Origin of the sequence: Streptomyces cellostaticus (assembly GCF_023630175.1) — a bacterium.
Lineage (GTDB): Bacteria > Actinomycetota > Actinomycetes > Streptomycetales > Streptomycetaceae > Streptomyces > Streptomyces cellostaticus_A.
This window is the reverse complement of the sequence record NZ_JALLIN010000034.1, coordinates 1-55,000: the sequence shown is the minus strand read 5'-3', so window position 1 is coordinate 55,000 and position 55,000 is coordinate 1. Positions and strand designations below refer to the sequence as shown.

Genomic DNA, 55,000 nt, shown 5'->3' with positions numbered 1-55,000 from the left:
ATCGTCGTCGACTGCGGCGGCGGCGAGGACGAGACGTACGTCGACCCGGACGCGCTGGTCGCCTGGTCCCCGAACCTGAAGGTGAAGGGGAAGCGCAGCTTCAAGGCGCAGTCGCTGATCGGCCGGGGCAGTGGTGAGGCCTACCAGATGGCCTTCTCCGGCCAGGGCATCGTCGTGGTCCAGCCCAGCGAGGACAGCACCGACCGCCTTCGGTTCCGGGGCTGAGGGGGAGTCAGAACATCATGCAGAGCCCGCTTTTCGCCCACAACGACCAGCAGTCCCAGGAGCGCTGGAGCCTGCAGAACAAGCAGATGCTCCGCGTCGCCCTGGACGGCCACGACGACCTCCTGGCCCGCAAGGGATCCATGGTCGCCTACCAGGGCCTGGTCGAGTTCGACGCCGAGTACCGCACCCACGGCCAGACACACGCGCGCAGGTACACCGGCGAGGGGCTGGACCTGATGCGCTGTCACGGGCAGGGCACCGTCTACCTCGCCAACCTCGCCCAGTACGTGCACGTCATGGACGTCGAGCCGGACGGTCTGACCGTCGACAGCTCCTACGTCCTCGCCATGGACTCCTCGCTGCACCACGAGATCATCGCCGTCGACAGCCTGTACGGCATCTCCGGCTCGGGGAAGTACCAGCTCAACATCACCGGGCACGGCAGGATCGCCCTGATGACCTCGGGCGCGCCGCTGCTGATGCAGGTCACGCCCGACAAGTACGTCAACTGCGACGCCGACGCGATCGTCGCCTGGTCCACCGGGCTGCGCGTGCAGATGCAGGCCCAGACGCACTCCTCCGGCGTCTGGCGGCGGCGCGGCAGTACCGGAGAGGGCTGGGAGCTGAGCTTCATGGGCGCCGGCTTCGCGCTGGTGCAGCCGAGCGAGCTGCTGCCGCCGCAGAACGCGCAGATCGGGCAGGGCCTCGCCGCGCAGTTCGGCATGGGGCAGCAGGGGGCGCGCGGCCAGAACCAGGGGAACGTCTGGACCTGAGCCGCGGGCGACGCGACGAGGGGTGACCGCCCGGGCGGTCACCCCTCGTCGCGTTCAGAGTCTGGCGCGCGTCGCCTCCAGCAGGCGCACGACGGACCCGTCGGCCACGTCGGCCACCTCGTCGTACCCGAACCAGCGCAGGTCCAGTGACTCGTCGCTGATCTCCTGGACGGCTCCGGGCGGAGCCAGCACCGCGTACTGGACGTCGAGGTGCCAGTGGCAGGGCGGCGGGATCGGATGCCGGTCCAGGCGGACCGGACCGCCGGGCACCAGGGACAGTCCCGCGATCCCCGACTCCTCCGTGGCCTCCCGCAGGGCGGCGTCCCGCAGGGTGGCGTCGCCGGGCTCGCAGTGGCCGCCCATCTGCAGCCACATCCGCAGCTTCCGGTGCAGGGTCAGCAGCACCCGGCCGCGCTCGGGGTCGATCACCAGCGCGCTGGCCGTGACGTGCCCCGCCGCGCACGCCTTCCACATGCCGTCCGGGTGGGACGCCAGATGGTCCAGGTAGGCCTGGCGCAGCTCCGCCTGGCCCTCGTACCCCTTGAGCACGAGGACCGCGTCGTCGTACAGGCTCACTCGGTGCCGTCGCCCTCGGTCTCGTCGTCCTTGCGCAGGTTCGGCTTGTCGCCGGCGCCGCCCGCCGCCTCGCCGAGCATCTTGTCCAGCTCCGAGAAGTCGAGCTGCTCGCGGTGCACGAAGCCGTCGGGGTCGTCCAGGTCGGTGGCGGTCGGCAGCATGTCCGGGTGGGCCCACAGGGCGTCCCGGCCGTCCACACCGCGCGCGTCCGTGAGCGAGGCCCACAGCCGGGAGGCGTCACGCAGCCGGCGCGGGCGCAGCTCCAGGCCGATCAGCGTGGCGAACGTCTGCTCCGCCGGTCCGCCGGTGGCCCGGCGGCGGCGCAGGGTCTCGCGCAGGGCGTCGGCGGACGACAGGCGCGGTTTCGCGGCCGCGTGCACCACCGCGTCCACCCAGCCCTCGACGAGCGCCAGAGCCGTCTCCAGGCGGGCCAGCGCCGCCTTCTGCTCGGGCGTGTCCTCCGGCTGGAACATGCCCTGCTGCAGGGCGTCCTGAAGCTGCTCGGGGTTCTGCGGGTCGAACTGCCCGACCACGTCCTCCAGCTTGGCCGTGTCGACCTTGATGCCGCGGGCGTAGCCGTCGACCGCGCCGAACAGGTGCGAGCGCAGCCACGGCACGTGCGCGAACAGGCGCTGATGAGCCGCCTCGCGCAGCGCCAGGTAGAGCCGGACCTCCTCCTGCGGCACGCCGAGGTCCTTGCCGAACGCCTCCACGTTGACCGGGAGCAGCGCGGCCCTGCCCGCCGGCCCCAGCGGCAGGCCGATGTCGGTGGAACCGACGACCTCGCCCGCGAGAACGCCCACGGCCTGACCGATCTGCGTGCCGAACATGGCGCCGCCCATCGAGCGCATCATGCCGATCAGCGGGCCCGCCATGGCCTGCATCTCCTCGGGCAGGACGTCGCCCATGGCCGCGCCGACCCGCTCGGCCACCGGATCGACCAGCTCCTGCCACGCGGGCAGGGTCGCCTCGACCCACTCCGCGCGGGACCAGGCCACCGCCGAGCCCGCGCCCGACGGCAGGGACGTCGCGTCGTCCAGCCACAGATCGGCCAGACGGACGGCCTCCTCGACCGCGGAACGATCGGCGGCGCCGACGCTCGCGTCCTTCACGCCGTCCGGGGTGCCCTGGGAGACCGTCTGGCGGGCGATCTGCTTGGCCATGTCCCAGTTCACCGGGCCGCCCTCGTACGAGAGCATCTGGCCGAGCTGCTGGAAGGCGGCTCCCAGGTCGGTGGGGTTCAGGGATCCGAACATCGCTGCGAGCGGGTTGTCGGCACCGGGGCCGCCAAAGCCTCCGGCTCCGGGCAGCCCGAAGCCGAACGGGTTGGCCGGTCCCTGCTCACCACCGCTCTGCTGGTCCTTCTTCTTGCCCTCGTCGCCGTCTTCCGGCTCCTCCGGCGGAAGGCCGAATCCGAATGGGGTGTCACTCACGGGATTCCTCGGCTGGTAAGGCCACCGGTTCTCTCCGGCGGCGCGGCTGCCCGACGTCACCACCCAGCGTAGACACCCGGACCCGATCGGGCCTCGGTGCTTCGCCCACGGAAAGCCTGCGGCAGGATGGATGCACCTGGTACGTGCGCCTCACTCGCGCCCGTACCGAAGACAACCGCTGGAGACGCCCGGTGAGTTCCCCAGATCCGCAGGTTCGCGCAGCGCGAAACCATACAGACCGCCCGTCGCCCGACCGCCCCTCGACCACGGCGCTGCGCGCCGACGGGACGTCCGCCGTGCGCGGGCCCGTCGTCGCGGTCACCGGCGCGGCCGCCGGGATCGGCGCGATGCTCACCGAGCGGCTCGCCGCCGCCGAGGAGATCAAGCAGGTCATCGCCATCGACGAGCGGCGCGGCGAGTGCGCCGCCGCGCAGTGGCACATCCTCGACGTCCGCGACCCGGCGATCGCGGACAAGCTGCGGGGCGCGGACGTGGTGGTCCACCTCGCGCTCGACCTGGACCTGGAGACCGACCCGGCGGCGCGCACCGCCTACAACGTCCGGGGGACGCAGACCGTGCTGACCGCCGCCGCGGCGGCCGGCGTGCACCGGGTGGTGCTGTGCACCTCCGCGATGGTCTACGGGGCGCTGCCGGACAACGAGCTCCCCCTGTCGGAGGACGCCGAGCTGCGGGCGACGGCCGAGGCCACCGGCGTCGGGGACCTGCTGGAGATCGAGCGGCTGGCGCGGCGCGCCCCCCGCGCGCATCCGGGGCTGAACGTGACCGTGGTGCGGCCCGCGGTGCTGGTGGGAGGCACCGACACCGCGCTCACCCGCTACTTCGAGTCGCCCCGGTTGCTCGTGGTCGCCGGGTCGCGGCCCGCCTGGCAGTTCTGCCACGTCGAGGACCTGTGCGCCGCCCTGGAGTACGCCGTCCTGGAGAAGGTCGACGGGGAACTCGCCGTCGGCTGCGACGGGTGGCTGGAGCAGGAGGAGGTCGAGGAGCTGACCGGCATACGGCGGATGGAACTGCCCTCGGCGGTCGCCCTGGGCGCCGCCGCCCGGCTGCACCGGATCGGCCTCACCCCGTCCCCGGCGGGGGACCTGGCGTACACGATGTACCCCTGGGTGGTCAGCGGGAGCCGGCTGCACGGCGCCGGGTGGCGGCCCCGCTGGACCAACGAGGAGGTGCTGGCGGAGCTGCTGGAGGAGGTCTCCGGGCGGCACACCGTCGCCGGACGCCGGCTGGGACGCAAGGACGCCACGGCCGCGGGCGCGGCGGGGGCGACGGTGGCGCTGCTGGGCGCCGCCGCCGTGGTGCGCCGGGCCCGCAAGGCCCGCCGGCGGTGAGCCCGGGGGCTTTGGCGCGGACCTTCGGGCGGGGCCGTGCTCCGCTCGCCCTGTAGGAGGCTCCAAGGCGTCCCGCGCGCGTACCTGGTGAACGTCGTATTCCGGGAAGCCGGAGGTGTGCGGCACGATGGGGGCATGGCTTCCACGAACGATCACCCCGGTGAGCAGGCGGCGCAGGACCCCATCAAGCTGATCGGCGTCCGCGAGGCCCCGCTCTCCGTGGACGAGGTGTTCGCCGCCGTCGGGGACGACGCGGCCGGCGGCGTCGCGCTCTTCGTGGGGACGGTGCGCAACCACGACGGGGGCGCGGACGTCGACGCGCTCGGGTACTCCTGCCATCCCAGTGCCGAGGCGGAGATGCGGCGGATCGCCGAGAAGGTCGCCGCCGAGTTCCCGGTGCGGGCGCTGGCCGCCGTCCACCGGGTGGGCGACCTCCGGGTCGGGGATCTGGCCGTCGTCGTCGGCGTGTCCTGCCCCCATCGGGGTGAGGCGTTCGACGCCTGCCGCAGGCTCATCGACGACCTGAAGCACGAGGTGCCCATCTGGAAGCACCAGCAGTTCTCCGACGGGACCGAGGAATGGGTCGGCGCCTGCTGACCGGGGGCACCGCCGGGCCGCCGGCCTGTCGGGTTGCGTAACCACCCCCCTCACGCGAGCGTTGTCAGTGCGGATGGTTAATCTGCTGATCACTCAGTCGCGGACGCTCATGGGGTTGGGAGGTCGGCATGGCGGTGCTCGCCTGGTTGCTGATTCCGCTGGTTGCCGCGGTCGCGGCCGGACTTTGGGGCAGTTGGGCCAATCGGACCCGGAGAGTCCGCAGCGACGGCCCCGAACTGGACGGATACGCCCGGTTCCGCGAGGCCATGGAGAAGAAGTCCCACTCGGGCGCGCCCGGCGCCTGAGCACGGGTGCCCTGACGGTGTGCTGACAGAGGCGTCCCGTACTGTCGTGCCATGCCACGCCGCACCGCGACGATGCTCGCCTCCACCCTGATGCTGATCGCGCTCCTGTGCGCGGGAGTGCTGATCCCCGTGCCGTACGCGGAGATGTCCCCCGGGCCGACCGTGAACACGCTCGGTGAGCACGACGGCGAGCCGGTGCTGCAGATCTCCGGCCACAAGACGTACGCGACGGACGGTCACCTGAACATGACCACCGTCAGGGTCACCAGCGCCGACTTCCGGATGAACCTGGTGGAGGCTGTCTACGGCTGGCTGGCGCACGACACCAAGATCGTGCCGCACGACACCCTCTACCCGGACGGCAAGACCGAGGAGCAGTCCACCCAGGAGAACGCCGAGGAGTTCAGCCAGTCCCAGGAGAGCGCCAAGGTCGCCGCCCTCAAGGAACTCGGCGTCCCCGTGAAGTCCTGGGTGATCGTCTCCACCGTCGTCAAGGGCTCCCCGGCCGAGGGCAGGCTGCACGCCGGGGACGTGATCAGGGCCGTGGACGGGACCGCCGTCAAGCAGCCGTCCGACGTCGCCGAGTTCGTCACCCGGCACGAGCCCGGCCAGAAGGTCGTCCTCACCGTCGTCCCGGCCAAGGAGCAGGCCGCGGCCGAGAAGCAGCACAGGACGGCGGCGAAGACCCGGGACGTGGAGATCACGACGGCGGGCTCCCACGACAGCGGCGCCCGGCGCGCCATCGTCGGGATCTCCGCCGGGACCGACCACACCTTCCCGTTCAGCATCGACATCAAGCTCGCCGACGTCGGCGGCCCCAGCGCCGGACTGATGTTCGCGCTCGGCATCTACGACAAGCTCACCCCGGGCAGCCTCACCGGCGGCAACTTCGTCGCCGGCACCGGCACCATCGACGACGGGGGGACGGTCGGGCCGATCGGCGGCATCGAGATGAAGACCGTCGGCGCGCGCAGCAAGGGCGCCCGGTACTTCCTCACCCCCGCCGACAACTGCGCGGCGGCCGCCAAGGACACCCCGAGCGGGCTCACGCTCGTCAGGGTGAAGACCATCGGCGACGCGCTCGACGCCCTGAAGGACATCCGCGGCGGCGACACGGCCGCCCTGCCGAAGTGCACCGCCAAGAGCTGACCCGCGGCCCCGAGGACGCGGCCGGGGGCGCGCCCGAGCACCGGGAGCGCCCCCGTCGCCTTACCGCAGGGGATCAGTCCGCGAAGGTCGCCGCCAGCGCCTCGGCCAGCCCCGGCACCAGCTCCGGCCCCGTCAGGACCTCCGTCGCGGAGTCCTTCTCGCGCAGCCGCAGCGCCGACTCGCGGCCGCCGTCGCGCAGCACCGCGACCGTCATGCGGACCTCCTGGCGCTCGGGGTGCTCAGCCACCCACTTCGCCAGCCCGCCCTCGCCCAGGCCCTGCGGAACCTGTGCCTCGGCGGACGGCGGCAGCATCAGGCGCTCCACGGTGAGCGCGCAGCCCACCACCGCGTCCGGCCAGGCGATGGTGCCGAGGAACTCGTCAAGGGCCTTGTCCGTCGGAACCTCGTCCTGTTCGATCGGGGTGAGGCCGGCCGTCTCGGACTCGTCGTCGAGGCCGAGCTGGGTGGCGAGCGAGGGTTCCTGGGCCCGCAGTCGTGCGGTGTCTACGAGGGCGAAGAGGCGGGCGGGCTGGTCCCAGCCGAGGCCGGAGGCGTACTCGTCGATCTCGAGCACGGTCCGGGTGAGCGGGTTCGCCGCCATGGGAGTGTTGGACATGGTCACAATCCTGCCTCGTTCCCGGGCGGAATCGGGAACCGAGTGAACCGTGAGTAAGTTGCATAGGTGTGGCCCGCGATCACGGGGGGCCTCGGCCGGCCCGTGAAAGCGGGGGCCTGACGTTTCGACAGCGAACTTCGAGGTGCGCACCTTGGCTTTCCAGATGCCGGACCGCGGCGGAGGCCCGACGGGGCCACGGATCAGAGCGGGACGCCCGTCCCGGCGGGCCCGGGCCCTGCTCATGACACTGGGCGTCCTCGCCGTCCTCGGCATGGTGTTCACCATGTTCGCGGGCTTCTGGACGGACTGGCAGTGGTACCGGTCGGTGCACTACTCGTCCGTGTTCACGACCACGCTGTGGACCAAGATCGGGCTGTTCTTCGTCTTCGGACTGCTGATGGCCGTCGCCGTCGGCCTCAACATCTGGCTGGCCCACCGGCTGCGGCCGCCGCTGAGCGCCATGTCCATGGAGCAGCAGAGCCTGGACCGCTACCGGATGGGCATCGCGCCGTACAAGACCTGGCTGCTGCTCGCCGTCGCCAGCCTCGTCGGCCTGATCGCCGGCGCCTCCGCGGCCGGTCAGTGGCGCACCTGGCTGATGTGGGTCAACGGTGTGCCCTTCCACCAGAAGGACCCGCAGTTCCACCTCGACGTCTCCTTCTACGCCTTCGACCTGCCCTGGTACCGGTTCCTGCTGGGCTTCGGCTTCGCCACCGCGATCCTGTGCCTGATCGCCGCCGCGCTCACCCACTACCTGTACGGCGGGCTGCGCGTCACCAGCCCGGGCGCGCGCGCCACCGCCGCCGCGACCGGGCACCTGTCGGTGCTCCTCGGCGTCTTCGTGGCGCTGAAGGCGGTCGCCTACTGGCTGGACCGGTACGGGCTCGCCGTCAAGTCCAGCGACTTCAAGGCGACCGGCAACTGGACCGGACTGCGCTACGTCGACGCCAACGCCTATCTGCCGGCCAAGACGATCCTGTTCTGCATCGCGGTCATCTGCGCGCTGCTGTTCTTCGCCACCCTGTGGCGGCGCACCTGGCAGCTACCCGTGATCGGCTTCGGGCTGATGGTCCTCTCCGCGATCCTGATCGGCGGCCTGTACCCGGCCATCGTGCAGAAGTTCCAGGTGCAGCCGAACGAGCAGGCCAAGGAAGCCCCGTACGTGCAGAAGAACCTCAAGGCGACCCGCGAGGCGTACGGCATCGACGACACCGAGGTCACCGAGTACGCCGGCAAGTCCACCACCGCGGACAGGACCACGCTGCGCGACAAGGTCGGCGACACGGCGAGCATCCGCATCATGGACCCGAACGTCGTCTCGCCGACGTTCCAGCAACTGCAGCAGATCAAGGCCTACTACGGGTTCCCGACCAACCTCGACGTGGACCGCTACGCCAAGGACGGCAAGGAGCAGGACACCGTCATCGGCCTGCGTGAGCTGAACCTGGGCGGCATCCCGAAGAACAACTGGATCAACGACCACTTCCGCTACACGCACGGCTACGGCGCGGTCGCCGCCAAGGGCACCGCGGCCGACGCCGAGGGCCGCCCGGTCTTCACCGAGAAGAACCTGCCGTCCGAGGGCTCCCTCGGCAGCTACAAGCAGCAGATCTACTACGGCGAGAAGACCACCACCTACTCGATCGTCGGCGGCCCCCAGAAGGAGGTCGACTACTCCGACAACGAGCGGGAGAAGACCACCAGCTACCAGGGCAAGAGCGGGGTCAACCTCGACAACCCGGTCAACCGGGCCGCGTACGCGGTGGCGTTCAACGAGCCGCAGATCCTCTACTCCGGTGCGATCGGCAAGGGATCGCGGATCCTGTACAACCGCACCCCCAAGGAGCGCGTCGAGGCGGTCGCCCCCTGGCTGACCATCGACGGCGACGCCTATCCGGCCGTGGTCAACCACCGCATCCAGTGGATCGTCGACGCGTACACCACCACGAACGGCTATCCGTACGCGTCCCGCACGACGCTCGGTGACACGACGGCCGACTCGCTGACCGCGACGAACAACTCCCGGGCGGTCGTGGCGCAGCAGAACCAGGTCAACTACATCCGCAACTCGGTGAAGGCCACCGTCGACGCGTACACCGGCGAGGTCGAGCTCTACCAGTGGGACACCGCGGACCCCGTGCTGAAGACCTGGATGAAGGCCTTCCCCGGTACGGTCCAGCCGCGCGCGGACATCTCCGCTGACCTGCTGGAGCACCTGCGCTACCCGCAGGACCTGTTCAAGGTCCAGCGTGAGCTGCTGACCCGCTACCACGTGACCGACGCGCAGACCTTCCTCAGCGGCAGCGAGGTGTGGGAGGTCCCGGACGACCCGTCCAACGACTCCGGTGACGCGGTGCCGCCGTACTACCTGACCATGAAGATGCCGGACCAGAGCGCCCAGGCGTTCTCGCTGACGACGACGTTCACGCCGAACGGGCGGGACAACCTCAGTGCCTTCATGGCCGTCGACTCCGATCCGGGCACGAGCGGCTACGGCAAGATCAGACTCCTGAAACTGCCGGCGAGCACCACGGTGTACGGACCCAAGCAGGTGCAGAGCCAGTTCAACTCCGAGTCGGACATCGCCGAGACCATCAGCCTGCTGAGCAGAGGCCATTCCAAGGTCGAGTACGGAAACCTGCTGACCGTGCCGCTGGACGGCGGACTGCTCTACGCGGAGCCCGTCTACGTCCGTGGCGGTTCGCTGAAGTACCCCTTGCTGCGCAAGGTGCTGGTCACCTACGAGGGCAGGACGGCCTTCGAGAACACTCTGGACGAGGCGCTCGACAAGGTGTTCGGCGTACAGGGTTCGACCACCACTCCGCCGAAGACCGGGAACAACCCGCCCGACACCGGCAACCCGACGGTCAGGGAGGCGCTCGACGACGCCCAGAAGGCGTTCGAGGCCGGTCAGGAGGCCCTGGGCAAGCCGAAGCCCGACTGGTCCGCCTACGCCAAGGCGCAGGACGATCTCGAGGCCGCGCTGAAGCGTGCCGAGGAGGCGCAGGCCAAGGCGGACAAGGCCGCGGGGGGCGACAAGGCGCCGAGCGACGGCAAGAGCTGATCAAGACCACCCCGCGCCGTGATACGGTTGCTGAGCAACGGCGCGGGGTGGAGCAGCTCGGTAGCTCGCTGGGCTCATAACCCAGAGGTCGCAGGTTCAAATCCTGTCCCCGCTACTGAAGACGAAGGCCCGGATTCCTCACAGGGATCCGGGCCTTCGTGGTGTGCGAACTCATGTACAGATCGCAAGCGACGGCCGCGCCGCCGTGGGGAGTTGGGCCGTCTGTGTTTGACTTGTCTCTCTGTGGGCATGTCGACAAAACGCTGAAGTGACCTCACGGGCTGCGGTATACCGGGTGTACCCAGGTTGCAGGTGGTGCGACGATGGACGTTATGGGGGACAAGGCAACTCTGTTCGAGACAGGGCGATTTGTGCAGTCTCCGGGTGAGGGGCCGACCCGGGATGAAATGGGTGACATGGGGGATGTCGCCGAGGACGTGCGCCTCCGGCTCGCCGCGGGGACCGGCGACACCGAGGCGATGAGCGTCCTCGGCGCCATGCTCCTGCGCGGCGGAGACCTCGACGGGGCCGAGCCGCACCTGCGTGCCGCCACCGCGGCCGGCGACCGCGCCGCCGCCAACAACCTGGGCGTCCTTCTGCACCAGCGCGGCTATGCCGAGGAGGCCGCCGGCTGGTGGCGGATCGCCGCGGTGGCCGGCTCCGCCGCCGCCGCGCACGCGCTGGGCCGCCACCACCGCGAGCGCGGGGACGAGCCCGCCGCCGAGTACTGGCTGCGCCAGTCCGCCGAGCAGGGCCACGCCCTGGGCGCCTACGCGCTCGCCGACCTGCTGGAGCACCGCGGGGACGCCGCGGCCGGGGACTGGATGCGGGCGGCCGCCGAACGCGGGCACCGTGAGGCCGCCTACCGGCTGGCGCGCGCGCTCGACGGGAAGGCCGGCGCGGCGGACGAGGCCGGGTCCGACAACGCTGTCGAGGGGAGCGCGGGCGAGGGGAACGCGGGCGAGGAGAGCGAGCAGTGGTACCGGCAGGCCGCCGCGCGCGGTCACCGGCGGGCCGCGCTGCACCTCGGGTCGATCCTGGAGAAGCGCGGGGATCTCAAGGAGGCCGGACGCTGGTACCTGACCTCCGCCAAGGACGGGGAGGCCCGGGCGGCCTGCGCGCTGGGATTCCTGCTGCGCGACGCCGGAGACACCGAGAGCGCCGCCGTGTGGTGGCTCAGGGCCGCCCAGGACGGCGACGGCAACGCGGCCAACGCGCTGGGCGCGCTGCACGCCGAGCGCGGCGAGACCCAGACCGCCGAGCGCTGGTACCGGGCCGCCCTGGACGCGGGGGACGACAACGGGGCCTACAACCTCGGGCTGCTCTGCGCCGAGCAGGGGCGCACCGCTCAGGCCGAGCAGTGGTACCGGCGGGCGGCGTACGCCGGGCACCGGGAGGCTGCGAACGCGCTGGCCATCCTGCTCCTCCAGGGCGACGACCCGGCCGGTGCGGAGCCCTGGTTCTCCAAGGCGGCCGAGGCCGGCAGCGTCGACGCCGCGTTCAACCTGGGCATCCTGTACGCGGCGCGGGGCACCGGGGAGGACGCCGGGATCGCGCTGCGCTGGTACGAGCGCGCGGCCGCGGCCGGGCACACCGAGGCCGCACTGCAGGTCGGGATCGCCCGGCTGCGCGACGGCGACGAGCAGGGGGCCGAGCGGCACCTGCGCTGCGCGGCCGGCGGGGGCAACCCCGAGGCGGCGTACCGGCTCGCGACCCTGCTGGACGCGCGACGGCCCCCGGAGCCGGCCCACGAGCTGGGGGAGATCGTGCACGAGAAGACCGAGTGCGAGGAGTGGTACGAGCGGGCGGCCTCCCAGGGGCACCGCCGGGCCCAGGTGCGGGTGGGCATGCTCGCCGCGGCCCGGGGGGACGTGGTGGAGGCCGCGCGGTGGTACCGGGCGGCGGCCGAGGCCGGATCGCGCAACGGGGCGTTCAACCTCGGCCTGCTGCTGGCCAGGGAGGGCAGTGAGCCCGAGGCGGCGGTGTGGTGGACGCGCGCGGCCGACGCCGGGCACGGCCGGGCGGCGCTCCGGCTGGCCCTGGTCTATGCGCGGCGGGGCGAGCTGGCGGAGGGACAGCGGTGGGCCGACCGCGCGGTGGCGCTGGGGCCGGTCGAGGTGGCCGAGCGGGCGGGTCGGCTGCGGGACGCGCTGCGGGAGGAGCTGTCCGCGTGACCCCGGCCACCCGCCGGTAATGGATTTGCTTCCGCGGGCTTCCCTCCCGTAGTGTCGTGTTCACCGACGCGGGGTGGAGCAGCTCGGTAGCTCGCTGGGCTCATAACCCAGAGGTCGCAGGTTCAAATCCTGTCCCCGCTACTGAAGGCCGAGGGCCGGAATCCAGAGATGGGTTCCGGCCTTCGGTCGTTTCCGTCGTTCCGCCGTCCTCGCTTCCCGGGAGCGAGCGCGAAAAAGGAGAGGGGCCTCGGCCCCTCTCCTCACCTGCCCCGCGTCGCTCGGCCCCGCGTCAGATACCCGCGCAGTCCGGGCAGAGTCCCCGGTACGTCACCTCGACGTCCGACACCGTGAAGCCGAAGCGCTCGGCGTCGGGGAGGTCGGCGAGGGGATTGCCGGTGGGGTGCACGTCACGGATGGCTCCGCACCGGGCGCAGACCAGGTGGTGGTGCGGCCGGTGCGCGTTCGGGTCGTAGCGCTTGGCGCGCCGGTCCGTGGTGACCTCGATCACCTCGCCCAGGGTCACCAGTTCGCCCAGCGTGTTGTAGACGGTCGCCCGGGAGATCTCCGGCAGCTTCGTGACGGCCCGCGCATGGACCTCGTCGGCCGTCATGTGGACGTGCTCGCCGTCGAGAACCTCGGCCACCACGCGTCGTTGTGCGGTCATCCGCCATCCGCGTCCGCGCAGCCGTTCCAGTAGGTCGCTCATGGGAGCAGCCTAACAGCAAGAGGACCAGATCCCGAATGGGTGTGACTTTGGAACGGCATTTGACTTAGACAAAGTCCAACGTAGGATCGAAAACGACTTTGGCCAGTGGACAGGACTGGTCGGTGATGACGCAGGAGGCGTACGTGACGCAGGGACCGCTCACGACGGAGGCCGGGGCGCCGGTGGCCGACAACCAGAACAGCGAGACCGCGGGCGTCGGCGGCCCGGTGCTCGTGCAGGACCAGCTGCTCCTGGAGAAGCTGGCCCACTTCAACCGCGAGCGCATCCCGGAGCGCGTCGTGCACGCCCGGGGCGCGGGGGCGTACGGCACCTTCACGGTGACCGCCGACGTCACCCCGTACACGCGCGCCGCCTTCCTCTCCGGGATCGGCAAGGAGACGGAGACCTTCCTGCGCTTCTCGACCGTGGCGGGCAACCTGGGCGCGCCGGACGCGGTCCGTGACCCGCGCGGCTTCGCGCTGAAGTTCTACACCGAGGAGGGCAACTACGACCTCGTCGGCAACAACACGCCGGTGTTCTTCATCCGCGACGCGATCAAGTTCCCGGACTTCATCCACACCCAGAAGCGCGATCCCGGCACCGGTTCCACCGAGGCGGGACAACGTCTGGGACTTCTGGGGCCTGAGCCCGGAGAGCACCCACCAGGTCACCTGGCTGTTCGGCGACCGCGGCATCCCGGCGTCGTACCGGCACATGGACGGCTTCGGCTCGCACACCTACCAGTGGAGCAACGAGGCAGGCGAGGTCTTCTGGGTCAAGTACCACTTCAAGACCGACCAGGGCATCAGGAACCTCACCGCCGCCGAGGCCGAGGTCCTGGCGGGCAAGGACCCCGACTCCCACCAGCGCGACCTGCGGGAGGCGATCGAGCGCGGCGAGTTCCCGAGCTGGACCGTGGGCGTGCAGATCATGCCGGCCGCGGAGGCGCCGACGTACCGCCTCGACCCGTTCGACCTGACCAAGGTGTGGCCGCACGCGGACTACCCGGTCATGGAGATCGGCAGGCTGGAGCTGAACCGCAACCCGCGGAACGTCTTCGCCGAGGTCGAGCAGTCGATCTTCAGCCCCGCGCACTTCGTGCCCGGCATCGGCCCGTCCCCCGACAAGATGCTCCAGGGCCGCCTGTTCGCGTACGGGGACGCGCACCGCTACCGCGTCGGCGTCAACGCCGACCACCTCCCGGTGAACCGCCCGCACGCCGCCGAGGCGCGCACCCACTCCCGGGACGGCCGCCTCTACGACGGCCGGCACGGTGGCGCGAAGAACTACGAGCCGAACAGCTTCGGGGGTCCGGGGCAGACCGGCCGGCCGCTGTGGCGGCCGTTCGACGGCTTCAGCGCCGCCACCGGCAACCACCCGACGCCGTCGCACGCCGAGGACGACGACTTCGCGCAGGCGGGCGACCTCTACCGGCTGATGTCGGAGGAGGAGCGGGAGCGCCTGGTCGCCAACCTGGCCGGAGCGATCTCCCGGGTCTCGCGCGAGGAGATCGCCGAGCGGGCGATCGGCAACTTCCGCAACGCCGACGCCGGGTTCGGCGAGCGGCTGGCGGCCGCGGTGCGGGCGCTGCGCGGCTGAGCCGGGCCGGGCCGGCCGAGTCGTGCCGGCCGGCCGGGGCGCGGATCGGGGCGGGCCGGATCCCGGGGGTCCGGCCCGCCCCTGTGTGCTCAGAGCGCCGGTGCGGGCTCCCGGGCCGGGACCCAGCAGCGGATGATGTCGCGGACCGACACGATGCCGACGGGCTCGCCGCGGTCGACGACCACCAGGTGCCGGAAGCCGCCACGGGTCATGGCCCGGGCCGCCTCCTGGAGGGTCCAGGTCGGGGTGGCGAAGACGACGTCGGTGGTGGTGTGGGCGTGGGCGCGCTCGGTGTCGGGGCTCTGGCCGAGGCCGACGGAGTTGAGGATGTCGCGTTCGGTGAGGATGCCGACACCGCCGGCGTCGGGGTCGAGGACCACGGCGGCGCCGACGTGGCGGGCGGACATCAGGGCGGCTGCCTGACGCAGGGTGTGGGCGGGGCCGACGGTGAGGACCACCGTGCTCATGGCGTCTCGGACGAGCATGGGATGAGGCCACCTCCTAGGAATCCATGACGTTGTGCATGGATTCACAAATTCACAAGTGGGGGTCGACCTCAGAGTGCCCGGTAAAGACCGGGTCAACAAGAGGGCGCGCGCGGCCAGTTGAGGGCGTGCGCGGAACCCGCCGGGTGCTCAGGAGCGCCGGCGCCGGTCGAGGTGGTCCAGCAGCACGTCGTGCAGCAGGCCGTTGGAGGCCGCCGCGTTGCCGCTGTGCGGGCCCGGACGGCCGTCGAGCCCGGTGAAGGTGCCGCCGGCCTCGGTGACGATGATCGCGTTCGCCGCCATGTCCCACAGCGACAGCTCCGGCTCGGCACAGATGTCGACGGAGCCCTCCGCGACCATCATGTAGGGCCAGAAGTCGCCGTACGCGCGCGTGCGCCACACCTCGCGGGTCAGGTCGAGGAAGCCGTCCAGGCGGCCCTGCTCCTCCCAGCCGGAGAGTGAGGAGTACGCGAAGGACGCGTCCGCCGGCTCGCCGACCTGCGAGACGCGGATGCGGGACGCGGAGGTCAGACTGCGGCCGGTGAAGGCGCCGTGGCCCTTGGCGGCCCACCAGCGCCGGCCGAGCGCGGGGGCGGAGACGAGACCGACGACCGGGTGGTAGCCGCCCTCGCCCGCCTCCATCAGGGAGATGAGCGTGGCCCAGACCGGAACGCCCCGGACGTAGTTCTTGGTGCCGTCGATCGGGTCGATCACCCAGCGGCGGGGGCCCGTGCCCTCGACGCCGAACTCCTCCCCGAGGACCGCGTCCCGTGGCCGGGCGCGCTTGAGGTGGCCGCGGATCAGTTCCTCCGCCGCCTTGTCCGCCTCGCTCACCGGGGTCATGTCCGGCTTCGTCTCCACCTTCAGGTCGAGCGCCTTGAAACGGTCCATGGTGGTGGCGTCGGCCGCGTCCGCGAGTACGTGGGCGAGGCGGAGGTCGTCGAGGTAGTCCGGCATGCCTTGAACCGTATCCGCCCCGGACGCCGCGGGGCCAACAGGGGCCGGGGCCGGGAGGGGCCGCGCGGTGGCCCGCGCACCCTTGACAGGGTGTGGGAGCGCGTCAACCCTGGGCGCAGAGTCGTCCGCCCCAGGGAGGCGCTGATGCCTGCGGCCCGGGAATCCCTCTTGGACGCCGCCGCCACGGCGCTCGCGCGCCTGCCGTGGTCCGCGGTGCGGATGGTCGACGTGGCCGCGGCGGCCGGGGTGTCCCGGCAGACCCTGTACAACGAGTTCGGGAGCAAGGAAGGGCTGGCCAGGGCGCTGTTGCGGCGGGCGGCCGACGGCTACCTCGCCGGGGTGGAACGGGCCCTCGCCGCGCACACCGACCCGCGTGACCGGCTCGCCGCCGCCGCCGAGTGGACGGCGTCGGCGGCCCGGGACAGCGCGCTGGCGCGGGCCATGCTCACCGGGTGCTGGAGCGAACGCCTCCCGGCTCCGGCACTCGCCGCGGTGCGGTCCGGCTCCGTCGTCCCCGCGCAGCGCCGGGCGGACGGGCCGCTGCCCTCGCCCGGTGACCTCGTGCGGCTGGTGCGGGACCGGGCGGTGACCGCGCTGGCCGGACCCGCCGCGGCCACGGAGGACATCGCCGACCTGACCCGCACCTGTGAACTGGCCGTACGCCTCGCCCTGTCCTGCGTCGCGGCACCACCGGGGCAGGGCGGTGCGGCGGAGCTGGTGCGCGGCGTCCTGGTGCGGCACCCGATGTGACCCGCGGCCTCCGGGCCGGGCCGGCCCGCGGACGCGAGCCGAGGCCTCTCAGTGCGCCGAGCCCGACAACTGCAGGCCGATCACGCCGATGATGACCAGGGAGATCGAGACGATCTTCAGGGCCGACACCAGGTCGCCGAGGAAGACCATGCCGTAGATCGCGGTGCCGGCCGCGCCGATCCCGGTCCACACCGCGTACGCGGGGCCGACGTCGAGCTTCTTCAGGGACAGGGTCAGCAGGCCGAAGCTGCCCAGGGCGAAGGACGCGAAGGCGATCGTCGGCCACAGCCGGGTGAACCCGTGCGAGAGCTTGAGGCACACGGCGAAACCGGTCTCCAGAATCCCGGCCACTATGACCAGCAGCCACGCCATGTGCGGTCCTCCCGTAGGTCCGGATCTCCGGATCGGTGCGATTATGCACTTACCGAACGTGACCCGTGGCAAACCCCGCCGGGCTCAGTCACCCTCCTTGCGGTCCCGCGTGGCCAGCAGCCGACGCAGCGAGTACAGCCGCGCCGGGTCGGCGTGGCCCTCCTCGACGTACGCGTCCAGCGCGCAGTCCGGCTCGTCGTGGCTGCAGGCGCGCGGGCAGCCCTCGGTGCCCGGCTCCAGGTCCGGGAAGGCGTGGATCACCCGGGAGGGATCGATGTGCGCCAGACCGAAGGAGCGCACCCCCGGGGTGTCGATGACCCAGTCGGCCGCCCCGGTCAGGGGCAGCGCGAGGGCGGAGGTGGTGGTGTGGCGGCCGCGGCCCGTCACCGCGTTGACGTGGCCGGTCGAACGCCGCAGGTCCGCCGGGACGAGCGAGTTGACCAGGGTTGTCTTGCCCACGCCCGAGTGGCCCACGAACGCGGTGATCCGGCCGTCCAGGTACGCGCGCACCCGGTCCGCGGCGTCGTCGTTCTCCAGTTCCTCCCGGCTGGTGACGACGTACGGGATGTCGAGCGCGCCGTACAGCTCGAGCAGCTTGTCCGGCGGGGCCAGGTCGGACTTGGTCATCACCAGCAGCGGTTCCAGCCCGCCGTCGTAGGCCGCCACCAGGCAGCGGTCGATCAGGCGCGGACGCGGCTCGGGGTCGGCCAGTGCCGTGACGATCGCCAGTTGGTCGGCGTTGGCGACGACCACCCGCTCGTAGGGGTCGTCGTCGTCCGCGGTGCGGCGCAGCACCGAGGTGCGCTCCTCGATGCGGACGATGCGCGCGAGGGTGTCCTTCCTGCCGGACAGGTCGCCGACCAGGGCCACCCGGTCGCCCACGACGGCCGCCTTGCGGCCCAGCTCCCGGGCCTTCATCGCTGTCACGGTCCGGTCCCCGACCAGGCAGGTCAGCCGGCCCCGGTCGACGGTGAGGACCATGCCCTCCGCCGCGTCCTCGTGCTTGGGGCGGATGTTGGTACGCGGCCGGTTGCCCTTGCGGTTGGGGCGGCTGCGGATGTCGTCCTCGTCGGTGTGCTTGCCGTAGCGGCGCATGATCCCAGTCCGCCCGTCAGTTCCCCAGCATCCCGGTCCACAGTTCGGGGAAGTCCGGCAGGGTCTTCGCCGTCGTCGCCACGTTCTCGATCCGCACGCCCTCGACCGCCAGGCCGATGATCGCGCCGGCGGTGGCCATGCGGTGGTCCTCGTAGGTGTGGAACACGCCGCCGTGCAGCGGGCGCGGGCGGATGTGCAGGCCGTCGGCCGTCTCGGTGACGTCGCCGCCGAGTTCGTTGATCTCCTTGGTGAGCGCGGCCAGCCGGTCCGTCTCGTGCAGCCGCAGATGGGCCACGCCGCGCAGGGTCGAGGGGGAGTCGGCGAGCGCGGCGACCGCGGCGATGCCGGGGGTCAGCTCGCCGACGTCGCTCAGGTCGACGTCGATGCCGTGCACGGCGCCCGAGCCCGTGAACACCAGACCGAACTCGGTCAGGTCGCAGGAGCCGCCCATTTCGGTGAAGATCTCGCGCAGCCGGTCACCCGGCTGGGTGGTCCGCTCCGGCCAGTCCGGGATCAGCACCTTGCCGCCGGTGACCAGGGCCGCCGCCAGGAACGGCTGGGCGTTGGACAGGTCCGGCTCGACCGTCAGGTCCCGGCCCAGCAGCGCACCCGGCGTCACCCGCCACACGTTCGGCTCGCCGCCCGACTCCGGGGTGTCCACCTGGGCGCCGACCGCGCGCAGCATGTCCACGGTCATCCGGATGTGCGGCAGGGAGGGCAGCAGGGCCCCGGTGTGCCGGACCTCGACCCCCTGGTTGAAGCGCGGGCCGGACAGCAGCAGCGCCGAGACGAACTGGGACGACGACGAGGCGTCGACCGACACCGGGCCGCCGTCCAGCGCCCCGGCGCCGTGCACGGTCAGCGGCAGCGCGCCCCGGCCGTCGTCGTCGATCCGGGCACCGAGCACCCGCAGCGCGTCGATCACACCGTGGAGCGGGCGCTCGTACGACCGCGGGTCCCCGTCGAACCGGATCGGGCCGTCGGCCAGCGCGGCCACCGGCGGCAGGAAGCGCATCACCGTGCCGGCGTTGCCGACGTCGACCGTCGCCGGACCGTGCAGGCCGGTCGGCAGCACGCGCCAGGCCTCACCCGAGCCGTCCGGGCCGACCCCTTCCTCGATCTCCACGCCCATGGCCCGCAGGGCGCCGGCCATCAGCAGGGTGTCGCGGGAGCGCAGCGGGCGACGCAGCCATCCGGGCTCGGAGGCCAGGGCGGCGAGCACGAGGGCTCGGTTGGTCACCGACTTGGACCCGGGCACGTGGACCGTCGCGTCGACGGCTCCGCTCGCGTGCGGGGCGGGCCAGAGGGCGGGGTGGGCGGTGTTCGGGGCCATGGGGCCACTTTATAAGGAGGGCCCGGCGTCAACCTTCCAGCAGCCAGCGGCCCCCGCCGATCAGGGAGCACAGGGACACCGCGTGGAACAGGAACAGCCACAGTCCGGCCGGGACGTGCGTCAGGCGGGACAACTGGTCCGCGTCGGAGTCGCCCGCACCGCCCCGCATCCGCTTGGCCTGCAGCTCGAACGGCGGCCGCACCCCGCCGAGCAGCAGGAACCACACCACCGCGTACGCGAACGCCGCCTGCACCTGCGGCCCCGCCAGCCACGACACCAGCAGGAAGGCGCCGCCGGCCAGCACCACGGTCAGTACCCCGTAAGCGTTGCGGATCATCACCAGCATGACGACCAGCAGGGCGGTCGCCGCCCACAGCAGCAGGGTGATGCGGCCGGTGGCCAGCAGCGCGGCACCGCCCAGGCCCAGCAGCGAGGGCGCCGTGTACCCCGCCGCCGCCGTGAGGATCATGCCCAGTCCGTGGGGCTTGCCCCGGCTGACCGTGAGGCCGCTGGTGTCGGAGTGCAGGCGGATACCGGTGAGCCGGCGGCCGGTGAGCAGCGCCACCAGACCGTGGCCGCCCTCGTGCGCGATGGTGATGGCGTTGCGGGATATGCGCCACAGGGCGTGCGGCACGACGACGGCGAGTGCGGCGACCGCGGTGGCCAGCACCACCCACAGGTCGGGGTCCGGCTGGGTACCGGTGAGCCGGTCCCAGAGGCCGGCGGTGAGGCTTTCCATATGACCGAGTGGCTCCCTGTCCTCGTCCGGAGTCTGGCAGTGTGGCACGTATGTGCGGACGGTATGCATCCAGTCGTGGGCCCGAGGATCTCGCAGGAATCTTTGAGATCGAGAAGTGGGAGCCGGAGGAGACCCTGGCGCCGGACTACAACGTGGCTCCGACCAAGGAGGTCTACGCCGTCCTGGACCGTCCGCTGAAAGACGCCGCGAGCCCGCGTCCGGTTCGGCAGCTCCGCAGACTGAGATGGGGCCTGGTGCCCTCCTGGGCCAAGACGCCCGAGGGCGGCGCCCGGATGATCAACGCGCGCGCCGAGACCGTGCACGAGAAGCCCGCCTACCGCCGCGCCTTCGCCGCCCGGCGCTGCATCCTGCCCGCCGACGGCTACTACGAGTGGGTCACCGGCACCCAGGAGCGCGAGCTGGAGGTCGAGGGGAAGAAGAAGCGGCCGCGCAAGCAGCCGTACTTCGTGCTGCCCGCCGACGGCTCGGTCTTCGCGATGGCCGGCCTGTACGAGTTCTGGCGCGACCGGACCCTGCCCGACGACCACCCGCGCGCCTGGTGGGTCACCTGCTCGGTGATCACCACGGAGGCGGAGAAGACTCCGCTCGCCGTCGCCCCCGCCGAGGGACCGCACACCCTGGCCGACATCCACCCCCGTATGCCGCTTATGCTCACCCCGGACCGCTGGGACGCCTGGCTGGAGCCCTCCCGCACCGATCCGGAAGGCCTGCGCGAGCTGCTCGACCCGCCCCCGCACGGCCTGATGCGCGCCTACCCGGTCTCCACAGCCGTCAGCAACGTCCGCAACGGCGGCCCGGAGCTGCTGAAGGAGCTGGAGGCGCCGGAAGTCGGCACACTCTTCTGACGTGACCACCATGACCACACAGACCGTCCCGACGGACGCCGGCGACGCCCGGATCACCTGGCACCGGGCGCCCGGGGCCCGGCTCGTCCTCGCGGTGAGCCACGGCGCCGGAGGCGGCATCGAGGCCCGCGACCTCCAGGCGCTCGCCCGGGTGCTTCCCGGGCACGGGGTGACCGTGGCCCTCGTCGAGCAGCCCTGGCGGGTGGCCGGCAAGAGGCTCGCGCCCGCGCCCAAGACCCTGGACACCGGCTGGCGCGGCCTGTGGGCCGCGCTGGCGGCGCCGGGACTGCCCGTCGTCTCCGGCGGCCGCAGCGCGGGCGCCCGGGTCGCCTGCCGCACCGCCGCCGAGCTGGGCGCGCACGCCGTGCTCGCGCTGAGTTTCCCGCTGCACCCGCCGGGCAGGCCGGAGCGGTCCCGCGCCGCGGAACTGCTCGGCGCCGGGGTGCCCACCCTGGTCGTCCAGGGCGGGAACGACCCGTTCGGCAGGCCGGCGGAGTTTCCCGGGGGAGCCCACCGGCTGATCGAGGTGCCCGGCGGTGATCACGGGTTCGCCGTGTCCAGGCGCGCCGGGATCACCCAGGAGCGGGCGCTGGAGATCGTCACCGACGGTGTCGTGGAGTGGACCGGCTCACTCGGGTGACCGGGAATGCCCGGCGGCGGGCCGCTGTTGAGGTGGGCATAAGTGCTGAAGGATCAGCGCCGACGTTTGGGGAAAGGAAGTCCGCCGCATGGGTTCGACGTACTGCCCGAGCCGCAGCAGCCGTGCTGACCTGGACTGGACGGTGCTGCACGCGGCCAGGACCGCTCCTATTCGAGCGGCGGCGGGTGCGGGTGGTGTTCTATCCTCCGAAACAGGTGGGACCGGCCTCGGTCCCGTCCGGGAACTTGAGGAGGTGGGTCCGGTCACCGGTACCGACGCAGGGACCGACAACGGCCAGGCGGAGCAGCCCGAGGGCCAGGGCATGAGCGCGGACACGGAGACCGGCTCCGAGTCGACCGCGGAGCGCAGCGCGCGCTTCGAGCGGGACGCACTCGAGTTCCTCGACCAGATGTACTCGGCCGCCCTGCGCATGACGCGCAACCCGGCCGACGCCGAGGACCTGGTGCAGGAGACCTACGCCAAGGCGTACGGATCCTTCCACCAGTTCCGCGAGGGCACCAACCTCAAGGCGTGGCTGTACCGGATCCTGACCAACACGTTCATCAACTCGTACCGCAAGAAGCAGCGCGAACCCCAGCGCAGCGCGGCCGAGGAGATCGAGGACTGGCAGCTCGCCCGCGCCGAGTCGCACATGTCGACGGGTCTGCGCTCCGCCGAGTCGCAGGCGCTCGACCACCTGCCCGACTCGGACGTCAAGGAAGCGCTGCAGGCGATCCCCGAGGAGTTCCGCATCGCCGTCTACCTCGCGGACGTAGAGGGCTTTGCCTACAAGGAGATCGCGGACATCATGGGGACACCCATCGGTACGGTGATGTCCCGGCTGCACCGGGGCCGCCGTCAACTGCGCGGCATGCTGGAGGACTACGCCCGCGAGCGCGGACTGGTCCCGGCGGGCGCCGGAGAGTCGAACGAAGCGAAAGGCTCGGGCTCATGAGCTGCGGAGAGCCGCACGAGACGGACTGCAGTGAGGTCCTCGACCACCTCTACGAGTTCCTCGACAGCGAGATGCCGGACGTCGATCGCGACAAGTTCCAGCATCACTTCGAGGAGTGCTCCCCGTGCCTGGAGAAGTACGGCCTGGAGCAGGCCGTGAAGAAGCTCGTCAAGCGGTGCTGCGGCCATGACGACGTGCCGGCCGACCTGCGCGCCAAGGTCATGGGGCGGATCGACCTGATCCGCTCCGGGCAGAGCGTCCCCGAGCACGACGTCACCAGGACGCCGACCGGACCGGCGACACCGCAGGAGTCCTGACCCGCGCCCTCCGGCGTGAAGCCTGTGTCACCCGAACGTGCTAATCATCGGGTCATGGGACCCCGGACCCCCCTGATCCCGCCCTAGGCTCCGAGGCTGCACCGGCTCGGGGGAGGGCGCGATGGAGGCGACGGTCCCGGCGAGAGCGCAAGGCTACGTGGCCTGTGTCGCCCTGCTCGCCGCGCTCTGTGTCCTGCCCCCGGACGCCACCCGCACGCCCTGGTGGGCGCCTGCCCTGCTCGCCGCGCTGAACGCGGCCTGTGAGCACGTCGTACGGCGCCGATCCGGCGGGACGTTCTACCCCGTGCTGCTGGCCGGCGCCTTCCTGCTGCCGCCGTCCGCCGCCGCGTTGGTCCCGCTGCCGGCCGCCCTGCTCGTCCACGTCGAGCACCGGCCGGTCCTGCTCCGGCGCGTCTGGCGGGCCGCCCAGCCCGCCCTCGCCGTGTGGGCCGCGGGCCGGGTCCACGGGGCGCTCGGCGGCCGGGACGCCGTCGCGGCCCACGCCTTCCCCTACGCCCTGGTGCCCGCGGGGGCGGCCGTGCTCGCCTTCTGCCTGGTGCTCACCGCGCTCGACGGCGGCCTCCGCGCCGCGGGCGTGGGGATACCGCCCACACCTTTCGGGCAGTGGGAGAGGATGCCGGCGCACAGGGCCTGGCGCGGGCTGCTGTCCCGCTCGCTGGCGCCGGTCGCGGTGCACGGCCTCGCCGGGCTGATGATGGCCGTGCTGTGGCGCAGCCGGTACGGCCCCGTCTCCGCGCTGCTCGTCCTGCTGCCGATGGGCGTGTCCTGCTGGGTCTTCGCCCAGTACCACCGGGAGCGGGCCGCCCACCAGGCCACCATCCGCGCCCTGGTGCAGGCCGTCGACATCAAGGACGGCTACACCCGCGGCCACAGCGAGCGGGTCGGCCGGGCCTCGGTGCTGATCGCCCACGAACTCGGCCTGGACGACGAGCGCGTCGAGGTGCTGCGCTTCGCCGGGATCCTGCACGACGTCGGCAAACTCGGCGTCCCCACCCGGCTGCTGCGCAAGGACGGTCCGCTGACCCCCGAGGAGCGGCGGATCATCGAGCTGCACCCCGAGTACGGCCACGAGATGGTCCGCGGGATCTCCTTCCTCGGCGAGGCGCGCGCGGCGATCCTGCACCACCACGAGCGGCTCGACGGCAGCGGATACCCCTACGGGCTGGCGGGCGGTCAGATCCCCGAGTGCGCCCGGGTGGTCGCCGTCGCCGACGCCTTCGACGCGATGACCTCCACCCGGTCCTACAGCAGGGCCCGCCCGGTGGAGGTGGCGGTCGAGGAGCTGGAGCGCTGCGCGGGCACCCACTTCGACCCGCGCATGGTCGCGGCACTCGTCCGGGCGCTGGGCCGGCACGGCTGGCACCCGGGCGTCACCGCCGACGACGCCCCGCACACGGTCCCGGCCCAGCAGCCGGCCGCCGGGCGCCGCAGCGGGGCACACCGGTGACCGCCCTCCGGCTCATCCACGCCTGCGCCGCCCTCACCGCAGCCGCGAGCCTCGCGCTCACCCTGTGGCGCGGCGTCGACGACCCGGGCGTCGCCTTCGCCTTCGGTGTGCTCATCGCGGTCGGCGAGCTGACCCGGTGGTCCGGCACCGGGGCGCGCCGGACCGCGCCGCTGGGCACCGCCGGGTCGCTGTCGTACGCCCTGCTGGGGCCCGACGCCGGGCACCCCACCGGACACAGCGCGGCGCAGGTCGTCACCGTCGTCCTCGCCGCCTCCCTGCTCGGCGGCGTCCCGCACATCTGGTGCGGCCGCACCGCCACCGCCGACCACCTCGCCCGCCGCGTCCTCACCGCCGGATTCGCCGCCGTCTGCTTCCAACCCCTCTACAACAGGGGCGCCTTCCGCGGCTGGGACGGTCCCGCCTACGCCCTGCTGCTCGTCGCGCTGCTCGTCCTCACCGCGCTCTGCGACGCCGTCCTCGCCGCCGCCCTCGCCCACTGCCGCACCCGCTGGCGCTTCGGCCCGCTGCTGCGCGACGAGCTGCGCGGACTGCTCGGCATCGGCTTCGCCGTGTGCGCGACCGGCGCCGTGATGGCGCTCGCGGTCGCCGTCGCCGGGCTGTGGGCGCTGCCCGTGTTCTGCCTGCCGCTGCTGCTCACCCAGCTCTCGGTCCGCCGCTACGCCGCCGTGCGGGCCACCTACCGGCAGACCATCGCCTCCCTGGCCCGGGCCACCGAGGTGGCGGGGTGCACCCCCGCGGGGCACGCCCGCCGGGTCGCCGCGCTCAGCCGCGCCGTCGGCCGCGACCTGGGCCTGTCCCGGCCGGAGCTGACCGTGCTGGAGTACGCGGCGCTGATGCACGACATCGGCCAGCTCAGCCTGGTCGACCCGGTCCCGGCCGGAGCCACCGCCGTACTGCCCCGCGAGGACCAGCGGCGCATCGCGCTGCTCGGCGGTGCCGTCGTGCGGCAGACCGGGGTGGACGCCGAGGTCGCCACGGTCGTGGAGCGGCAGGCCGACCCCTACCCGGAGCAGCCGCTCGCGGCCCGGATCGTCCGGGCCGTGAACGCCTACGAGGAGAAGGCCCGCGACGCCGGACCCGAGGGGCCGCTCATGGCACTGGAGGAGCTGCGCCTGGCCACCGCGGGGGATTACGCTCCCGAGGTTGTGGAATCCCTTGCCCGGGTACTCTCCCAGGCGCTGTCCGACCCTGCGGGTGATGGGGTAACCCATGGGTAATGAGCGCCTTTGAGGCCGTACGTGGTTGGATGCGAGGGAGAGGGTGTCCGGGGGCACAAGCCAGCCCACTGTGCGGAAATGGAACTGGCAGGCGGGAATCGTGAGGATCTTCGGAAAGGGACGGCACCGGCCCTCCGCCTCCTGGCGGCAGGCCACCGACCGGGCGTTCACGCTCATCGGCGACGGTCGGTACGAGGACGCGGGCGAGCTGCTGACACGCGCCGCCGACCTGGAACCCTGGCTTGCGGAGTCCTGGTTCAACCTCGCGCTGCTGCACAAGTTCCGGCACGACTGGGAGCAGGCCCGCGCCGCCGGTCTGCGGGCGGTGGCGCTGCTGGACCGGGAGACCGGCGCCCCCGACTGGTGGAACGTCGGCATCGCGGCGACCGCCCTGCAGGACTGGCCGCTGGCCCGCCGCGCCTGGCAGGCCTACGGGCTGCGGGTGCCCGGAGGCGCCACCGCCGCGGGCGAACCGCTCGGCATGGATCTGGGCAGCGCGGCCGTACGGCTCTCCCCGGAGGGCGAGGCCGAGGTGGTGTGGGGCCGCAGGCTGGACCCGGCGCGGATCGAGGTGCTGTCCATTCCGCTGCCCTCGTCCGGGCGGCGCTGGGGGGAGGTCGTGCTGCACGACGGCGTCCCGCACGGCGAGCGCACCACGTCCGCCGGTCACTCCTTCCCGGTGTTCGACGAGATCGAGCTGTGGGCGCCCTCGCCCGTGCCCACCTGGGTGGTGCTGCTGGAGGCGGCCACGGAGGCGGACCGGGACGCGCTGGAACAGCTCGCGGCGGAGGCCGGGTTCGCCGCGGAGGACTGGTCCTCCTCGGTGCGGCTGCTGTGCCGGATGTGCTCGGAGTCGCGGATGCCGTCGGACGAGGGAGACGGTGTGCACCTGGACCCCCACGACCACAGTGAACCCGGTCACCCCGGACCGCTCGGGCACCGCACCGACGGGCAGCTCTGGGTGCCGGAGCGGGAGTGCGGGGTCGCCGCTCCGGCGCCGCTGGTGCGGGGGCTGCTCGACGGGTGGGTCGCGGACAGCCCGGACTCCAGGGACTGGCGCGATCTCGAAGAGGTTTGCTGACCACCGGTGACCGGCCACGTTTAGGCTGTATCCGAGATTTCCAAGGCTTGCAGGAAGGCATACGTCGGTCATGGCGCAGCAGGACACCGATCAGCAGCACGCGGGCGTGCTCCCCGTCGACGACGAGGGCTACGTCGTCGACACGGGGGACTGCGAGGAGCGCGAGGGGACCTGGCGTGAGCGGGGCACCTCGCGGCCGATCACGGTCGTCGGCAACCCGGTCCTGCACAAGGAGTGCGAGGACGTCACCGAGTTCGGGGCGGAGCTGGACCGGCTCGTCGCCGACATGTTCGCCAGCCAGCGCACCGCCGAGGGCGTGGGCCTGGCCGCCAACCAGATCGGCGTCGACCTGAAGGTCTTCGTGTACGACTGCCCGGACGACGAGGGCGTCCGGCACGTCGGCGTGGTGTGCAACCCGAAGCTGGTGGACCTGCCCGCCGACCGGCGCAGGCTGGACGACAGCAACGAGGGCTGCCTGTCCGTGCCCACGGCGTACGCGCCGCTCGCACGTCCCGACTACGCCGAGGTGACCGGCCAGGACGAGAAGGGCAACCCGATCAAGGTCCGCGGCACCGGCTACTTCGCACGCTGTTTGCAGCACGAGACCGATCACCTCTACGGCTACCTCTACATCGACCGCCTGTCGAAGCGGGACCGCAAGGACGCGCTGCGGCAGATGGCCGAGAACGAGCCACGCTATCCCGTGGTCGCCAACGGCTGAGCCGCCCGGCCGGAACCGCGGCCACCGCTCAGAGCAGCGACGACGTCCGTCACGACGCCCGTCCGGGACCAGTCCCGGACGGGCGTCGTTCATTTGTTCGTCACACGAATCCCGGCAATCTGGGGTGGTGATTGGAGCAAATCCGTTCCCTCCACGGTCAGTTGTGGTGCTGAATGGGATGTGCGGGGATACGCAACGGCGCACGCCCGGTACGACAAGGAGGGGCGTGGCCGCCCGGCGGCTGAGAGGGGACAGTTCGTGCACGCTTTCTCACACGGCACCACATCGACGACCCCGGTGGCGGTACCGCCGTCTCTCGCACTTCCGGTGATCGAGGACTCCTTTCCGCGACAACTCCACCCGTATTGGCCAAAGCTTCAGGAGAAGACCCGGCAGTGGCTGCTCGAAAAGCGGCTCATGCCGGCGGACAAGGTGCGGGAATATGCCGACGGACTGTGCTACACCGACCTCATGGCGGGGTACTACACCGACGCCTCCGACGAGGTCCTGCAGGCCATCGCCGACTACAGCGCCTGGTTCTTCGTCTGGGACGACCGCCACGACCGGGACATCGTCCATGGCCGGTCCGCCGACTGGCGCCGCCTGCGGCGCCGACTGCACGAGGCCCTCGACGCGCCCCGGCAGCACCTGGACCACCCCGACCCGGTGGTGGCGGGGCTCGCGGACAGCGTGCTGCGGCTCTTCTCGTTCCTGCCGCACACCTGGAACCAGCGGTTCGCCCGGCACTTCCACTCGGTGATCGACGCCTACGACCGCGAGTTCCACAACCGCGCCCGGGCCTACGTCCCGCAGGTCGAGGAGTATCTGGCGCTGCGCCGCCTCACCTTCGCGCACTGGATATGGACGGATCTTTTGGAGCCGAGCGCCGGACGTGAACTCCCGGACGCCGTGAGGAAGAATCCGTCCTATCGCCGTCCGGCGCTGCTGAGTCAGGAATTCGCCGCCTGGTACAACGACCTCTGTTCGCTGCCCAAGGAAATCGCGGGTGACGAGGTGCACAATCTCGGAATCAGCCTCGTGACACATCGGGGGCTGGCACTCGAGGAGGCGGTCGAGGAAATAAGGCGGCGCGTCGAGGAGTGCGTCGACGAATTCATCGGCGCGGAACGCGAGGCGCTGCGGTTCGCCGACGAACTCGCCGACGACGGCACGGTCTCCGGAAAGGAGATCGGCGCCGCCGTCCGCGCCTGTGTCGGCAATATGCGCAACTGGTTCAGCTCCGTCTACTGGTTCCACCACGAGTCGGGCCGGTACATGGTCGACAGCTGGGAGGACCGGTCCACGCCCCCGTACGTCAACAACGAAGCGGCAGGTGAGAAATGACCGTCGAGTCCGTGAAGCCCCAGACCGCCCGGACGGCGGAACCGCGCGAGGCCCCCCTGGCCGGCGGCGCCGTCCCGGTCCTCGGTCACGGCCTGAAACTGGTCCGCGACCCGCTCGCCTTCATGTCCGGGCTGCGCGCGCACGGTGACGTGGTGCGCCTGAAGCTCGGCCCCAAGACGGTGTACGCCGTCACCACCCCCGAGCTCACCGGCGCGCTGGCGCTCAGCACCGACTACCGGATCGACGGGCCGCTGTGGGAGTCCCTGGAGGGCCTGCTCGGCAAGGAGGGCGTGGCCACCGCCAACGGCCCCCGCCACCGGCGCCAGCGGCGCACCATCCAGCCCGCGTTCCGGCTCGACGCGATCCCCGCGTACGGGCCGGTCATGGAGGAGGAGGCGCACGCGCTGACCGAGCGCTGGCGGCCCGGCGACACCGTCGACTGCACCGCGGAGTCCTTCCGGGTCGCGGTGCGCGTCGCCGCCCGCTGCCTGCTCCGCGGGGAGTTCATGGACGAGCGCGCCGAGCGGCTGAGCGCTGACCTCGCCACCGTCTTCCGCGGTATGTACCGCAGGATGGTCGTCCCGCTCGGACCGCTGTACCGGCTGCCGTTCCCGGCCAACCGTGAATTCAACCGGGCATTGGCCGATTTGCATCTCCTGGTCGACGAGATCGTCGCCGAGCGGAGGGCATCTGGTCAAAAGCCGGACGATTTGCTGACGGCATTGCTGGAGGCGAGGGACGACAATGGCGAGCCCATCGGGGAACAGGAGATCCACGACCAGGTGGTGGCGATAGTCACCCCGGGCAGCGAAACAGTCGCCTCCACGATCATGTGGCTGCTCCAGGTGCTCGCGGAACATCCGGAACACGCGGAGAAGGTGCGCGCCGAGGTCGAATCCGTGACCGGGGGCCGACCCGTCGGATTCGAGCACGTCCGCCGGCTCACGCACACCAACAATGTCGTCGTCGAGGCCATGCGGCTGCGGCCGGCCGTATGGATTCTGACCCGGCGCGCGGTCACCGACACCACACTTGGCGGCTTTTCGATTCCGGCGGGGGCGGACATCGTCTACAGCCCGTACGCCATCCAGCGCGACGCCCTCTCCTACGGCGGCCACCTCGCCTTCGACCCCGACCGCTGGCTGCCCGAGCGGGCCAAGGAGGTGCCGAAGTACGCGATGAGCCCCTTCAGCGTCGGCAACCGCAAGTGCCCCAGCGACCACTTCTCCATGGCCCAGCTCACCCTGATCGCCGCGGCGATCTCCGCGAAGTACCGCTTCGAGCAGGTCGGCGGGTCGGACGACACCACCCGGGTGGGCATCACGCTCCGGCCGCAGAAGCTGCTGCTGAAGCCGGTGCCCTGGTAGGCCGTCCGGGCCGGCGGGCTCAGGCGGCCTCGGGGCCGCGGAACGCGCGCCGGTAGGCGTGGGGAGTCGTGCCGAGGGCGCGGACGAACTGGTGGCGCAGCGCCGCCGCCGTACCGAAGCCGGTGCGGGAGGCGACGGCGTCCATGGTCTCGTCCGTGCCCTCCAGGAGCTCCTGCGCCAGCAGCACCCGCTGGCGCAGGAGCCAGCGGTAGGGGGTGGTCCCCGTCTCCTGCTGGAAGCGGCGGGCGAAGGTGCGCGGGGCCATGTGGGCGCGGGCGGCGAGCTGCTCGACGGTCACCTCCTGGCCGAGGTGCCCCTCCATCCACACCAGCACCTCGCCGACCGTGTCGCACCGGGTCGCGGGCAGCGGCCGCTCGATGTACTGGGCCTGTCCGCCGTCCCGGTGCGGGGGCACCACCATCCGCCGGGCGATCTTCTTCGCGACCTCGGGGCCCTGCTCCTTGCGCACGAGGTGCAGGCAGGCGTCGATACCGGCCGCGGTGCCGGCGGAGGTGATCACCGGGTCCTCGTCGACGTAGAGGACGTCCGGTTCGATGACCGCCCGCGGGTTGCGCAGAGCCAGCTCCCCGGCGTGCCGCCAGTGCACGCTGCACCGCCGTCCGTCGAGCAGCCCGGCGGCGCCGAGCACGAACACCCCCGAGCACACGCTGAGCACCCGCCCGCCCCGCTCCACGGCCCTCACGAGGGCGTCGAGCAGGGCGGGCGGATACGCACGGGTCACGTACTCGCTCCCGGCCGGCACCGCGATCAGGTCGGCCTCCTCGAGCCTTTCCAGGCCGTAGGGCGTCGACACGGTGAGTCCGCCGACATGGGTGCTCAGCGCCGGGCCCTCCGCCGAGACCACGGCGAAGTCGTACACCGGCAGCCCCTCGTCACTGCGGTCGATGCCGAACACCTCGCACACCACCCCCAGCTCGAAGGGGTGCACGCCGTCCAGCAGTACCGCCGCCACGTTCCTCAGCATGCTGCCAGTGTGCCCCGAAGGTGGCAGTAAATCGAGGGTGTGCGGCAGTCCTGCCACTGTCGGTAAGGAGTATTCGGCGTGACAGTGGTGTCATGACCGGAAACCAGATCGAAGGCCTGATCGGAATGCTCACCACCCTCGGCATCCTGGTCCTCCTGATCCTCCCGTCCGTCCTCGGCATCGCCCGCGACAGGCGGGTCGACCGGCAACTCAGGGAGGCCCGGGAGTCCCAGGGCGCGCAGAGCCGGCAGCGGGAGGCTCAGAAGTCCTCGTCCAGGTCGACCGTGCCCTCCACGGCCACCTGGTACGCCGACGGGCGGCGCTCGAAGAAGTTCGTCAGTTCCTGAACGCCCTGCAGCTCCATGAAGGAGAAGGGGTTCTCCGACCCGTACACCGGGGCGAAGCCCAGACGCGTCAGGCGCTGGTCGGCGACGCACTCCAGGTACTGCCGCATCGACTCGGTGTTCATGCCGGGCAGGCCGTCACCGCACAGGTCGCGCGCGAACTGCAGCTCGGCCTCGACGGCCTCCCGCAGCATGTCCGTGACCTGCCCGCGCAGCTCGTCGTCGAACAGGTCCGGCTCCTCCTTGCGGACGGTGTCGACCACGTCGAAGGCGAACGACATGTGCATCGTCTCGTCGCGGAAGACCCAGTTGGTGCCGGTGGCCAGGCCGTGCAGCAGGCCCCGGCTGCGGAACCAGTAGACGTACGCGAAGGCGCCGTAGAAGAACAGGCCCTCGATGCACGCGGCGAAGCAGATCAGGTTCAGCAGGAAGCGGCGGCGGTCGGCCCTGGACTCCAGCCGGTCCAGCTTCTCGACCTCGTTGATCCACTTGAAGCAGAACCCGGCCTTCTCCCGGATGGAGGGGATGTTCTCCACCGCCGCGAACGCCGCCGCCCGGTCGTCCGGGTCGGGCAGGTAGGTGTCCAGCAGCGTCAGGTAGAACTGGACGTGGACGGCCTCCTCGAAGAGCTGGCGGCTCAGGTAGAGCCGGGCCTCGGGGGAGTTGATGTGCTTGTAGAGGGTCAGCACCAGGTTGTTCGCGACGATCGAGTCGCCCGTCGCGAAGAAGGCGACCAGGCGGCCGATCAGATGCTGCTCGGCCGGCGTCAGTTTCGCGAGGTCGGCGACGTCGGAGTGGAGGTCGACCTCCTCCACGGTCCAGGTGTTCTTGATGGCGTCGCGGTAGCGCTCGTAGAAGTCCGGGTAGCGCATCGGGCGGAGAGTCAGCTCGAAGCCGGGGTCGAGCAGGTTGGTGTTACGAGTCATCACAGTCGGCGCGGGGCGCCGTCCTCCGGGGGGTGTTGGTCGGATCGGGGTGGCGGGCGGGAACTACTGGCAGGCCTCGCACGACTCGGGGTTCTCGAGCGAGCAGGCGACCGCGTCGGGGTCGGTGACCCGCTGGACCGGGACCGGCGCCTCGGACCGCGCCCGTCCCTGGGCGGCGCGGGCGATCCGGGTCGCCGGACGGGAGCGCAGGTAGTACGTCGTCTTCAGGCCCGACTTCCAGGCGTACGCGTACATCGAGGAGAGCTTGCCGATGGTCGGCGTCTCCAGGAAGAGGTTCAGGGACTGCGCCTGGTCGAGGAACGGGGTCCGGGCCGCCGCCATGTCGATCAGGGCGCGCTGCGGGATCTCCCACGCCGTGCGGTACAGGGCCCTCACCTCCGCCGGGATCCAGGCGAGGTCCTGAACGGATCCGCTGGCGTCGCGCAGCGCCTCGCGGGTGCGGGCGTCCCACACGCCCAGCTCCTTCAGGTCCTGCACCAGATACGAGTTGACCTGCAGGAACTCGCCGGAGAGCGTCTCGCGCTTGAACAGGTTGGAGACCTGCGGCTCGATGCACTCGTAGACCCCCGCGATGGACGCGATGGTGGCCGTGGGCGCGATGGCCAGGAGCAGCGAGTTGCGCATGCCGACCTCGGCGATTCGCTCGCGCAGGGCCGCCCAGCGCTCCGGCCAGGTGAGCCCGACGCCGTAGTGGTCGGGGTGCAGCACGCCCTGGGCGGTCCGGGTCTTCCGCCACGCGGGCAGCGGGCCGTTGCGTTCGGCGAGGTCCGCGGAGGCCTCGTACGCGGCGAGCATGATCCGCTCGGCGATCCGCGAGGACAGGGCCCGCGCCTCGGGGGAGTCGAAGGGCAGCCGCAGCTTGAAGAAGACGTCCTGCAGGCCCATCGCGCCCAGGCCCACCGGACGCCAGTTGGCGTTCGACCGGCCCGCCTGCTCGGTCGGGTAGAAGTTGATGTCGACCACGCGGTCGAGGAAGGTGACGGCCGTGCGGACCGTCTCGTCGAGCCGCTCCCAGTCGAGGCCGCCGGCCTCCGTGTCCACGAAGGCGCCGAGGTTGACCGACCCCAGGTTGCAGACCGCGGTCTCCCCGTCGTCGGTCACCTCCAGGATCTCGGTGCACAGGTTGGAGGAGTGCACGACGTGGCCCGCGGTCGCCGTCTGGTTGGCGGTGCGGTTGGCCGCGTCCTTGAAGGTCATCCAGCCGTTGCCGGTCTGCGCGAGGGTGCGCATCATGCGGCCGTACAGGTCCCGGGCGAGCATCGTCTTCCTGGCGAGCCCGGCGGCCTCCGCCCTGCGGTACGCGGCGTCGAACTCCTCGCCCCACAGGTCGACCAGCTCCGGCACGTCCGCCGGGGAGAACAGCGACCACCGCTCGTCGGCGCCGACCCGGCGCATGAACTCGTCCGGGATCCAGTGCGCGAGGTTCAGGTTGTGCGTGCGGCGGGCGTCCTCACCGGTGTTGTCGCGCAGCTCAAGGAACTCCTCGATGTCGGAGTGCCAGGTCTCCAGGTACACCGCGGCGGCGCCCTTGCGCCGGCCGCCCTGGTTCACCGCCGCCACCGAGGCGTCCAGCGTCTTCAGGAACGGCACGATGCCGTTGGAGTGCCCGTTGGTGCCGCGGATCAGCGAACCGCGGCTGCGGATGCGGGAGTACGACAGGCCGATGCCGCCGGCGTGCTTGGAGAGGCGGGCGACCTGGTGGTAGCGGTCGTAGATGGAGTCCAGCTCGTCCAGCGGGGAGTCGAGGAGGTAGCAGGACGACATCTGCGGGTGCCGGGTGCCGGAGTTGAAGAGGGTGGGGGAGGAGGGCAGGTAGTCCAGCCGGCTCATCAGTGCGTAGAGCGCGGCGACCTCGCCCACGGAGCGGGCGGTGTCGTCCTCGGCCAGTCCGGCGGCGACGCGCAGCATGAAGTGCTGGGGCGTCTCGATCACCTTGCGGGTGATGGGGTGGCGGAGCAGGTACCGGCTGTGCAGCGTGCGCAGGCCGAAGTAGCCGAAGCGGTCGTCGGCCACCGGGTCGACCAGCGCGTCGAGCCGTTCGGCGTGCAGCCGGACGAACTCCGCGGTGCGGTCGGCGACGAGGCCCTCCCGGTGGCCCACGGCGACGGACCCGGTGAAGGACGTGACGCCCTGCGAGGCGGCCTCGGCGCGGATGGAGATGGTCAGCAGCCGGGCGGCCAGCCGGGAGTAGGCGGGGTCCTCGGAGATCAGTCCGGCGGCCGCCTCCGTGGCCAGCTCGCGCAGTTCCGCCTCGTCGGCCCGGGCGGACCGGCCGCGCAGCGCGGCCGCGGCGACCCGGCCGGGGTCGGCGTCGGGGAGGTCGGCGGTCAGCTCGGTCAGGGTCCGCAGCAGCGCGGCGCCGGGACCGTCGGTCCCCACCGGGGCTCCGCTCGCCGGGGTGGCTGAAGCCGGGTCGGCTGGCGCGATGGTCACGTGGGGCTCTCCCTCGCTCGGCACGGGGCCTGGCGGAGGGCAGGGGGCAGGGCGAGCGCGCACGGCGTCGCGTCCCCGGCCCATTCCACGAGGCCCGGACGTCGATGAGCACCCGGACCGGACGGCCGGGCGCGTGCTGCCGGCAGGTCCTCGGACTGGACCAGGCGTGCCGAAACACGCGAGTACACCGTTGCGGGACAGTTCCGGATTCACACCGGATTCCCCTGCGGCGACAGCGAGCATGAGCATACATCTAGTGCCGGGCTGTCGTGTCACCCCCACATGTTGTGCCTGTTGCGTGTTGTGGTGGCTCCGCTGGGTCAACTCGCGGGACAGCGGGCCGCCGTGGGTGGTGCCCTCGGCGGCCCGCTGCGCGGTGGTTCGGGACGGCGGCGCTAGTGCGCGCCGCCCGCGGTGGCGGGCGGGAGTTCCACCTCGACCCCCGGGTCGCCCGCGTCCGCCGTGTAGTCCTCCGGCCTGGTCTCGTCCAGGCCCTCGGGGGCCTTCACGGCCTTCAGGACGAAGGTGAGCACCACGGTGACCACGGCGTTGAGCGCGAACGCCGTGAGGCCGATGTAGCCGATCTCCCCGATGCCCGGGATCTCCTTGGCGGAGCCGCCGAAGTGCTTCTGGGTCGGCGAGGCCACCCCGTACGCGGCGAGCGTGCCGTACACCATGCCGACCGCCCAGCCGGCGAGCAGCGCCCAGCGGTGGAACCAGCGGGTGAACAGGCCGCCGACCAGGGCCGGGAAGGTCTGCAGGATCCAGATGCCGCCCAGCAACTGGAAGTTGATGGCGACCGTCTTGTCCATCGTCAGGACGAAGACCAGCGCGCCCACCTTCACCAGCAGCGACACGATCTTGGAGACACGGGTCTCCTCCTTCGGCGTGGCGTCGGGCTTGATGAAGTCCTTGTAGATGTTGCGGGTGAACAGATTCGCCGCCGCGATGGACATGATGGCCGCGGGCACCAGGGCGCCGATGCCGATCGCCGCGAAGGCCACGCCGGCGAACCAGTTCGGGAACATGTCCTCGAAGAGCTGCGGGATCGCGAGCTGGCCGTTGGTGACCTTCACCCCGGCCGCGATCGCCATGAAGCCGAGGAGGGCCAGCAGGCCGAGCATCAGCGAGTACAGCGGCAGGATCGTGGTGTTGCGGCGGATCACCTCACGGCTCCTGGAGGACAGGGTCGCGGTGATCGAGTGCGGGTACATGAACAGGGCGAGCGCCGAGCCGAGCGCCAGGGTGGCGTACGTCCACTGGCCCGCCTCCGGCGGTGTGAGCGCGCCGCGCGGCTTGCCGGTGGCCGGGTTCACCTGGCTGAAGGCGTCGCCCGCCTTGGCGAAGATGTCGTCGAACCCGCCCAGCTTGATCGGGATGTAGATCATCGCCACCGCGATGACGATGTAGATCAGCGTGTCCTTCACGAACGCGATCAGGGCGGGGGCGCGCAGACCGGACGAGTAGGTGTACGCGGCCAGCACGCCGAAGGCGATGAGCAGCGGCAGGTCCTTCACGAACCAGTTGGTGTTCTCGCCGCCGCCGACCCCCATCACGTCCAGCACCGCCTGGATGCCCACGAGCTGGAGCGCGATGTACGGCATCGTGGCGAGGATGCCGGTGACCGCCACGGCCAGCGACAGGCCCCTGGAGCCGAACCGGCCGCGCACGAAGTCCGAGGTCGTGACATAGCCGTGGCGGTGCGAGACCGACCACAGCCGGGGCAGGAAGGTGAAGATCAGCGGGTAGACGAGGATCGTGTACGGGACCGCGAAGAAGCCGGCCGCACCCGCCGCGTAGATCGCCGCCGGTACGGCGACGAAGGTGTACGCCGTGTACAGGTCGCCGCCGAGCAGGAACCACGTGATCCAGGTGCCGAACGACCGCCCGCCCAGGCCCCATTCGTCCAGGGAGTGCTCGTTGTCGGCCCGGCGCCAGCGAGCGGCCAGGAAGCCCATGACCGTGACGGCCAGGAAGAAGAAGATGAAGACGCCGAGCGCGACGCCGTTGACGCCGTCCTTCACTTCGCCGCACCCCCGCTCCGGGTGGCGCGGGCGCGCTGGTCACGCCGCCACAGCTGGTGCGCCAGCACCGTGAGCGCCGTGGAGATGACCACCCACAGCATCTGGTACCAGTAGAAGAAGGGGATCCCGATGAACGCGGGGTCGGTCTTGGCGTACGAGCCGACCCACAGCATCGCCACGAAGGGCGCGACGAGACACAGGCCGATGACCACCCGGACCGGCGTCACCACCGGTGGGCTCGTTTCTTGCGTTTCGGACATGCCACGGCTCCGTCCCCTCGCTGATCACCTGTGTAATGCGCAGGCAATCTAGGTGACGCCGTCACGGCAGCGGAAGACCTCGTCCGCATCTCTGCACATCGTTTTCGCGTGCGGAGCGTGAGGGTGTCCGGTGCCGGTCAGTCCTGGGGGCGCTTCAGGCGGGCCACGAACTTGTACCGGTCGCCCCGGTAGACGGACCGCACCCACTCCACCGGCCGGCCGCCGCGGTCCAGGGAGTGGCGGGAGAGCATCAGCATCGGCAGACCCACGTCGGTGCCGAGCAGGCCCGCCTCGCGCGGGGTGGCCAGGGAGGTCTCGATGGTCTCCTCGGCCTCGGCGAGATGGACGTCGTAGACCTCGGCGAGTGCCGTGTACAGGGACGTGTACTTCACCAGCGACCGCCGGAGCGCCGGGAAGCGCTTGGCCGACAGATGGGTGGTCTCGATGGCCATGGGCTCGGCGTTGGCCATGCGGAGCCGCTCGATGCGCAGCACCCGGCCGCCGGCCGTTATGTCGAGCAGTTCGGCGAGCCGGTCGTCGGCGGTGATGTACCCGATGTCCAGGAGCTGCGAGGTGGGCTCCAGGCCCTGCGCGCGCATGTCCTCGGTGTAGGAGGTCAGTTGCAGCGCCTGGGACACCTTCGGCTTGGCGACGAAGGTGCCCTTGCCCTGGATGCGCTCCAGGCGGCCCTCGACGACGAGCTCCTGCAGGGCCTGCCGGACGGTCGTGCGGGAGGTGTCGAACTCGGCCGCCAGCGTGCGCTCCGGCGGGACGGGAGTGCCCGGCGCCTGCGTCTCGGTCATGTCGAGCAGGTGCTTCTTCAAGCGGTAGTACTTGGGCACGCGCGCGGTACGGACGGTCGTGCCGGCCTCGTGCTCCGCACTGCTGACGTCGGTGCTCATGCTCTGCCTTCCCGGCTCCGGATGCCGAAAGCGGCCGACCGACCGTCGGCCACGGCTCACATCGTGGCACGGCTTCGTGGATCGGGCTCCACCCGCACGCTCCGTGATCCCCTCTGTATACCGGCGCGCCCCCTGCTGGTCTAGTCCAGCGGCCCCGGCGTCACGGCCCGCCGCGTCCCCCGCGGGCGCGCCGGGGCCGTCCGGGCTATATGCCCTGCCAGTCCGGCTTGTTGGCGTAGGCGTGCCGGAAGTAGTCGGCCAGCTTGAGCTCGGACGCGGCGGCCTCGTCGACGACCACTGTGGCGTGCGGGTGCAGCTGGAGTGCCGAGGCCGGGCAGACGGCGGCGACCGGCCCCTCGACGGTGGCGGCGACCGCGTCCGCCTTGCCCTCGCCGGTGGCGAGCAGTACCAGGTGGCGCGCCTCCAGGATGGTGCCGATGCCCTGCGTGATCACATGGTGCGGAACCTGCTCGATGTCGCCGTCGAAGAAGCGCGCGTTGTCGATCCGGGTCTGCTCGGTCAGCGTCTTGATCCGGGTGCGCGAGGCGAGTGAGGAGCACGGCTCATTGAACCCTATGTGCCCGTCCGTCCCGATCCCGAGCAGTTGCAGGTCCACCCCGCCGGCCCCGGCGAGCGCGCGGTCGTAGGCCTCGCAGGCCGCCTGGACGTCGTCGGCGGTGCCGTCCGGTCCGATGAAGGCCTCCATGGCGATGCCGAGCGGCTCCAGCACCTCGCGGCGCAGCACCGAGCGGTAGGACTCGGGGTGGTCGGCGGGCAGCCCCACGTACTCGTCGAGCTGGGCTACGCGCGCCCCGGAGGTGTCCACCGCGCCGGAGCGCCGCTTGACGGCCAGGGCCTGGTAGACGGGCAGCGGAGTGGAGCCGGTGGCCACACCGAGCAGCGCGTCGGGCTTGCGTCGCAGCAGCCCGGCCATGGCCTCGGCGATCAGCTCGCCGCCCGCCGCGGCGTCCGGAACGATGACAACTTCCACGCTGGGCCTGCCGTTCTCAAGAGGGCTTGAAGTCTGGGAAACCTGTCATGTGGTTTAGACCAATCTAACAGAACGAGCGGCAGGGGGCCGGGGCGCGAACCGCCCCCTGCGTCGTTCTCTAGCGATCGCTACATTAAAACGGTACTACGCGGGACGGATATTTCTCTAGGGGTCGCTATAGAATGACCTCCATGGTGACCGGTCAGGAGACGAACGGGCAGGCCAGGCCGTCGAGGTCGCGGGGCCGCCCGCGCTCCTTCGACCGGGCGACCGCCCTGGAGAAGGCGCTGGCGGCCTTCTGGCGGCACGGCTACGAGGCGACCTCGGTCTCCGACCTCACCCGGATCATGGGTATCGGCGCCCCGAGCCTCTACGCGGCCTTCGGTGACAAGCGGACCCTGTTCGAGGAGGTCGTCCGGGTCTACACCGGCGGCCACGGTGCCTTCGCCGACCGGGCCCTCGCCGAGGAGCCCTCCGCCCGGGCCGCCGTCGAGCGCACGCTGCGCGAGGCCGCCGTCCGGTACACCGACCCCGAGCACCCCCAGGGCTGCCTGATCGCGCACGCGGCCACCAACTGCACGAGTCCCGAGGTCGAGCGGCTGCTGCGGGAGCGGCGCGACGCGTCCCTGGCCGCCCTGGACGCCAGGATCCGGGCCGACGTGGCGGCCGGCCTGCTACCCGCCGGTACCGACGCCGCGGCCCTCGCCCGGCACGCGACCGCGGTGCTCCACGGCATGTCCCAGCAGGCCCGTGACGGCGCGGCCCGGGCGGATCTGGAGGCGCTCGCCGAAATTGCCATGGCCATCTGGCCCCGCACCTGAGCCGGGCGGGCTAGGCTGCGTGGCATCGCGTGCCGTCTCGACGCACGCCCTCGCGCACATGGACACGCACTCGTGGTCTAGTCCACAATGCGGAGAGGGAATCCTTAGGGAACAATGAACAGCTTCCGTCTTCCCCGCACAGGAAGGCGGACCGAGGACCCGGCGCTCTCTGCCCTGACTGCCCCGGATCCTCGGCCTTCGGCCGGCCGGGACCGCACACCCCGCGGCCGATGATGCTCCGGGCTGCGGTGCCGGAAGGGTTGAGGGTCCCTTCCAGGCGCCGCGGCCCGCGGGTGTTTTTTCGGTCACCAGTGCGGCCCCGGGTACGCTCGCAGCGTGCCCTCCATGAACGAACTCGTACGCCAGCACACGGCCCTCGACGACTCCGACCTCGAGTGGCTCCACCTGCTGGTCTCGGAGTGGCAGCTGCTCTCCGACCTCTCCTTCGCCGACCTGGTGCTGTGGGTCCCGACCAGTGACGGCACCCGGTACGTCTCGGTCGCCCAGATGCGCCCCAACACCGGGCCGACCTCGTACCAGGACGACATGGTCGGCCATCTGGTACCGCGCGGCCGGCGGCCCATGCTGGACGCGGCGCTGGACGAGGGCCGGATCGTGCGCGAGGGCGACCCGGAGTGGCGCGAGGAGGTTCCCGTCCGGGTCGAGTCCATCCCCGTGCGGCGGGCCGGCCGGGTCCTCGGTGTCATCGCCCGCAACACCAACCTGCTCACGGTCCGCACCCCGAGCCGGCTGGAGCTGACCTATCTGCAGAGCGCATCGGATCTCGCGCAGATGATCGCGGCCGGCTCCTTCCCCTTCCCCGACCAGCAGGTCGACATGGACGCCTCGCCGCGGGTCGGTGACGGGCTGATCCGGCTCGACGCGGACGGCACCGTCCAGTACGCCTCGCCGAACGCCCTGTCCGCCTACCACCGGCTCGGCCTCGCCGCCGACCTGGTCGGTCACCACCTGGGCCGGACCACCGCCGAACTCGCGCCCACCCGGGGCCCGGTGGACGAGGCGCTCGCCAAGGTGGCGAGCGGCTGGGCGCCGCGCGAGTTCGAGATCGAGGCGCACGACGGGGTCATCCAGTTCCGGGCCATTCCGCTCAAGCCCAAGGGCACCCGCATCGGTTCGCTGGTGCTGTGCCGGGACGTCACCGAACTCCGGCGCCGCGAACGTGAGTTGATTACCAAGGACGCGACGATCCGGGAGATCCACCACCGGGTGAAGAACAACCTGCAGACGGTCGCCGCCCTGCTCAGGCTGCAGGCCCGGCGCATCGGTTCCGAGCGTGGCCGGGAGGCCCTGGAGGAGGCCGTCCGCCGGGTCGGCTCCATCGCGATCGTGCACGAGACGCTCTCGCAGAACCTCGACGAGCGCGTGGAGTTCGACGACATCGCCGACCGCGTGCTCGCGATGGTCGCCGAGATCTCACCGGGCAAGGTGACCGGCCGGCGCAGCGGGCGCTTCGGCATACTCGACGCCGAGGTCGCCACCCCGCTGTCGATGGTGCTCACCGAAGTGCTGCAGAACGCCCTGGAGCACGGATTCCGCGAGGGCGACACCGGCACGGTCGAGGTCTCCGCGGTCCGTGGCGGCACCTCCCAGGAGGCCCGCCTGCTGGTCACGGTCCAGGACGACGGGGTCGGCCTGCCCGAGGCGTTCGACCCGCACCGTTCGGGCAACCTCGGCCTGCAGATCGTACGGACGCTGGTGGAGGGCGAGTTGGGTGGCACCTTCGACATGGTCCCGGCGCCGGAGCGGGGGACCCGGGTGATCCTCGACATCCCGGTGCGCGCGCAGAAGTGAGCCCGCCCGCCCCCGAACAGCATTGAGCCCCGGACCACTCGGTGATCCGGGGCTAAAGCTCGAAGCTATGCGCATCGGGGGTACTGCGCGCTGCGGCTCGGGGGCGGGAGATGCGTACGCGGTGTACGCGCCGCCAAGCTCAGGCTGTCAGCAGGGGTGGGATGTCAGGCGGAGGCCTGACGGGCCCGGTTGCGGGCGGCGCGGCGCTTCATGGCGCGGCGCTCGTCCTCGCTGAGACCACCCCAGACGCCGGAGTCCTGACCGGACTCGAGCGCCCACTGCAGGCACTGCTCGATAACCGGGCAGCGACGGCAGACGGCCTTGGCTTCCTCGATCTGCAGCAGCGCAGGACCGGTGTTGCCGATGGGGAAGAAGAGCTCGGGGTCTTCCTCGCGGCAAACGGCGTTGTGACGCCAGTCCATGGCTGCTACCTCTCCTTGGTATTACATGCAAGTTGCTTGTGAATGTGAACGCTTTCACGAATCCCCCACAAGCGAAGGGCCTACCGCCGGGTCTTCCCCGGCGTGGTCCTTGGTTTGAAGAGGGGTTCCGGTGATCAGTGGAGGCCGTTCCTGCGGGCCGTCCCGATCGCCACGTAGAGACTCGCAAACCTCAGCGGCGGATACAACCCCTTCCGGAAAGTTTTTTTTGATTCCTCGGTGTCGACTGGGTCACAGCCGTACTTCCATGGGGTGGATCCTGGCCTAAACGTTCGAGTGAAAGGACTTTCGCCCGTTCTGCTCACACAATCACACGCAGTGCGCGGCGTACGCCTGTGAACGTCACGCTCGTACGCAGCCCCAGGTGGTCACCGTCCATCTGAAGGGGCAGCGGCACCTTCGAATGCAAGGTGAACCGTTCCAGATCGTGGAGTGAGACGGCATGCTTCCCATGAGGTCCCCGCTCGGGGGACGAAGTGAGCAACTGGGTGCCATACCGGGCAACCGCGGCCGTGGACAGACGGCTGAGACCGAGTACGTCGAGGCCCGTGTCGAACGAGGCCTTAGGTGACGTGTACATCGGGCGATTGCCGAGATACGTCCAGGGGGAGGTGTTCGAGGCTATGGCGACCACGAGGTCGGTGACCGGCTCCTCGCCGGCCCGTTCGAGCGTGATCGTGCCGTGCCGGCGGTGCTGCTCGCCGAGGAACTGGCGCATGACCTGGCGTACGTACAGCGCGTGCGTCGACTTCTTCCCGCGCTCGCGCTGTTGTTCCACCCGGCCGACCACGCCCGCGTCGAAGCCGAGCCCCGCGTTGAAGGTGAACCAGCGCGCCGGCACCGACTCGTCCTCGGTGCCGGGCGTGCCCGAGGCCAGGCCCAGGCCGACGACCCGCTCGCTGTTCTCACGCAGGGCGTCCAGCAGGGCGCCGGTGGCCTCGACCGGGTCGTTGGGCAGGCCGAGCGCGCGGGCGAAGACATTGGTGGAGCCGCCCGGCACCACGGCGAGGCCGGGCAGCCGGTCCGGGTCGGGGCCCGCGTGCAGCAGGCCGTTGACCACCTCGTTGACGGTGCCGTCGCCGCCGAGGGCCACGACCATGTCTATGTCCGAGCTCTGCGCGGCCTGCCGGCCCAGGTCGCGGGCGTGGCCGCGGTACTCGGTGGTGACCGCTTCGAGCTTCATCTCGCTTGCCAGCGCGTGGATCAGCACGTCACGTCTGCGTGCGCTTGTGGTGGTTGCCGCCGGATTGACCACGAGAAGTGCACGCATGGATGGCAGCGTACCTACTGGGGGGTACCCGGCCCAGACCGAGGTAGGGATCCGGTAAGAGGAGGGGACGTGAGCCTGCCCACGCGCCCTCGTGCCGGCGGTCCGCGCGCGGCACCTCCCCGCGGCCGGCCCGGCCGGCCGGCGGATACCCTTCAGGGGTGAGCAGTGAGCAGAACCCCGCACCGGACACCGCCGGAGCCCCCGCGAGTGCCGGGCCGCGCCCGCGCCGGCTGACGTACGCGGCGGCCCTGACCGCGCTGGAGGGGGTCGCCCTCGTGATCGGCGGCGTGTGGATCCTGGTCCTCGGACTCACCGGCGCCCCGGACGACCGTCGGCAGGCCGTGACCGGCGGGATCACCCTGCTGGTACTGGCGCTGCTGCCGCTGCTCGCCGCGCGCGGCCTGCTGCTGCGGCGCGGCTGGAGCCGCGGCCCGGCGGTGATCACCCAGCTCATGGCGCTGCCGGTGGCCTACAACCTGCTCCAGGCCGACAGCATGGCCATTCCGGGCGGAATCGCCCTGGCGGTCGTGGCGGTCGCCGCCCTGGTGCTCCTGGTGAGCCCGGCGACGACCCGGGCGCTCGGGATCAAGGGCCCGGGCCGGGCCGAGTAGCCGGTCCGCTCCGGTCCGCTCACTCCTCCACCAGGAGCTTCTCCCGCAGCTGGGCCAGGGTGCGGGCCAGCAGCCGGGAGACGTGCATCTGCGAGATGCCGACCTCCTGCGCGATCTGCGACTGGGTCATGTTCCCGAAGAAGCGCAGCAGCAGGATCCGTTTCTCGCGGGGCGGAAGGTCCTCCAGCAGGGGCTTGAGGGACTCCCGGTACTCCACGCCCTCCAGTGCCTCGTCCTCGGCGCCGAGGGTGTCGGCCACCGCGGGGGACTCGTCGTCGGTGTCGGGGACGTCCAGCGACAGGGTGGAGTACGCGTTGGCGGACTCCAGGCCCTCCAGGACCTCCTCCTCGGAGATGGCCAGCTTCTCGGCCAGCTCGTGGACGGTGGGCGAGCGGCCGTGCAGCTGGGACAGCTCGGCCGTGGCCGTCGTCAGCGCCAGGCGCAGCTCCTGCAGCCGGCGCGGCACCCGGACCGCCCAGCCCTTGTCGCGGAAGTGCCGCTTGATCTCGCCGACGACGGTCGGGGTGGCGTACGTGGAGAACTCCACGCCGCGCTCCGGGTCGAAGCGGTCGACGGACTTGATCAGGCCGATCGTGGCGACCTGGGTGAGGTCGTCCAGCGGCTCGCCCCGGTTGCGGAAGCGGCGGGCGAGATGCTCGACGAGCGGCAGGTGCATGCGGACGAGCTGGTTGCGCAGTTCCGCGTACTCCGCGCTGCCCGCGTTCAGGCGGCGCAGTTCGAGGAACATCGCACGCGCCCCGCTGCGGTCCTGGGGAGCGTGATGGGTGGCCTGCACGGCCTCGGCGCCCACCGCGTCGTCCTCCGCGTTTCGCTCGTGCTCGCTCATCGTCCCGCCCGTAGCCCTTCCCCGAGCCCTCGCCTCCGCGCGGGCCGCGGACCCGGATCCGCCGCGTGCCTTCGCGGGCGCGTTCCGCACGGCACCGTCGCCGGCGGCCTCGGCGGAGTCGTCCTCCGGGTGTGGCCTGGCCTGCTCGGGGATGCCGTCGATGCCGTCCCCCATGCCTCGGGTGCCGTCGGTGGGGCCTCGGCCCTCCGCCGGCAGCTCCCGTGTGCCGCGCTCTTCGTCCCGCACCGGCCCGTCCCCGTTCCTCACGCCGGGCCGGGGCCCGCGCCGCGCTGTTTGTAGAGGCTGATCGATACGGTCCGGTCCTCGTCGACGGCGGACGAGACCTTGCCTGCCAGTGCCGAGAGCACCGTCCAGGCGAAGGTGTCGCGCGAAGGGGCGTGGCCGTCGGTGGTCGGTGCCGACACCGTGACCTCCAGCGAGTCGTCGACGAGCCGGAAGACGCAGCTCAGCACGGAGCCGGGCACGGCCTGCTGCAGCAGGATCGCGCAGGCCTCGTCCACGGCGATCCGCAGGTCCTCGATCTCGTCCAGGGTGAAGTCCAAGCGGGCGGCGAGACCGGCCGTTGCCGTCCGCAGCACCGACAGGTAGGCACCCGCAGCCGGCAGCCGGACTTCCACGAAGTCCTGGGTCGCGGGCTCGCCTGCGATCTGGGACACCCTCACCTCCATGGTGGTACAAGCTCTACGGGGCCGAGGGTCGCCCCCCGGGGTAACGCGTACGTGGTTCCGCGGTGACGCTATCGCGCTCCGAACGTTTCTGTCCCCGGGGCCCCAACCCCCTTGGCGTCACTCACAGTAAAGCTGTGGATACGCTCCGTGTCTAGAGGGTGTGTGGGCCCAAATGGGAAGAGGGCGCGCCGGGTTGACGTACCCCGGCGTCGCACGCTCGAACCGTCGGCGGTGACCGCTCCCTGAAGTGTCACACGAGTACGTGGTCGACGAAGCACCAGCGCCAGTCCTCGCCGGGCTCGAAGGTCCGCATCACCGGGTGGCCGGTCTCCGTGTGGTGCCCGGTGGCGTGCCGTCCGGGCGAGGAGTCGCAGCAGCCGATGTGGCCGCAGGTCAGGCAGAGCCGGAGCTGCACCGGATGCGTGCCCTGTGCGAGACACTCCGGGCACGTCTCGCTCAGCGGCTCGGGCTGCGGGTGCGGCAGCGCGTCGGAGTGCGTGCACTGTTTCATGATTGCCAGGTTACGACGGGCGTGCGGGTGGCCGCGCGGAAAAACGAGGGTGGGCGAGGACCATGGACGTGATGCCGCTGCTCCTGCTGGTGGCGGGCAGCGCCGCGGTCGCCGGGGCGGCCCGGCGCACCCCGCTGCCGGCACCGCTGCTGCTGGTCGCGGTCGGCCTGGCGGTCTCCTACATCCCGGGCGTGCCGGACTACCGGCTCGACCCCGAGGTGGTCCTGCCGCTCGTGCTGCCCCCGCTGCTGTACACCTCGGCGAGCGACAGCTCCTACCTCGACCTGCGGGCCCAGCTCAGACCGGTGGCCCTGCTGTCGGTGGGGTACGTGCTGTTCGCGACCGTCGTCGTCGGCTGGGCCGCCTACCTGGTCATCCCGGGGATGCCGCTGCCCGCCGCCCTGGTGCTGGGCGCGGTGGTGGCGCCGCCCGACGCGGTCGCCGCCACGGCGGTCGCCCGGCGGGTCGGGCTGCCGTCGCGGATCACTACGATCCTGCAGGGGGAGTCCCTGCTGAACGACGCCACCGCGATCACCGCCTACAAGGTGGCGCTGGCCGCCGCCATCGGCGAGGGCGCCACCTGGGCGGGTGGCATCGAGGAGTTCCTGATCGCGGCCGTCGGCGGTGTCGGCGTGGGCCTGCTGCTCATGGCGCCCCTGCACTGGCTGCGCACGCACCTGAGGGAACCGCTGCTGCAGAACACGCTGTCCCTGCTGATCCCGTTCGTCGCCTACAGCGTCGCCGAGCAGGTGCACGCCTCCGGCGTCCTCGCGGTCGTGGTCGTCGCCCTCTATCTCGGGCACCGCGCGTGGGAGGTCGACTTCGCCACCCGCCTCCAGGAGGACGCGGTGTGGAAGATGGTCGCCTTCATCCTGGAGTCCGCCGTCTTCGCCCTGATCGGCCTCCAGCTCCCGGTCGTCCTGCGGGGGCTCGGCGAGTACGAGGGCGTCACGGCCGCCTGGTACGCGGTCGCCGTCTTCCTGGTCGTCGTGCTGGCCCGCTTCGTCTGGGTCTACCCGGCGGCCTTCCTGCCCCGCCTGCTGTCGGAGCGGATCAGGACGCGGGAGGAGAACCCCACCTGGCGGGGCGCGATGGTCACCTCGTGGGCCGGGATGCGCGGAGTGGTCTCCCTCGCCATCGCCTTCTCCATCCCGCTGACCCTGCACGGCGGCCACCCCTTCCCGCAGCGCAACCTGATCCTCTTCTTGACCTTCACCACCGTCATCGGCACGCTGGTGCTCCAAGGGGTGACCCTGCCGCCGCTGATCCGCCTGCTCAGGTTCCCCAGCCGCGACCAGCGGGCCGAGACGCTGGCCGAGGCCAACGCCCAGGCGCAGGCCAGCCTGGCCGCGGAGAGCCGCCTCGAGGAACTCCTCTCCGACGAGCGCAACGCCCTGCCGCCGCCGCTCGCCGACCGTCTGCGCTCGGTACTGGAGCGCCGCCGCAACGCCGTCTGGGAGCGGCTCGGCCAGGTCAACCCGGTCACCGGTGAGTCCGTCGACGACACCTACCGCCGCCTGTCCCGCGACATGATCAGCGCCGAGCGCGAGGTGTTCGTCAGGCTCCGCGACCACCGCTACATCGACGACGAGATGCTCCGCGCGCTGCTGCGCAGGCTGGACCTGGAGGAGGCCGCCGCCTACCGGGAGGCCGCCTAGTGCTGCGACCGGAGGGGTTCACCGGCTGGCGACGCCCTGATGGGCGGCTGGTGCCGGGCTACGGGAAGGGCCGCCCGGTGACCACCGCCGCGAGTGTCGTCCCGCGCGGGAAGGCGCCCTCCTCGGCCAGGGCGACGAGTCCGTAGAGCATCTTGGCGACATATAGACGCTCCACGGGCAGCGAATGCCGCTGCTCGAAGTCCTGTGCGAAGGCGTCGAGCGCGGGCGTCGTGCGGGCGTAGCCGCCGAAGTGGAAGCGGTCGTCCACGGACCAGCTCCCGCTGCGGGCGCCGAAGGCGGCTTCCTGCAGGGCCCGCACGTCGGCGGCCAGGAAGCCGCCCTTGAGCACCGGTATGCCGAGGGCGCGGCCGCCGGGGGGCAGCCCCGCGGCGAGTCCGGCGAGCGTGCCCCCGGTGCCGCAGGCCACCGCGACGACCTCGGCGTGGCCGCCCAGCTCCGCGCCCAGGGCCCGGCAGCCGCGCACGGCCGCGGCGTTGCTGCCGCCCTCGGGGACGACGTACGCGTGCTCGGCGCCGGCGGCGCGCAGGATCGCTGCCAGCGTCTCCGGCTCGTGCTTGTGCCGGTATGTCGATCTGTCGATGAAATGCAGCCGCATGCCGTCGGCCGCGCACCGGGCCAGCGACGCGTTGAGCGGCCGTCCGGCCAGTTCCTGGCCCCGGACCACGCCGGTGGTCGGCAGCCCCAGCAGCCGGCCCGCCGCGGCGGTGGCACGCAGATGGTTGGAGTAGGCCCCGCCGAAGGTGAGCAGGGCCCGGCCCCGCGCCGCCTCGATGTTGGGTGCCAGCTTGCGCCACTTGTTGCCGATCAGCTCCGGGTGGATCAGGTCGTCCCGTTTGAGCAGCAGGCGCAGGCCGTGCCGCCCGAACCGCTCGTCCCGCACCTCCCGCAGCGGCGAGGGCAGACGCGGGGCGAGCGGATCGGTGCTGGTCACGTCCTCATTGTCGCCCGTGGGCGGCTACGACTTCAGGCGGTACCCCACCTGTTCCCGCAGCCACGCCATCGAGAAGCCGCGCGGGTCCACCTTGCCCGGCTGCCACTCCAGGTGGCCGATCACCGACCGCTCCGTCCAGCCGTGGTGACGGCACACGGCCGCCGCGGCCCGTGTGATCGCGTCCAACTGCGCCACGGGCCACGGGTCGTCGCCGTCGCCCAGGTTCTCGCACTCGAAGCCGTAGAAGTGCCGGTTGCCGTCGGTGTTCGCCTCGTTGTCCGGTGGCAGCCGCTTCTCGGCGATCACGGCCCGCAGCACGTCGTCGTCGCCGAGCCCGGCGTGGTTGGCACGGCCGTACCCGACCAGGTGGATCCTGCCGTCCTTGGTGATGGCGCCGTGGCACAGCGGGCCGGGGAGCGACGCGTACCCGTCGCGGCAGAGTTCGACGGTGCGGGCGCTGCCCCGGGTCACCGTGTGGTGGATCATCACGCCGTGGACCGGGCCCCACGGGCCCTTGTGGTTGCGGTTGTGGTGCTTCCAGTCGCCTACCTCGACCAGCGTCGCGCCCTCCGCTCGCAGCGCGGCCAGAAACCCGTTCGCGGACATGGGTGAGGCCATGGCCGCCTCCTTCGTGCTGTACCCGGTGGGCCGCCGGTCGCGGCCCACTCGGTAGGGCTGCTTCTACCGAAACCGGACGTCCCGGACACCTCGTTCGCATGCTGTGCGAGCCGATCCGGACAGGCCGCGCATCCCGGGCGGGGGCGGGCAAGGTCCCACTTTCTGCCCAGTAGTGCGATGATCCATTCCCGCTCTTTCGGGTAATGGCACGGCCACGTTACGTGATGGAAGCTTGCTCGTGAGACCGGTGTGCGATTCGGCACCGGGCATACATGAGAGGGCATCCCCATATGTCGGTAGGCGAAGAGGTCCGCACGGAGCAGGGCAAGCCGCAGCAGTCTCTTGGCACGGCGGCAGCGCGGAACCTGGCCACCACCACCAAGTCCGCCCCGCAGATGCAGGAGATCAGCTCCCGCTGGCTGCTGCGCTCGCTGCCCTGGGTGGACGTCCAGGGCGGCACGTACCGGGTGAACCGGCGGCTGACGTACGCCGTCGGCGACGGCCGCATCACGTTCGTGAAGACCGGCGACCAGGTGGAGGTCGTCCCGGCCGAACTCGGCGAGCTGCCGGCGCTGCGGTCGTACGAGGACGACGAGGTCCTCACCGAGCTGGCCCGGCGCTGCCGCCAGCGGAACTTCGCGCCCGGAGAGGTCATCGCCTCCTTCGGCGCCCGGACCGAGAAGGTCTACCTGCTGGCCCACGGCAGGGTCGAGAAGATCGGCTCGGGTCCGTACGGCGACGACGCGGTCCTCGGTGTCCTCGCCGACGGCGCCTACTTCGGCGAGGCGGCGCTGCTGGACCCGGACGCCATCTGGGAGTACACCGCCCGGGCGGACACCGCGTGCACGGTGCTGGTCCTCGGCCGCGAGGACTTCGAGCAGGTGGCCGAGCGCTCCGACTCGCTGCGCGAACACCTCCGCCGGCTGCGTTCCATCCCCGCGCAGCGGACCAACAAGTTCGGTGAGAAGGAGGTCGAGCTGGCGGCCGGCCACAGCGGCGAGCCGGACATCCCGCACACCTTCGTCGACTACGAGGCCCGGCCGCGCGAGTACGAACTGAGCATCGCCCAGACCGTGCTGCGCATCCACTCGCGCGTGGCCGACCTGTACAACCAGCCGATGAACCAGACCGAGCAGCAGTTGCGGCTGACGGTCGAGGCGCTGAAGGAGCGTCAGGAGCACGAGCTGGTCAACAACCGTGATTTCGGGCTCCTGCACAACTGCGAGTACGACCAGCGGCTCCAGCCGCACGACGGCGTACCCGGCCCGGACGACATGGACGAGCTGCTCAGCCGCCGCCGGGGCACCAAGATGTTCCTCGCGCACCCGCGTGCGATCGCCGCGTTCGGGCGTGAGCTGAACAAGCGCGGACTGGTGCCGGAGACCATCGACATCGGCGGCAACCGCATCCCCACCTGGCGTGGTGTGCCGATCTACCCGTGCAGCAAGATCCCCGTCACGCCGGAGCGCACGACCTCGATCATCGCCATGCGTACCGGCGAGGCCGACCAGGGCGTCGTCGGGCTCAGGCAGTCCGGCATCCCCGACGAGATCGAGCCGAGCCTGTCCGTCCGGTTCATGGGCATCAACGAACAGGCGGTCATCAAGTACCTGGTGACGGCGTACTACTCGGCCGCGGTCCTGGTGCCCGACGCGCTCGGCGTGCTGGAGAACGTCGAGATCGGCCGGTGGAGGTGACCACCGCGCACCGCGCCGCCGTGTCCCCGCCCTCCGGGGCGGGTACATCTCCGGAGTACGTGTTCACCCGGAGCGGGGGCGCCGCCGTGCACGGGCGTCGCGAGGGGGAGCCATGGCCGACTTCATGACGGAGACCAGGCGGCGCGCACCCGGACCGCGTGAACCGCGCGACTCCACCGGTGGCGGCGCGGCCGGCCCGCCTGACGGGCAGGAGGCGACGCTGCTGCTGGAGCGGACCCGGGCCGTCGTGGACCCGGAGCTGCGCGCGGCCGTCGACTCGTTGCCCGGTTCGATGCGCCGGATCGCCCGCTACCACTTCGGCTGGGAGCGCGCGGACGGCACCGCGGCCGCGGGCAGCGCGGGCAAGGCGATCAGGCCGGCACTGGTCCTGGCCGCGGCCGCGGCGCTCGGTGGCCCGAGAGCGGGTGCGGCGGCCGTCCGGGCCGCCGTGGCGGTCGAACTGGTCCACAACTTCACGCTGTTGCACGACGACGTGATGGACCGGGACACCACCCGAAGACACCGGCCCACGGCCTGGACCGTGTTCGGCGACGCCGACGCGATCCTCGCCGGGGACGCGCTGCAGGCGCTGGCCCTGCGGCTGCTCGCCGCGGACCCGCACCCGGCCTCCGGGCCGGCCGTCGTCCGGCTCGCCGACTGCGTCGTCGAGCTGTGTGCCGGCCAGCACACCGACACGGCGCTGGAGCTGCGGGCTCCCGAGGAAGTGACCCTGGCCGAGGTGCTCGCCATGGCCGAGGCGAAGACCGGCGCGCTGCTGGGCTGCGCCTGTGCGCTCGGCGCGCTGTACGCGGGCGCCGCGGAGGACGACATCGCCGCACTGGACGGTTTCGGGCGCCAGGCCGGGCTCGCCTTCCAGCTCATCGACGACGTGATCGGCATATGGGGCGACCCGCTGCGCACCGGCAAGCCGGCCGGTGCGGATCTCGCCGCCCGCAAGAAGTCCCTGCCGGTCGTGGCGGCGCTGACCTCCGGCACTCCGGCGGCGGCCGAACTCGCCGCGGTGTACGGCAAGCCGTACGCCGCGGCGGAGGACGCGGACGGAGCGGAGATCACCCGCACGGCCCTCGCGGTCGAGCGGGCCGGCGGCCGGGACTGGGCGCAGGCCGAGGCGGCCGACCGGATGGGCCGGGCCGTGCAGGAGCTGGCCCGCGCCGTCCCGGCGCCGGAGACGGCGGGCGGACTGCTGGCCCTGGCCGAGTTCGTGACCCGGCGCAGCAGCTGAGGCGGCCGTCGTCCGTCGGCCGGCCGAGGGCCCGGGGCCACCGCGACCGCGCGGCTCCTGACCCCGCACGGTCGCCGGGCTCCGGCTCGGGGCGGGCCCCGCGCACCCCCACCGTGCGCGGGCCCCGCCGCTCGCCTCCGACGGACGACGCGCTCCCCGCCGTCGGCCGAGTGATCCGCCGGGCGGGGCTACGCCTCCGGTACGACCGTCCTCACGATCCTCTCGACCAGGCCCTCCGGGACGGTCACACCCTCCAGGGCCCCGTCCAGGACGCCGGGGAGGGTGAGGTGTTCCAGGAGGAGACCGAGCATCGCGAGGTAGAGCACGGTGACGGTCTCGTCGCCACCGGGCAGACCGGCCGCGCGGTGGAACTCCATGCCCTGCTCCAGGTCCCCGCGCAGCGACGCGGTGAAGGAGGCCCGCAGTTCGGGGCGCCGGGTGGCCTCGAGACGCATCTCGAACAGGGCCAGGTAGCCGGTGCGGTCACGGGTCGCGCGGTCCATGAGGTCCCGCATGAAGGCCGCGACCAGGGCCCGGTCGCGGGGTCCCGTCAGGAGCGCCTCCAGCACCCCGGGATCCGGCGCCAGCCGCACGTGCAGCCGGCCGTCGATCTGGCGGAGCAGGTCGTCCCGGCCGGTGAAGTAGTTGGAGGCGGTGCCGGTGGGCACGCCCGCCTCGCCGTCCACCGCGCGGAACGTCAGCCCGCGCGCGCCCTCCCGCGCCAGTACGGCGATGCCGGCGTCCACCAGCGCCGCACGCCGTTCCGGATTGCCCGCCATGCGGAATCCCTTCTGTCACTTGGTCCCGGACCGGATCCCGTTCCGGAAACACCTTGCAACCACTACGAATGGAGTACTACAAATGAAGCACTACAAGCGAAGTGGTCATTCGGCCGCTTCGCAGCCTACGAAAAGAGACCCGCTTGCGAAAGCTCACCTACTTCGTCGCCTGCTCGCTCGACGGCTTCATCGGCGACGAACAGGGGGACGCCACCGCGATGTTCCGCTTCCTGGACGAGGAGTACCTCGACTTCCTGCGGGCGGAGTTCCCCGAGACCCTGGCCGGCCCCGCGCGGGCCCACCTCGGCCTCGACCACCTGGAGAACCGGCGGTTCGACACGGTCGTCCAGGGCCGCGCCAGCTACGAGCTGGCGCTGAAGGAGGGCATCACCAGCCCCTACTCCCATCTGCGGCAGCTCGTCGCCTCACGCACCCTCGGCACCTCACCGGACCCGGACGTCGAGATCGTCGCCGACGACGTGGTCGGGCGCGTGCGCGCCCTGAAGGCGGAGCCGGGCGACCTGGACATCTACCTGTGCGGAGGCTCGCGGCTCGCCGGAGCCCTGCTCGACGAGGTCGACGAACTCGTCGTCAAGAGCTACCCGATCGTCTACGGCACCGGCATGCCGATGTTCCGCACCGGCTCGCCGGTCGCGCAGTTCGCGCTGGACTCGGTCCGCGCCTTCGGCAACGGCGTGGTCGTGCGGACGTACCACCGGGAGCGCTGAGCCCCCGCCCGCCCTACCCTGAGGACATGGGCAGCGAGAAGGATGTCTGTCCCGTCTGCGGGCAGCCCGTCGAAACGGTCGTCGGCCGGTACAAGACGCTGGGCGCGTGGGTGCCGAAGTGGGGCCCCGGACCCTGCCACAACCCCGAGTGCGCGTCCCGAGCGAAGCGCACCGAGCCCGCCGCGCCGGCCGCCGCGGACACCGGTGACGGTCGCTCGCGCTCCGGCGGAACCACCGCGCGGCGGTCCTGAGGCGGAGCCGAGCCCCCGCGCCGGATCCGTACCCCGGTGCGTGCGGCCCGGCCGGCGCCGTAGCGTGGCCGCATGCCGAAGCTTCCGTACATCGTCCACATCACCGAACGCGCACTGTGGGACGAGGCCCGCGCGCACGGCTCGTACGAGATGTCCACCCGTGGCCGCACCCTCCAGGAGGAGGGATTCGTCCACTTCTCCACCCGCGAGCAGCTCCCGCGCATCGCGGCCTTCCTGTACGGCGAGTACGCGGGCCCGGACGAGCTGGTCGTGCTGGTCGTGGACCCGGCCCTGCTCGGCGTGCCGGTGAGGTACGAGGCCATGCCGCCCAACGGCGAGGAGTTCCCGCACGTGTACGGGCCCGTCCCGGTCGACGCCGTGGTGGCCGTGGAGCCCTGGGGGTGACCCGGCAAGGGGGGATCCTCAGCCCGCCTCCGGGTCCACCGGCCAGCGCCCCGCGGGCGGGTCGGCGGGCCGCTGCAGGAACCGCAGCATGTTCCCGGCCGGGTCCCGGAACGCGCAGTCCCGCACCCCGTACGGCTGGTCCGTCGGCTCCTGCAGCACATCGCCGCCGGCCTCCCGGACCCGCTCGTACAGCGCGTCGCAGTCCGCGGTGGTGAAGATGACGCCGCGCAGCAGCCCCTTGGCGAGCAGTTCCGCGATCGCCTGCTTGTCGGCCGGTGAGATGTCCGGGCTCGCGCCCGGCGGCTCCAGCACGATCTCCACGTCCGGCTGCAACGGTGACCCCACGGTGACCCACCGCATCCCCTCGAAGCCCACGTCGTTGCGGACCTCCATGCCGAGCACGTCGCAGTAGAAGTGAAGCGCCTTGTCGTGGTCGTCCACGGCGATGAAGCACTGCTTGAGTTTCAGGTCCATGACCTCACGCTAGT

General features: G+C 71.6%; 55 protein-coding genes, 2 tRNA genes, 1 pseudogene and 1 riboswitch (1 of these 59 cut by a window edge). Of the genes and pseudogenes, 32 read left to right on the top strand and 26 right to left on the bottom strand.

What is annotated here, in order from left to right:
- Together MXD57_RS21720 and MXD57_RS21715 are read left to right on the top strand one after the other, a co-directional pair.
- Positions 1-225 carry the final stretch of an AIM24 family protein gene (locus tag MXD57_RS21720; protein WP_250403415.1) on the top strand. It extends 456 nt beyond the left edge of the window, so the window shows 225 of its 681 coding nt (coding positions 457-681); its start codon lies off the left edge, out of view; it ends in the stop codon at positions 223-225.
- Positions 226-242: 17 nt separating this feature from the next.
- Entirely contained in the window at positions 243-998 is a 756-nt protein-coding gene (locus tag MXD57_RS21715; RefSeq protein WP_250403414.1) for an AIM24 family protein, read from the top strand.
- Positions 999-1,052: 54 nt separating this feature from the next.
- Here MXD57_RS21715 and MXD57_RS21710 read toward each other — a convergent pair whose 3' ends face one another.
- Positions 1,053-1,574: an NUDIX hydrolase gene (locus MXD57_RS21710; protein WP_250403413.1), complete on the bottom strand. Its 522-nt coding sequence runs from the start codon at positions 1,572-1,574 to the stop codon at positions 1,053-1,055.
- Complete coding sequence (locus tag MXD57_RS21705; protein WP_250403412.1) at positions 1,571-3,007, bottom strand: zinc-dependent metalloprotease; 1,437 nt, start codon at positions 3,005-3,007, stop codon at positions 1,571-1,573. The genes MXD57_RS21710 and MXD57_RS21705 overlap by 4 nt, the downstream gene beginning before the upstream one ends.
- 191 nt (positions 3,008-3,198) lie before the next feature.
- On the opposite strand from MXD57_RS21705, the gene MXD57_RS21700 reads away from it, so the two are divergent.
- From MXD57_RS21700 to MXD57_RS21685, 4 genes are all read left to right on the top strand, one after another.
- The gene (locus MXD57_RS21700; RefSeq protein WP_250403411.1) at positions 3,199-4,356 is read left to right on the top strand and encodes an SDR family oxidoreductase; all 1,158 of its coding nucleotides are present in this window, start codon (positions 3,199-3,201) and stop codon (positions 4,354-4,356) included.
- Between the two features lie 135 nt (positions 4,357-4,491).
- Positions 4,492-4,953 (top strand): molybdenum cofactor biosynthesis protein MoaE, encoded by a 462-nt coding sequence (locus MXD57_RS21695; protein ID WP_250403410.1) that lies wholly within the window; start codon positions 4,492-4,494, stop codon positions 4,951-4,953.
- Between the two features lie 128 nt (positions 4,954-5,081).
- A complete protein-coding gene (locus MXD57_RS21690) occupies positions 5,082-5,258 on the top strand; it encodes a hypothetical protein (protein WP_250403409.1) in 177 nt (58 codons plus the stop codon).
- Positions 5,259-5,309: 51 nt separating this feature from the next.
- Positions 5,310-6,407 carry a YlbL family protein gene (locus MXD57_RS21685; RefSeq protein ID WP_250403408.1) on the top strand — a complete coding sequence of 366 codons (1,098 nt, stop codon included), beginning with the start codon at positions 5,310-5,312 and terminating at the stop codon, positions 6,405-6,407.
- Between the two features lie 73 nt (positions 6,408-6,480).
- On the opposite strand, the gene MXD57_RS21680 is transcribed toward MXD57_RS21685, so the two are convergent.
- Positions 6,481-7,023, bottom strand: a complete 543-nt coding sequence (locus tag MXD57_RS21680) for a PPA1309 family protein (RefSeq protein ID WP_250403407.1) — start codon at positions 7,021-7,023, stop codon at positions 6,481-6,483.
- A 163-nt stretch (positions 7,024-7,186) separates the two neighbouring features.
- Here MXD57_RS21680 and MXD57_RS21675 point away from each other — a divergent pair, with 163 nt between their 5' ends.
- From MXD57_RS21675 to MXD57_RS21660, 4 genes are all read left to right on the top strand, one after another.
- Complete coding sequence (locus tag MXD57_RS21675; protein WP_250403436.1) at positions 7,187-10,087, top strand: UPF0182 family membrane protein; 2,901 nt, start codon at positions 7,187-7,189, stop codon at positions 10,085-10,087.
- Positions 10,088-10,128: 41 nt separating this feature from the next.
- Positions 10,129-10,202 (top strand) — tRNA-Met (locus MXD57_RS21670).
- Positions 10,203-10,410: 208 nt separating this feature from the next.
- Positions 10,411-12,261 carry a tetratricopeptide repeat protein gene (locus tag MXD57_RS21665; RefSeq protein WP_250403406.1) on the top strand — a complete coding sequence of 617 codons (1,851 nt, stop codon included), beginning with the start codon at positions 10,411-10,413 and terminating at the stop codon, positions 12,259-12,261.
- 67 nt (positions 12,262-12,328) lie between these two features.
- Positions 12,329-12,402 (top strand) — tRNA-Met (locus MXD57_RS21660).
- Positions 12,403-12,550: 148 nt separating this feature from the next.
- Here MXD57_RS21660 and MXD57_RS21655 read toward each other — a convergent pair.
- Positions 12,551-12,967, bottom strand: coding sequence for a Fur family transcriptional regulator (locus tag MXD57_RS21655; protein ID WP_250403405.1), 417 nt, complete (start codon positions 12,965-12,967; stop codon positions 12,551-12,553).
- Between the two features lie 143 nt (positions 12,968-13,110).
- Here MXD57_RS21655 and MXD57_RS21650 point away from each other — a divergent pair.
- Positions 13,111-14,566: pseudogene (locus tag MXD57_RS21650) on the top strand (catalase).
- A gap of 89 nt (positions 14,567-14,655) precedes the next feature.
- Here the strand turns inward: MXD57_RS21650 and MXD57_RS21645 are convergent.
- Positions 14,656-15,051, bottom strand: coding sequence for a CBS domain-containing protein (locus MXD57_RS21645; protein ID WP_250403404.1), 396 nt, complete (start codon positions 15,049-15,051; stop codon positions 14,656-14,658).
- A 150-nt stretch (positions 15,052-15,201) separates the two neighbouring features.
- A complete protein-coding gene (gene hisN, locus MXD57_RS21640; RefSeq protein WP_250403403.1) occupies positions 15,202-16,008 on the bottom strand; it encodes a histidinol-phosphatase in 807 nt (268 codons plus the stop codon).
- Between the two features lie 144 nt (positions 16,009-16,152).
- Between hisN and MXD57_RS21635 the strand changes: the two genes are divergently transcribed.
- Positions 16,153-16,758: a TetR/AcrR family transcriptional regulator gene (locus MXD57_RS21635; protein WP_250403402.1), complete on the top strand. Its 606-nt coding sequence runs from the start codon at positions 16,153-16,155 to the stop codon at positions 16,756-16,758.
- Between the two features lie 48 nt (positions 16,759-16,806).
- On the opposite strand, the gene MXD57_RS21630 is transcribed toward MXD57_RS21635, so the two are convergent.
- From MXD57_RS21630 to MXD57_RS21615, 4 genes are all read right to left on the bottom strand, one after another.
- The gene (locus MXD57_RS21630) at positions 16,807-17,130 is read right to left on the bottom strand and encodes a DMT family transporter (protein WP_250403401.1); all 324 of its coding nucleotides are present in this window, start codon (positions 17,128-17,130) and stop codon (positions 16,807-16,809) included.
- An 84-nt stretch (positions 17,131-17,214) separates the two neighbouring features.
- Positions 17,215-18,225: a ribosome small subunit-dependent GTPase A gene (gene rsgA / locus MXD57_RS21625; RefSeq protein ID WP_250403400.1), complete on the bottom strand. Its 1,011-nt coding sequence runs from the start codon at positions 18,223-18,225 to the stop codon at positions 17,215-17,217.
- Between the two features lie 16 nt (positions 18,226-18,241).
- Positions 18,242-19,558, bottom strand: a complete 1,317-nt coding sequence (aroA, locus tag MXD57_RS21620) for a 3-phosphoshikimate 1-carboxyvinyltransferase (protein ID WP_250403399.1) — start codon at positions 19,556-19,558, stop codon at positions 18,242-18,244.
- A gap of 28 nt (positions 19,559-19,586) precedes the next feature.
- A complete protein-coding gene (locus tag MXD57_RS21615; RefSeq protein ID WP_250403398.1) occupies positions 19,587-20,297 on the bottom strand; it encodes a M50 family metallopeptidase in 711 nt (236 codons plus the stop codon).
- A 50-nt stretch (positions 20,298-20,347) separates the two neighbouring features.
- Here MXD57_RS21615 and MXD57_RS21610 point away from each other — a divergent pair, with 50 nt between their 5' ends.
- From MXD57_RS21610 to MXD57_RS21565, 10 genes are all read left to right on the top strand, one after another.
- The gene (locus MXD57_RS21610) at positions 20,348-21,163 is read left to right on the top strand and encodes an SOS response-associated peptidase (RefSeq protein ID WP_250403397.1); all 816 of its coding nucleotides are present in this window, start codon (positions 20,348-20,350) and stop codon (positions 21,161-21,163) included.
- Between the two features lie 10 nt (positions 21,164-21,173).
- Positions 21,174-21,803 (top strand): alpha/beta hydrolase family protein, encoded by a 630-nt coding sequence (locus MXD57_RS21605; RefSeq protein WP_250403435.1) that lies wholly within the window; start codon positions 21,174-21,176, stop codon positions 21,801-21,803.
- Between the two features lie 253 nt (positions 21,804-22,056).
- Positions 22,057-22,758, top strand: coding sequence for an RNA polymerase sigma factor SigR (sigR, locus tag MXD57_RS21600; RefSeq protein ID WP_250403396.1), 702 nt, complete (start codon positions 22,057-22,059; stop codon positions 22,756-22,758).
- Complete coding sequence (gene rsrA / locus MXD57_RS21595; protein ID WP_250403395.1) at positions 22,755-23,075, top strand: mycothiol system anti-sigma-R factor; 321 nt, start codon at positions 22,755-22,757, stop codon at positions 23,073-23,075. Before sigR ends, rsrA begins: the two co-directional genes overlap by 4 nt.
- A 121-nt stretch (positions 23,076-23,196) precedes the next feature.
- Positions 23,197-24,543 (top strand): HD-GYP domain-containing protein, encoded by a 1,347-nt coding sequence (locus MXD57_RS21590; protein ID WP_250403394.1) that lies wholly within the window; start codon positions 23,197-23,199, stop codon positions 24,541-24,543.
- Entirely contained in the window at positions 24,540-25,781 is a 1,242-nt protein-coding gene (locus tag MXD57_RS21585; protein WP_250403393.1) for an HD-GYP domain-containing protein, read from the top strand. The genes MXD57_RS21590 and MXD57_RS21585 overlap by 4 nt, the downstream gene beginning before the upstream one ends.
- Positions 25,782-25,881: 100 nt before the next feature.
- Complete coding sequence (locus tag MXD57_RS21580) at positions 25,882-26,862, top strand: hypothetical protein (protein ID WP_250403392.1); 981 nt, start codon at positions 25,882-25,884, stop codon at positions 26,860-26,862.
- 70 nt (positions 26,863-26,932) lie between these two features.
- Positions 26,933-27,583 (top strand): peptide deformylase, encoded by a 651-nt coding sequence (def, locus tag MXD57_RS21575; RefSeq protein ID WP_250403391.1) that lies wholly within the window; start codon positions 26,933-26,935, stop codon positions 27,581-27,583.
- A 258-nt stretch (positions 27,584-27,841) separates the two neighbouring features.
- Positions 27,842-28,927: an epi-isozizaene synthase gene (gene cyc1 / locus MXD57_RS21570; RefSeq protein ID WP_250403390.1), complete on the top strand. Its 1,086-nt coding sequence runs from the start codon at positions 27,842-27,844 to the stop codon at positions 28,925-28,927.
- Positions 28,924-30,294 (top strand): bifunctional albaflavenone monooxygenase/terpene synthase, encoded by a 1,371-nt coding sequence (locus MXD57_RS21565; protein WP_250403389.1) that lies wholly within the window; start codon positions 28,924-28,926, stop codon positions 30,292-30,294. The genes cyc1 and MXD57_RS21565 overlap by 4 nt, the downstream gene beginning before the upstream one ends.
- A 19-nt stretch (positions 30,295-30,313) precedes the next feature.
- On the opposite strand, the gene MXD57_RS21560 is transcribed toward MXD57_RS21565, so the two are convergent.
- On the bottom strand, positions 30,314-31,279 hold the full coding sequence (locus MXD57_RS21560) for a helix-turn-helix domain-containing protein (RefSeq protein WP_250403388.1): 966 nt from the start codon (positions 31,277-31,279) through the stop codon (positions 30,314-30,316).
- Between the two features lie 92 nt (positions 31,280-31,371).
- Here MXD57_RS21560 and MXD57_RS21555 point away from each other — a divergent pair, with 92 nt between their 5' ends.
- Positions 31,372-31,626, top strand: a complete 255-nt coding sequence (locus MXD57_RS21555; protein ID WP_250403387.1) for a hypothetical protein — start codon at positions 31,372-31,374, stop codon at positions 31,624-31,626.
- On the opposite strand, the gene MXD57_RS21550 is transcribed toward MXD57_RS21555, so the two are convergent.
- From MXD57_RS21550 to nagB, 6 genes are all read right to left on the bottom strand, one after another.
- On the bottom strand, positions 31,539-32,549 hold the full coding sequence (locus MXD57_RS21550; RefSeq protein WP_250403386.1) for a ribonucleotide-diphosphate reductase subunit beta: 1,011 nt from the start codon (positions 32,547-32,549) through the stop codon (positions 31,539-31,541). The two genes, MXD57_RS21555 and MXD57_RS21550, sit on opposite strands and share 88 nt — an antisense overlap.
- Positions 32,550-32,612: 63 nt before the next feature.
- Entirely contained in the window at positions 32,613-35,003 is a 2,391-nt protein-coding gene (locus MXD57_RS21545; protein WP_250403385.1) for a ribonucleoside-diphosphate reductase subunit alpha, read from the bottom strand.
- A 124-nt stretch (positions 35,004-35,127) separates the two neighbouring features.
- A riboswitch (cobalamin riboswitch) is annotated at positions 35,128-35,252 on the bottom strand.
- A 146-nt stretch (positions 35,253-35,398) separates the two neighbouring features.
- On the bottom strand, positions 35,399-37,027 hold the full coding sequence (gene mctP / locus MXD57_RS21540; protein ID WP_250403384.1) for a monocarboxylate uptake permease MctP: 1,629 nt from the start codon (positions 37,025-37,027) through the stop codon (positions 35,399-35,401).
- Positions 37,024-37,287: a DUF3311 domain-containing protein gene (locus MXD57_RS21535; RefSeq protein ID WP_250403383.1), complete on the bottom strand. Its 264-nt coding sequence runs from the start codon at positions 37,285-37,287 to the stop codon at positions 37,024-37,026. The genes mctP and MXD57_RS21535 overlap by 4 nt, the downstream gene beginning before the upstream one ends.
- Positions 37,288-37,424: 137 nt before the next feature.
- Positions 37,425-38,189 (bottom strand): GntR family transcriptional regulator, encoded by a 765-nt coding sequence (locus MXD57_RS21530; protein WP_250403382.1) that lies wholly within the window; start codon positions 38,187-38,189, stop codon positions 37,425-37,427.
- Positions 38,190-38,394: 205 nt separating this feature from the next.
- Entirely contained in the window at positions 38,395-39,180 is a 786-nt protein-coding gene (gene nagB, locus MXD57_RS21525) for a glucosamine-6-phosphate deaminase (protein ID WP_250403381.1), read from the bottom strand.
- A gap of 191 nt (positions 39,181-39,371) precedes the next feature.
- Here nagB and MXD57_RS21520 point away from each other — a divergent pair, with 191 nt between their 5' ends.
- Both MXD57_RS21520 and MXD57_RS21515 read left to right on the top strand, forming a co-directional pair.
- Positions 39,372-40,001, top strand: a complete 630-nt coding sequence (locus MXD57_RS21520; protein ID WP_250403380.1) for a TetR/AcrR family transcriptional regulator — start codon at positions 39,372-39,374, stop codon at positions 39,999-40,001.
- A gap of 345 nt (positions 40,002-40,346) precedes the next feature.
- Positions 40,347-41,813, top strand: coding sequence for a sensor histidine kinase (locus MXD57_RS21515; RefSeq protein ID WP_250403434.1), 1,467 nt, complete (start codon positions 40,347-40,349; stop codon positions 41,811-41,813).
- Positions 41,814-41,977: 164 nt separating this feature from the next.
- Here the strand turns inward: MXD57_RS21515 and MXD57_RS21510 are convergent, their stop codons facing one another.
- Both MXD57_RS21510 and MXD57_RS21505 read right to left on the bottom strand, forming a co-directional pair.
- Complete coding sequence (locus MXD57_RS21510) at positions 41,978-42,235, bottom strand: WhiB family transcriptional regulator (protein ID WP_003992873.1); 258 nt, start codon at positions 42,233-42,235, stop codon at positions 41,978-41,980.
- A gap of 319 nt (positions 42,236-42,554) precedes the next feature.
- Positions 42,555-43,523 carry a diacylglycerol/lipid kinase family protein gene (locus tag MXD57_RS21505; protein WP_250403379.1) on the bottom strand — a complete coding sequence of 323 codons (969 nt, stop codon included), beginning with the start codon at positions 43,521-43,523 and terminating at the stop codon, positions 42,555-42,557.
- A 158-nt stretch (positions 43,524-43,681) separates the two neighbouring features.
- Between MXD57_RS21505 and MXD57_RS21500 the strand changes: the two genes are divergently transcribed.
- Positions 43,682-44,134, top strand: coding sequence for a hypothetical protein (locus MXD57_RS21500; RefSeq protein ID WP_250403378.1), 453 nt, complete (start codon positions 43,682-43,684; stop codon positions 44,132-44,134).
- A 19-nt stretch (positions 44,135-44,153) separates the two neighbouring features.
- On the opposite strand, the gene MXD57_RS21495 is transcribed toward MXD57_RS21500, so the two are convergent.
- The 3 genes from MXD57_RS21495 to MXD57_RS21485 all read right to left on the bottom strand — a co-directional run bounded on the left by MXD57_RS21495 (position 44,154) and on the right by MXD57_RS21485 (position 46,181).
- Complete coding sequence (locus MXD57_RS21495) at positions 44,154-45,227, bottom strand: RNA polymerase sigma factor SigF (RefSeq protein WP_250403377.1); 1,074 nt, start codon at positions 45,225-45,227, stop codon at positions 44,154-44,156.
- 17 nt (positions 45,228-45,244) lie between these two features.
- Positions 45,245-45,658, bottom strand: a complete 414-nt coding sequence (locus MXD57_RS21490; protein ID WP_006136266.1) for an anti-sigma factor — start codon at positions 45,656-45,658, stop codon at positions 45,245-45,247.
- A gap of 262 nt (positions 45,659-45,920) precedes the next feature.
- Positions 45,921-46,181: a UBP-type zinc finger domain-containing protein gene (locus tag MXD57_RS21485; RefSeq protein ID WP_250403376.1), complete on the bottom strand. Its 261-nt coding sequence runs from the start codon at positions 46,179-46,181 to the stop codon at positions 45,921-45,923.
- 62 nt (positions 46,182-46,243) lie between these two features.
- Here MXD57_RS21485 and MXD57_RS21480 point away from each other — a divergent pair, with 62 nt between their 5' ends.
- Positions 46,244-47,839 carry a Na+/H+ antiporter gene (locus tag MXD57_RS21480; RefSeq protein ID WP_250403375.1) on the top strand — a complete coding sequence of 532 codons (1,596 nt, stop codon included), beginning with the start codon at positions 46,244-46,246 and terminating at the stop codon, positions 47,837-47,839.
- A 58-nt stretch (positions 47,840-47,897) separates the two neighbouring features.
- On the opposite strand, the gene MXD57_RS21475 is transcribed toward MXD57_RS21480, so the two are convergent.
- Positions 47,898-48,791, bottom strand: coding sequence for a 1-aminocyclopropane-1-carboxylate deaminase/D-cysteine desulfhydrase (locus MXD57_RS21475; protein ID WP_250403374.1), 894 nt, complete (start codon positions 48,789-48,791; stop codon positions 47,898-47,900).
- Between the two features lie 24 nt (positions 48,792-48,815).
- On the bottom strand, positions 48,816-49,409 hold the full coding sequence (locus MXD57_RS21470) for an N-acetylmuramoyl-L-alanine amidase (RefSeq protein ID WP_250403373.1): 594 nt from the start codon (positions 49,407-49,409) through the stop codon (positions 48,816-48,818).
- 290 nt (positions 49,410-49,699) lie between these two features.
- Between MXD57_RS21470 and MXD57_RS21465 the strand changes: the two genes are divergently transcribed.
- On the top strand, positions 49,700-51,106 hold the full coding sequence (locus tag MXD57_RS21465; RefSeq protein ID WP_250403372.1) for a family 2B encapsulin nanocompartment shell protein: 1,407 nt from the start codon (positions 49,700-49,702) through the stop codon (positions 51,104-51,106).
- Between the two features lie 112 nt (positions 51,107-51,218).
- Positions 51,219-52,349, top strand: coding sequence for a family 2 encapsulin nanocompartment cargo protein polyprenyl transferase (locus tag MXD57_RS21460; protein ID WP_250403371.1), 1,131 nt, complete (start codon positions 51,219-51,221; stop codon positions 52,347-52,349).
- A gap of 188 nt (positions 52,350-52,537) precedes the next feature.
- Here MXD57_RS21460 and MXD57_RS21455 read toward each other — a convergent pair whose 3' ends face one another.
- The gene (locus MXD57_RS21455; protein ID WP_250403370.1) at positions 52,538-53,128 is read right to left on the bottom strand and encodes a TetR/AcrR family transcriptional regulator; all 591 of its coding nucleotides are present in this window, start codon (positions 53,126-53,128) and stop codon (positions 52,538-52,540) included.
- 143 nt (positions 53,129-53,271) lie between these two features.
- Here MXD57_RS21455 and MXD57_RS21450 point away from each other — a divergent pair, with 143 nt between their 5' ends.
- From MXD57_RS21450 to MXD57_RS21440, 3 genes are all read left to right on the top strand, one after another.
- Positions 53,272-53,856, top strand: coding sequence for a dihydrofolate reductase family protein (locus MXD57_RS21450; protein ID WP_250403369.1), 585 nt, complete (start codon positions 53,272-53,274; stop codon positions 53,854-53,856).
- A gap of 26 nt (positions 53,857-53,882) precedes the next feature.
- Entirely contained in the window at positions 53,883-54,107 is a 225-nt protein-coding gene (locus MXD57_RS21445) for a hypothetical protein (protein WP_250403368.1), read from the top strand.
- Positions 54,108-54,179: 72 nt separating this feature from the next.
- Positions 54,180-54,512 (top strand): DUF952 domain-containing protein, encoded by a 333-nt coding sequence (locus MXD57_RS21440; protein WP_250403367.1) that lies wholly within the window; start codon positions 54,180-54,182, stop codon positions 54,510-54,512.
- 18 nt (positions 54,513-54,530) lie between these two features.
- On the opposite strand, the gene MXD57_RS21435 is transcribed toward MXD57_RS21440, so the two are convergent.
- Positions 54,531-54,986: a VOC family protein gene (locus MXD57_RS21435; protein ID WP_250403366.1), complete on the bottom strand. Its 456-nt coding sequence runs from the start codon at positions 54,984-54,986 to the stop codon at positions 54,531-54,533.
- Positions 54,987-55,000 lie beyond the last annotated feature (14 nt).

Excerpts from the sequence above, each read along its gene's own strand:
- MXD57_RS21515 (WP_250403434.1), top strand. The coding sequence starts at position 40,347 with ATGAACGAACTCGTACGCCAGCACACGGCCCTCGACGACTCCGACCTC.
- MXD57_RS21565 (WP_250403389.1), top strand. The coding sequence starts at position 28,924 with ATGACCGTCGAGTCCGTGAAGCCCCAGACCGCCCGGACGGCGGAACCG.
- MXD57_RS21505 (WP_250403379.1), bottom strand. The coding sequence starts at position 43,523 with ATGCGTGCACTTCTCGTGGTCAATCCGGCGGCAACCACCACAAGCGCA.
- MXD57_RS21465 (WP_250403372.1), top strand. The coding sequence starts at position 49,700 with ATGTCGGTAGGCGAAGAGGTCCGCACGGAGCAGGGCAAGCCGCAGCAG.
- MXD57_RS21695 (WP_250403410.1), top strand. The coding sequence starts at position 4,492 with ATGGCTTCCACGAACGATCACCCCGGTGAGCAGGCGGCGCAGGACCCC.
- MXD57_RS21645 (WP_250403404.1), bottom strand. The coding sequence starts at position 15,051 with ATGCTCGTCCGAGACGCCATGAGCACGGTGGTCCTCACCGTCGGCCCC.
- MXD57_RS21665 (WP_250403406.1), top strand. The coding sequence starts at position 10,411 with ATGGACGTTATGGGGGACAAGGCAACTCTGTTCGAGACAGGGCGATTT.
- MXD57_RS21460 (WP_250403371.1), top strand. The coding sequence starts at position 51,219 with ATGGCCGACTTCATGACGGAGACCAGGCGGCGCGCACCCGGACCGCGT.
- MXD57_RS21455 (WP_250403370.1), bottom strand. The coding sequence starts at position 53,128 with ATGGCGGGCAATCCGGAACGGCGTGCGGCGCTGGTGGACGCCGGCATC.
- MXD57_RS21615 (WP_250403398.1), bottom strand. The coding sequence starts at position 20,297 with ATGGAAAGCCTCACCGCCGGCCTCTGGGACCGGCTCACCGGTACCCAG.
- MXD57_RS21480 (WP_250403375.1), top strand. The coding sequence starts at position 46,244 with ATGGACGTGATGCCGCTGCTCCTGCTGGTGGCGGGCAGCGCCGCGGTC.
- MXD57_RS21445 (WP_250403368.1), top strand. The coding sequence starts at position 53,883 with ATGGGCAGCGAGAAGGATGTCTGTCCCGTCTGCGGGCAGCCCGTCGAA.
- MXD57_RS21555 (WP_250403387.1), top strand. The coding sequence starts at position 31,372 with ATGACCGGAAACCAGATCGAAGGCCTGATCGGAATGCTCACCACCCTC.
- def (WP_250403391.1), top strand. The coding sequence starts at position 26,933 with ATGGCGCAGCAGGACACCGATCAGCAGCACGCGGGCGTGCTCCCCGTC.
- MXD57_RS21530 (WP_250403382.1), bottom strand. The coding sequence starts at position 38,189 with ATGAGCACCGACGTCAGCAGTGCGGAGCACGAGGCCGGCACGACCGTC.
- MXD57_RS21535 (WP_250403383.1), bottom strand. The coding sequence starts at position 37,287 with ATGTCCGAAACGCAAGAAACGAGCCCACCGGTGGTGACGCCGGTCCGG.
- MXD57_RS21520 (WP_250403380.1), top strand. The coding sequence starts at position 39,372 with ATGGTGACCGGTCAGGAGACGAACGGGCAGGCCAGGCCGTCGAGGTCG.
- MXD57_RS21435 (WP_250403366.1), bottom strand. The coding sequence starts at position 54,986 with ATGGACCTGAAACTCAAGCAGTGCTTCATCGCCGTGGACGACCACGAC.
- MXD57_RS21510 (WP_003992873.1), bottom strand. The coding sequence starts at position 42,235 with ATGGACTGGCGTCACAACGCCGTTTGCCGCGAGGAAGACCCCGAGCTC.
- MXD57_RS21630 (WP_250403401.1), bottom strand. The coding sequence starts at position 17,130 with ATGGCGTGGCTGCTGGTCATAGTGGCCGGGATTCTGGAGACCGGTTTC.
- MXD57_RS21440 (WP_250403367.1), top strand. The coding sequence starts at position 54,180 with ATGCCGAAGCTTCCGTACATCGTCCACATCACCGAACGCGCACTGTGG.
- MXD57_RS21655 (WP_250403405.1), bottom strand. The coding sequence starts at position 12,967 with ATGAGCGACCTACTGGAACGGCTGCGCGGACGCGGATGGCGGATGACC.
- MXD57_RS21605 (WP_250403435.1), top strand. The coding sequence starts at position 21,174 with ATGACCACACAGACCGTCCCGACGGACGCCGGCGACGCCCGGATCACC.
- MXD57_RS21715 (WP_250403414.1), top strand. The coding sequence starts at position 243 with ATGCAGAGCCCGCTTTTCGCCCACAACGACCAGCAGTCCCAGGAGCGC.
- MXD57_RS21685 (WP_250403408.1), top strand. The coding sequence starts at position 5,310 with ATGCCACGCCGCACCGCGACGATGCTCGCCTCCACCCTGATGCTGATC.
- rsrA (WP_250403395.1), top strand. The coding sequence starts at position 22,755 with ATGAGCTGCGGAGAGCCGCACGAGACGGACTGCAGTGAGGTCCTCGAC.
- MXD57_RS21690 (WP_250403409.1), top strand. The coding sequence starts at position 5,082 with ATGGCGGTGCTCGCCTGGTTGCTGATTCCGCTGGTTGCCGCGGTCGCG.
- MXD57_RS21485 (WP_250403376.1), bottom strand. The coding sequence starts at position 46,181 with ATGAAACAGTGCACGCACTCCGACGCGCTGCCGCACCCGCAGCCCGAG.
- MXD57_RS21635 (WP_250403402.1), top strand. The coding sequence starts at position 16,153 with ATGCCTGCGGCCCGGGAATCCCTCTTGGACGCCGCCGCCACGGCGCTC.
- MXD57_RS21470 (WP_250403373.1), bottom strand. The coding sequence starts at position 49,409 with ATGGCCTCACCCATGTCCGCGAACGGGTTTCTGGCCGCGCTGCGAGCG.
- MXD57_RS21675 (WP_250403436.1), top strand. The coding sequence starts at position 7,187 with ATGCCGGACCGCGGCGGAGGCCCGACGGGGCCACGGATCAGAGCGGGA.
- hisN (WP_250403403.1), bottom strand. The coding sequence starts at position 16,008 with ATGCCGGACTACCTCGACGACCTCCGCCTCGCCCACGTACTCGCGGAC.
- MXD57_RS21610 (WP_250403397.1), top strand. The coding sequence starts at position 20,348 with ATGTGCGGACGGTATGCATCCAGTCGTGGGCCCGAGGATCTCGCAGGA.
- MXD57_RS21680 (WP_250403407.1), bottom strand. The coding sequence starts at position 7,023 with ATGTCCAACACTCCCATGGCGGCGAACCCGCTCACCCGGACCGTGCTC.
- MXD57_RS21560 (WP_250403388.1), bottom strand. The coding sequence starts at position 31,279 with ATGCTGAGGAACGTGGCGGCGGTACTGCTGGACGGCGTGCACCCCTTC.
- aroA (WP_250403399.1), bottom strand. The coding sequence starts at position 19,558 with ATGGCCCCGAACACCGCCCACCCCGCCCTCTGGCCCGCCCCGCACGCG.
- MXD57_RS21590 (WP_250403394.1), top strand. The coding sequence starts at position 23,197 with ATGGAGGCGACGGTCCCGGCGAGAGCGCAAGGCTACGTGGCCTGTGTC.
- MXD57_RS21550 (WP_250403386.1), bottom strand. The coding sequence starts at position 32,549 with ATGACTCGTAACACCAACCTGCTCGACCCCGGCTTCGAGCTGACTCTC.
- rsgA (WP_250403400.1), bottom strand. The coding sequence starts at position 18,225 with ATGCGCCGCTACGGCAAGCACACCGACGAGGACGACATCCGCAGCCGC.